The 48,957-nt window shown below is 31.8% G+C and carries 32 protein-coding genes; 26 read left to right on the forward strand and 6 right to left on the reverse strand.

Annotation, left to right across the window (positions count from 1 at the left end; translation table 11 throughout):
- Positions 1–284: 284 nt before the first annotated feature.
- Together KI686_RS15230 and KI686_RS15235 are read right to left on the reverse strand one after the other, a co-directional pair.
- The gene (locus tag KI686_RS15230; protein WP_237590196.1) at positions 285–1,265 is read right to left on the reverse strand and encodes a hypothetical protein; all 981 of its coding nucleotides are present in this window, start codon (positions 1,263–1,265) and stop codon (positions 285–287) included.
- A gap of 29 nt (positions 1,266–1,294) precedes the next feature.
- On the reverse strand, positions 1,295–2,245 hold the full coding sequence (locus KI686_RS15235) for a lipid A deacylase LpxR family protein (RefSeq protein WP_237590197.1): 951 nt from the start codon (positions 2,243–2,245) through the stop codon (positions 1,295–1,297).
- Positions 2,246–2,336: 91 nt separating this feature from the next.
- Here KI686_RS15235 and ppk2 (KI686_RS15240) point away from each other — a divergent pair, with 91 nt between their 5' ends.
- Positions 2,337–3,194 carry a polyphosphate kinase 2 gene (gene ppk2 / locus KI686_RS15240; protein ID WP_237590198.1) on the forward strand — a complete coding sequence of 286 codons (858 nt, stop codon included), beginning with the start codon at positions 2,337–2,339 and terminating at the stop codon, positions 3,192–3,194.
- 7 nt (positions 3,195–3,201) lie between these two features.
- Positions 3,202–3,987 (forward strand): polyphosphate kinase 2, encoded by a 786-nt coding sequence (ppk2, locus tag KI686_RS15245; protein WP_237590199.1) that lies wholly within the window; start codon positions 3,202–3,204, stop codon positions 3,985–3,987.
- Here ppk2 (KI686_RS15245) and KI686_RS15250 read toward each other — a convergent pair.
- Entirely contained in the window at positions 3,984–4,616 is a 633-nt protein-coding gene (locus KI686_RS15250; RefSeq protein WP_237590200.1) for a low molecular weight phosphatase family protein, read from the reverse strand. The genes ppk2 (KI686_RS15245) and KI686_RS15250 overlap by 4 nt on opposite strands.
- A gap of 54 nt (positions 4,617–4,670) precedes the next feature.
- On the opposite strand from KI686_RS15250, the gene KI686_RS15255 reads away from it, so the two are divergent.
- The 6 genes from KI686_RS15255 (at position 4,671) to KI686_RS15280 (ending at position 12,495) form a co-directional block, all read left to right on the forward strand.
- Positions 4,671–5,225, forward strand: a complete 555-nt coding sequence (locus KI686_RS15255) for a DUF8465 domain-containing protein (RefSeq protein ID WP_237590201.1) — start codon at positions 4,671–4,673, stop codon at positions 5,223–5,225.
- Between the two features lie 15 nt (positions 5,226–5,240).
- Entirely contained in the window at positions 5,241–6,374 is a 1,134-nt protein-coding gene (locus KI686_RS15260) for a cysteine desulfurase family protein (protein ID WP_237590202.1), read from the forward strand.
- 355 nt (positions 6,375–6,729) lie between these two features.
- Positions 6,730–7,383 carry a beta-phosphoglucomutase gene (pgmB, locus tag KI686_RS15265; protein WP_237590203.1) on the forward strand — a complete coding sequence of 218 codons (654 nt, stop codon included), beginning with the start codon at positions 6,730–6,732 and terminating at the stop codon, positions 7,381–7,383.
- A 1-nt stretch (position 7,384) separates the two neighbouring features.
- Positions 7,385–9,679: a glycoside hydrolase family 65 protein gene (locus tag KI686_RS15270; protein ID WP_237590204.1), complete on the forward strand. Its 2,295-nt coding sequence runs from the start codon at positions 7,385–7,387 to the stop codon at positions 9,677–9,679.
- Between the two features lie 13 nt (positions 9,680–9,692).
- The gene (locus KI686_RS15275) at positions 9,693–10,649 is read left to right on the forward strand and encodes an alpha/beta hydrolase (protein ID WP_237590205.1); all 957 of its coding nucleotides are present in this window, start codon (positions 9,693–9,695) and stop codon (positions 10,647–10,649) included.
- A 49-nt stretch (positions 10,650–10,698) separates the two neighbouring features.
- Positions 10,699–12,495: an alpha-amylase family glycosyl hydrolase gene (locus KI686_RS15280; protein ID WP_237590206.1), complete on the forward strand. Its 1,797-nt coding sequence runs from the start codon at positions 10,699–10,701 to the stop codon at positions 12,493–12,495.
- Between the two features lie 3 nt (positions 12,496–12,498).
- Here the strand turns inward: KI686_RS15280 and KI686_RS15285 are convergent, their stop codons facing one another.
- Positions 12,499–13,527 carry a LacI family DNA-binding transcriptional regulator gene (locus KI686_RS15285; protein WP_237590227.1) on the reverse strand — a complete coding sequence of 343 codons (1,029 nt, stop codon included), beginning with the start codon at positions 13,525–13,527 and terminating at the stop codon, positions 12,499–12,501.
- 158 nt (positions 13,528–13,685) lie between these two features.
- Between KI686_RS15285 and KI686_RS15290 the strand changes: the two genes are divergently transcribed.
- From KI686_RS15290 to KI686_RS15300, 3 genes are all read left to right on the forward strand, one after another.
- Positions 13,686–14,732, forward strand: a complete 1,047-nt coding sequence (locus KI686_RS15290) for a sugar kinase (protein ID WP_237590207.1) — start codon at positions 13,686–13,688, stop codon at positions 14,730–14,732.
- A gap of 11 nt (positions 14,733–14,743) precedes the next feature.
- The gene (locus tag KI686_RS15295) at positions 14,744–15,412 is read left to right on the forward strand and encodes a bifunctional 4-hydroxy-2-oxoglutarate aldolase/2-dehydro-3-deoxy-phosphogluconate aldolase (protein WP_237590208.1); all 669 of its coding nucleotides are present in this window, start codon (positions 14,744–14,746) and stop codon (positions 15,410–15,412) included.
- A 67-nt stretch (positions 15,413–15,479) separates the two neighbouring features.
- Positions 15,480–16,328, forward strand: coding sequence for a DMT family transporter (locus KI686_RS15300; RefSeq protein ID WP_237590209.1), 849 nt, complete (start codon positions 15,480–15,482; stop codon positions 16,326–16,328).
- On the opposite strand, the gene KI686_RS15305 is transcribed toward KI686_RS15300, so the two are convergent.
- Positions 16,325–16,684, reverse strand: coding sequence for a hypothetical protein (locus KI686_RS15305; RefSeq protein WP_237590210.1), 360 nt, complete (start codon positions 16,682–16,684; stop codon positions 16,325–16,327). The two genes, KI686_RS15300 and KI686_RS15305, sit on opposite strands and share 4 nt — an antisense overlap.
- 266 nt (positions 16,685–16,950) lie before the next feature.
- Complete coding sequence (locus KI686_RS15310; protein WP_237590211.1) at positions 16,951–17,346, reverse strand: hypothetical protein; 396 nt, start codon at positions 17,344–17,346, stop codon at positions 16,951–16,953.
- Positions 17,347–17,641: 295 nt separating this feature from the next.
- On the opposite strand from KI686_RS15310, the gene KI686_RS15315 reads away from it, so the two are divergent.
- The 15 genes from KI686_RS15315 to KI686_RS15385 all read left to right on the forward strand — a co-directional run.
- Positions 17,642–20,437, forward strand: coding sequence for a helix-turn-helix and ligand-binding sensor domain-containing protein (locus KI686_RS15315; RefSeq protein WP_237590212.1), 2,796 nt, complete (start codon positions 17,642–17,644; stop codon positions 20,435–20,437).
- A gap of 222 nt (positions 20,438–20,659) precedes the next feature.
- Entirely contained in the window at positions 20,660–23,659 is a 3,000-nt protein-coding gene (locus tag KI686_RS15320; RefSeq protein WP_237590213.1) for a SusC/RagA family TonB-linked outer membrane protein, read from the forward strand.
- A 10-nt stretch (positions 23,660–23,669) separates the two neighbouring features.
- Complete coding sequence (locus KI686_RS15325) at positions 23,670–25,157, forward strand: RagB/SusD family nutrient uptake outer membrane protein (RefSeq protein WP_237590214.1); 1,488 nt, start codon at positions 23,670–23,672, stop codon at positions 25,155–25,157.
- A gap of 11 nt (positions 25,158–25,168) precedes the next feature.
- A complete protein-coding gene (locus tag KI686_RS15330; RefSeq protein WP_237590215.1) occupies positions 25,169–27,208 on the forward strand; it encodes a PKD domain protein in 2,040 nt (679 codons plus the stop codon).
- Between the two features lie 19 nt (positions 27,209–27,227).
- Complete coding sequence (locus KI686_RS15335) at positions 27,228–28,913, forward strand: glycoside hydrolase family 16 protein (RefSeq protein WP_237590216.1); 1,686 nt, start codon at positions 27,228–27,230, stop codon at positions 28,911–28,913.
- Between the two features lie 81 nt (positions 28,914–28,994).
- Positions 28,995–30,293, forward strand: coding sequence for a glycoside hydrolase family 2 TIM barrel-domain containing protein (locus tag KI686_RS15340; RefSeq protein ID WP_237590217.1), 1,299 nt, complete (start codon positions 28,995–28,997; stop codon positions 30,291–30,293).
- 81 nt (positions 30,294–30,374) lie between these two features.
- Positions 30,375–33,833 carry a 1,3-beta-D-glucan phosphorylase, GH149 family gene (locus tag KI686_RS15345; protein ID WP_237590218.1) on the forward strand — a complete coding sequence of 1,153 codons (3,459 nt, stop codon included), beginning with the start codon at positions 30,375–30,377 and terminating at the stop codon, positions 33,831–33,833.
- A gap of 13 nt (positions 33,834–33,846) precedes the next feature.
- Positions 33,847–35,142: a glycosyl hydrolase family 17 protein gene (locus KI686_RS15350; RefSeq protein WP_237590219.1), complete on the forward strand. Its 1,296-nt coding sequence runs from the start codon at positions 33,847–33,849 to the stop codon at positions 35,140–35,142.
- A gap of 10 nt (positions 35,143–35,152) precedes the next feature.
- On the forward strand, positions 35,153–36,646 hold the full coding sequence (locus KI686_RS15355) for a glycoside hydrolase family 30 protein (RefSeq protein WP_237590220.1): 1,494 nt from the start codon (positions 35,153–35,155) through the stop codon (positions 36,644–36,646).
- 5 nt (positions 36,647–36,651) lie between these two features.
- Entirely contained in the window at positions 36,652–38,064 is a 1,413-nt protein-coding gene (locus KI686_RS15360) for an MFS transporter (protein WP_237590221.1), read from the forward strand.
- Positions 38,065–39,591: 1,527 nt separating this feature from the next.
- Positions 39,592–40,527 carry a phosphatase PAP2 family protein gene (locus KI686_RS15365; protein ID WP_237590222.1) on the forward strand — a complete coding sequence of 312 codons (936 nt, stop codon included), beginning with the start codon at positions 39,592–39,594 and terminating at the stop codon, positions 40,525–40,527.
- Between the two features lie 7 nt (positions 40,528–40,534).
- The gene (gene arfB / locus KI686_RS15370) at positions 40,535–40,939 is read left to right on the forward strand and encodes an alternative ribosome rescue aminoacyl-tRNA hydrolase ArfB (RefSeq protein ID WP_237590223.1); all 405 of its coding nucleotides are present in this window, start codon (positions 40,535–40,537) and stop codon (positions 40,937–40,939) included.
- 2,832 nt (positions 40,940–43,771) lie between these two features.
- Entirely contained in the window at positions 43,772–44,155 is a 384-nt protein-coding gene (locus tag KI686_RS15375; RefSeq protein WP_237590224.1) for an HU family DNA-binding protein, read from the forward strand.
- Between the two features lie 2,937 nt (positions 44,156–47,092).
- Positions 47,093–48,415, forward strand: coding sequence for a UDP-glucose dehydrogenase family protein (locus tag KI686_RS15380; protein ID WP_237590225.1), 1,323 nt, complete (start codon positions 47,093–47,095; stop codon positions 48,413–48,415).
- Between the two features lie 4 nt (positions 48,416–48,419).
- On the forward strand, positions 48,420–48,957 hold a 538-nt coding region (locus tag KI686_RS15385), incomplete at its 3' end, for an NAD-dependent epimerase/dehydratase family protein (protein WP_237590226.1).

Consider the following 48,957-nt stretch of genomic DNA (forward strand, 5'->3'; position numbering starts at 1 on the left):
GTCTTTTTTTCTTTTAAAAGGGTCTGAATAATGACTCTTTCTTTAAGGGTTAATCGTCTATGTTTTTTTACTTCCATTTTACAAATCTATAATTTTAGATTTGTTGCGTTAAGTTATTGAATAGACCAGGTTTTAAAGATGAGTTTTTTTAACGTGTTTGTGTATGGCTTAGTTACGTGGTTTAGAGATTAAGTTAGCAAAAAACCACGAACCTGAGAAAATTCCAGCGGAATTTTCGTACGTAATCTCAAAAAGCAATTAACTATACACCGTGTTGTGCGTAGTTATTTTTCCGTCTGCTTTTGAATCCAATCCATAAGTTCATCTTTATTTATTGAATCCCAAGTTGATTGAGTATTCTTTTTTGTTGATAGATTATCCTCGGGTTGCAATACGATTAATTCGGTGTTTTCATTTCCTGCTAATTTCAATTCAGCTAAAAAGCCAACAATATCTGTCGAATTATTTTCATATAAGGTTCTTAGTTGTTTTGTTAGCTTATATTTTATAGCTGGTTCTATATATGCTCGAACTCCATAGTCTTTGTAAATCTTAATATTTTCATTCTTTTCGTCAGAGTAACTATACGATGAGAAGTTGTGATATTTTTCGGGATTAGTTTTTGGTGTTCCACCCAAATTGGTTTCCAATAGATAGTTTATAAATTTTGGTTCCCAAAGGTCAATTTGGTTAATTCTTATATCACGTTGATGTTGATACCATTTTCTTGTAAAATCCATTGTGAAATTACAAACGACAATGCCTTTAATTTTAAGTTGAAATCCTAAGTCACTCTCTTTTATGAATTTAATATAACGCATAGCTCTATGTCCAACTAAACTTGCTCCTAAAAAGAAAATGTTGTCATTCGGTAAATTATATTTATCAAATACTTCTTGAATTAATTTATGCGTAGAAATCATAGATGATTCAGAAAAGTAAAAATCAAGAGGGATTTCGGTTGAAACTGACAATACAGCAAAGTCTTTTTCCGATGCTTGAGTATACATTTGTTTTGAACTCCTGTTCTTTTTGTCGAACTTTGAATCTTCGAGGAAAATTAATACACCTTTTATTTCCTTATTTTCAGGAAGCATTAGAGTATAACCTTTTTGAATAAAAGGGAAAAAGTCATTTTCTCCTATTCCAATTCTTAGGCTATCATTTTTTACTGGTTCGTAATATTCGACCATTTTCTGTGAAAAAGATTTAGTACTAAAAACAGTCAGGAAGAATAAAAATAATACCTTAAAAGTTGTTTTCATTATCGGTTGTTTTTAATTACGCACAACGGTTAATATAGCAAGTAATTAATTGATATTTTACCGTAAATTTGACCGTTTGTGTATACTAAGTCTTCAGATTTTGCTGTGTTATAGAAGTATGCATAGCCAAAATTAAAACGATTGGCAGTAAACCTTAAACCAGCTTCTAAATTAAAAACTAAAGGTTTTATAGTGTTGGTTACATCGCTGTTTTTGTTTAAAAAACTACCTTCTAAAGTAGCATCGTACATTGCGAATCTAATACTTGGTTTTACATAAATAAAAGATTCAATTTCTCTAAAATTCTTTGTAGAGTTATTGTTTAAGTTGGTATTAAAAGCTATAGAATTTATAATTCTTTGTAAAGGTTTAAGTCCTATTCTAGCTTTAAATCCGGTAGAAATATTTGTGTAAATAGTACCAATTTTAAGTTGATTGGTCCAAGTAAGATCTAATGTGTTTTTTTGTGTTTTAAATAAGGTTTTTAAGTACTTTGCATTTAAATTAATTCCCAAAGCATTTTTTATTTGATATTTCCAACCAGCAGCTTTTTCAAAACCATAAATATTGTGTATAAAATCTTGCGTTTCCCTTGCAAAAGCATTTTCTCCTATGGTACCTAGTTGAATAGAAGTATTAAAAATTTTATCATTCTTATATACTCTATTAATACCAAAACTACCATACAAATAACCAGCAAAAGGTCTGTCATGCAATGCAACAATACCTACGCCAGCTTTATAAGGTGTGTACATTTCTTGACCTAGTTGCCACTCTATTATTTTCTTTTCTAAAGTGGTTTTAGTATTCTTAGAAAGGTATCTATAAGTTAAAAAAATACCGCTAGTATAGTATCTGTCTTTTTTTACTGATACGTACAAGTCATTATCTGTAACAAAGCTAATTTCTTTAGAATATTTTTCTTGAGAAAAGATAAAAGAGGAGATAAAAAAGAAGAAAATTAAACTGAATTTTTTCATACCAAGCAAATATAAAATAAGTTGGTTAAAAAAAGATTTTTTTTGGGGCTTTAATAAAAAAATAGTTATTTTAGAGCACTAATTATATTAAATGGAGACTAAAGATGGATTAAGTGCGGAAGACTTTTTAAATGCGAAAAATAAGGAAGATTTATTAGCTCTAATAAAAGAGAAAAATTCTGTATTTAAAAAAGTTAAAGAAACACTTTTATATAACGAAGAATTAAGATTATTACAAGTAGAACTAGTAAAGCTGCAAAGGTGGGTTTCTGCTAATAATAAACGTGTAGCCATTATTTTTGAAGGAAGAGATGCTGCTGGTAAAGGAGGTAATATTCGTCGATTTATGGAACATTTAAATCCTCGTTCAAGTAGATTAGTTGCTTTAAATAAACCTACCGAAGTAGAAAAAGGGCAGTGGTATTTTCAACGATATATTAAAGAGTTGCCAAACCCAGGAGAAATTGTTTTTTTTGATAGAAGCTGGTATAATAGAGCTGTTGTAGAGCCGGTTATGGGCTTTTGTACAGAAGTACAATACAAAGAGTTTTTAGTGCAAGTGCCAGAGTTTGAGCATATGATGTATGAAGATGGTTTAATTATTATAAAGTTTTGGCTTTCTATTACTAAAGACGAACAATTAAAACGTTTTGAAGGTAGAAAAGAAGATCCTTTAAAAAGGTGGAAGTTTAGTCCAGTAGATAAACAAGGTCAAATTCTTTGGGATCGTTATACACACTACAAAGAAGAAATGTTTTCTAAAACACACACATCTTATTGTCCTTGGATAATGATTAAAACTAATGATAAAAAAGTAGCAAGGTTAGAGGCTATGAGACATGTTTTATCTCAGTTTGATTATGATGGTAAAGAAGATGCTAAAACAGTGTTAAACCCAGACCCTAATGTTGTAATGCGTTATTATAGGTCTAATTCTAATGTAGATTAATATTTTTATGGAAAAACAATTATCAAATAAAAATTTAAAAAAACTAAACTCAAAAAAAGGGTTGTTATCACTGTTAACAAAAGAACCTATTAGTTTAGATAGAGCCATTAGATATGTAGACTATCAAAAGAAATTAGAAAAGTTACAGATAGAATTAATACGTTTACAAACTTGGGCAATAGAAAATAATGAAAGAATAATTATTGTTTTTCAAGGAAGAGATGCTGCGGGTAAAGGTGGTGCAATTAGACGTTTAACAGAAAGAATTAATCCGCGTCATATGCGTATTGTGGCTTTACCAAAGCCAACAGAAGACGAGCAAACACAATGGTATTTTCAAAGATATGTAGAGCAATTTCCAAAAGCGGGAGAAATTGTTTTTTTTGATAGAAGTTGGTATAATAGAGCTGTTGTAGAGCCTGTTAACGGTTTCTGTACACAAGAAGAGTATAAGATTTTTATGAATCAAGTAAACGATTTTGAAAGAATGATTTTAGAATCGGGTATTCACTTGGTAAAAATTTATATGTCTATTTCTAAAAAAGAACAAGCAAAACGTTTTGCAGACATTAAGAGTGATCCATTAAAACAATGGAAAATGACCAAGTTAGATGAAAAAGCCCAAGATCTTTGGGATCAATATACAGAGTATAAAAAGGCAATGTTTGAAAAAACAAACACTAAAGAATCTCCTTGGAAAATAATTAGAGCTAACAGAAAAACAGAAGCTAGGGTTAACGTAATTAACCATATTTTAAATAGAATTCCGTATGATAAGAATTTAGAAATTTAATGTCTTTTTTTATTGATTTCTAAAAAAATAAAATAAATCTCTGCGGCTATTTTTTCGTTTATTTCTAAATATTTTTTGTCTCTCAATTCTGTGTTTTCAGAAGATTGTGGATCCTCAAAAGGAAGATGAAACCTACGTGATGCTTCTGGTATAAAAAGACATTTAGCATTTGCATTATCACAGGTTGTTATCGCAATAAAAGGCGTTTTATTTTCTTTATAATCATATCTTTTAGAAAAAACCAATAGAGTTTTAGATATTCCTTTAAAAGAAATTAGGTATTTAGGGTTTTGATGAGAAAAATCATCTAACTGAAATTTTATACTTGCTTTTTGCAGTGTTTTTATTGTGTTTCTGTTAAATGAAGTTATTTCTGTACCACCAGAAAAACTATTTATATTTAAATTAAAATATTGGGCAGCAAAAAAAGCCCAAACTTGTGCCATTTGGCTTCTTCTAGAATTGTGAGTGCAAATAAAATTTATATTAACAAGCTTATTGTTATTATATTCTTCTATTATTTTATTAGCTATATTTAATAAGATATCTCTCCTTTCACTATTTAGAAATGTTTTTTCGAATGCATTTAAAAAGAATTTCTCTGTAGAAATAGTGGAAGTCATACTCATCGTTATTATTTTTGCTACAAAATACTAACTTCGTAGTTTAGTTAAATTAATTCAATGTTAAGAAAGCGTATAGAAATTGGTGATAAAGTAGCGGTTTTAGACGATGTTTTAAAAGGACGTGTAGTAGAAATTGATGGAGGGAATATTACTGTAGAAACTTTAGATGGTATGATTTACAGGTTTGATAAATCAGAACTAATAGTAATTGAAGTTGATCAACACGAGCTAACTAAGTATTCAGATATAAATAATTCGTTGTTAAAAGAAAAGATACATCAAAATCAAAATAAAAAAAGTCTGTTTAAAAAACAGAAAAACGAAATTATTTTAGAAGTAGATTTACACATTAATAAGCTAACTAAATCTACAAGAAATATGGATAATTATGACATGTTAAATCTTCAGTTAGATGTTGCTAAAAAGAAAATAGATTATGCAGTTTCTAAAAGAATTTCTAAAATTGTTTTTATTCATGGTGTAGGAGAAGGCGTTTTAAAGTCAGAACTTGTAAGATTGCTTAAAAAATACAATGTAAAATTCTACGACGCTTCTTATAAAAAATATGGTCTTGGCGCTACCGAAGTTTATGTTTATCAAAATCATGTTTAATTATAATTTGATGTTATGAATACTGTTTATTTAGATAATGCTGCAACAACACCAATAGATCCTGAGGTTATAGAGGTTATGAGTGCTTCTATGAGCAAAAATTATGGCAATCCTTCGTCTACACATCAAGTAGGAAGAAAGGCAAAATCTGCAGTAGAAACTGCCAGAAAAAATATAGCCAAGCACTTTAATGTAACTGCAAGCGAAATTGTATTTACAGCAGGTGGTACAGAAGCCGATAATTTAATTTTACACAACGCGGTTTTAAATTTAGGAGTTAAAAGAATTATTACCTCAAAAATAGAGCATCATGCGGTTTTACATACTTGCAAGTATTTGGCGGCAACTTATAATGTTGTTTTAGAATATGTTAATGTTAATGATTTTGGAGCGGTAGATTTAGAGCATTTAGAATCTTTATTATCATCATCAGAAGCTAAAACTTTGGTTAGTTTAATGTTTGTTAATAACGAAATTGGTACTGTTTTAAATGTTTCTGAAGTTTGTAAACTATGTAAGCAATACGCTGCTTTTTTTCATTCAGATACTGTACAAGCAATTACACATTATCCAATAGACTTACAGAAAACACCCATAGATTTTATGGTTGCAAGCGCGCATAAATTTCATGGCCCTAAAGGAGTAGGTTTTGCATATTTTAAAAAAGGTTTTGGTATTTTACCAATGTTGCATGGTGGAGATCAAGAAAGAGGAGCAAGATCTAGTACAGAAAATGTACACGCAATATTAGGTATGGAAAAAGCCATAGAAATTGCAATTAATAACTTAGAGGGAGATAAAAAAAAATTAGAGAGTTTAAAAGAATATTTTATTTCTGAATTAAAAAAAGTTTCTAAAGAGATTCAATTTAATGGGTATTTATTAGATTCAGATAAAAGTAGTTATGCCATTTTAAATGTACGTTTTCCTGTAAAAAACAATATGCTTTTATTTAGTTTAGATATGGCTGGTATTGCGGTTTCTGGAGGTTCTGCTTGCCAAAGTGGTAGTAATAAAGGCTCTCATGTTTTAGACGAAATTTTAAAAGGAGAAGAAGCAGATAAAACTTCTGTTCGTTTTTCATTTTCTAAATTTAATACCCTAAAAGAAATAGATATTACAATAAATAAAATAAAAGAGCTGCTATAAGTTAGTCTTTATTTATAGTTCTTATCCGTTGTTTTTTCTGCTTAATTTGTAAATTAGACATTTAACTGGCTTATAAATAGAACAGGTTAAAAACGAACGGAATTCTACATTGAGTTTATAATCAGTTTTCTATCGTAATTTTTAATGTTTAAATAACATTGATATGCCTTTACACTAAAAATTAAAAACACTAAATTAGCTGAAACAATTATAAGAAATATTAGTACTATTTATAGATTAATCAGCTTTATTTTACTTGTTCAAGTCAGTTCTTTTTACGCATTAATAAAGTAGAATATTCATTTCTAAAATGATTGGTTTTGGTTACGTATTTGTATAAATTAAAACAAATTAAATGAAAAGAGGATTTATTTTCGATTTGGATGGTGTTATTGTAGATACTGCCAAATATCACTATTTAGCTTGGAAAAAATTAGCCAACGAATTAGGTTTCGAGTTTACCAAAGAACAAAACGAATTGTTTAAAGGCGTTAGTAGAAAACGTTGTTTAGAAATTTTATTAGAAATAGGAAATAGAAAAGCTACACAAGAAGAATTTGATACTTGGATGATAGAAAAAAATGTAGACTATTTAGAATACATTAAAAAAATGGATCAATCAGAAATTCTGCCAGATGTTCCTAAAATATTACAATATTTAAAAGAAAATAACATTCCGATCGCGTTGGGTTCTGCAAGTAAAAACGCACAACCTATTTTAGAAAAAGTAGGATTATTACATTATTTTGATGCAATTGTAGACGGTAATAATGTAACCAAAGCAAAGCCAGATCCAGAAGTTTTTCTATTAGCAGCAAAACATTTAAATGTAGCGCCAACAGACTGTGTTGTTTTTGAAGACGCTGTAGCAGGTATAGAAGCAGCAAATAGAGCAAAAATGATAAGCATTGGTATTGGCGATAAAAATGTACTTACAGAAGCGCAGTTTAATTTTGTAGATTTTACAGAAATCAGTTTAGATTTTATTAAAGAAATAATAGATAATTAATATGAATCAAGATTATATTATACCAAATGAGTGGTCAATTTTAGAAGAAGGGTTTGATGCTAAAATGGTTAAATCTTCAGAAAGTTTATTTAGTATTGGTAATGGTGTTATGGGGCAACGTGCTAATTTTGAAGAACGATATACCGGAGAAACTTTTCAAGGCAGTTATATTGGTGGTGTTTATTATCCAGATAAAACGCGTGTAGGATGGTGGAAAAATGGTTATCCAGAATATTTTGCAAAAGTTTTAAATGCACCAAATTGGATTGGGATTCATGTTTTAATAAATAATGAAGAATTAGATTTACATACTTGCAAAGAAGTTTTAAATTTTAAGAGAGAACTTAATATGCAAGAAGGTTGGCTGTCTAGAAGTTTTGAGGCGGTGTTGCAAAACGGAATTAAAATTAAGGTAACAACAAAGCGTTTTTTAAGTTTAGAAATAGATGAGGTTGGTGCAATTAATTATAGTGTTACTCCTTTAAATTCGGATGCAAAAATTACTTTTATTCCTTATTTAGATGCAGGTATAAAAAATGAAGATACCAATTGGGATGATCAATTTTGGGATATTTTAAATATTTCTCAAAAAGACGCGCAATCTTTTATAGAAGCAAGAACCATGAAAACACATTTTTATACGTGTACTTTTATGGGATCTAAATTGTTTTTAGATAAAAAAGAAGTTACAGAGGCTTCTAATAATCATCAAACTTCTAGCCTTATTTCTTGTGAATATTCACAAGAAGTAAAAAAAGATCAAACATACAGTATTCATAAATTTGGTGGTTATGTGACAGATAGAAATCATAATAAAAACGAATTGGTTACTGTTGCAAAACAAGTTTTAGATAACGCATTGTCTTTAGGTTTTAATGCTTTGTTGGCAATGCAAAAAGAGTCTTGGGCTAAGATTTGGAGCATGTCTGACATTACTATAGAAGGAGATGTAAAAGCACAACAAGGTATTCGATTTAATATTTTTCAATTAAACCAAACATATTTAGGTACAGATGCCTCTTTAAATATAGGACCAAAAGGTTTTACTGGCGAAAAATATGGAGGAAGTACTTATTGGGATACAGAAGCGTATTGTATTCCTTTTTATATGGCCACCAAAGATCAATCTGTAACAAGAACTTTGTTAGAATACAGATACAATCATCTAGAAAAAGCCATAGAAAACGCAGAGAAACTTGGTTTTAAAAACGGGGCAGCCTTGTATCCTATGGTTACCATGAACGGAGAAGAATGCCATAATGAATGGGAAATTACTTTTGAAGAAATCCATAGAAACGGAGCAATTGCATTTGCAATATATAACTATTACAGATTTACAGACGATTATTCTTACATACCAGAAAAAGGATTAGAAGTTTTAATTGGTATTGCACGTTTTTGGCATCAAAGAGCTACGTTTTCATCTAATAAGAATAAGTTTATGATTTTAGGAGTAACCGGCCCAAATGAATATGAAAACAACATCAATAATAATTTTTATACAAATTATATTGCAACCTGGTGTATTAATTATGCTTTAGAGAATATTAAAATTGTTAAAAAAGATTATGCAACCGATTATATTAGAATAAAAGAAAAAGTAAATTTTTCTGATGAAGAATTATCGCAATGGAAAAAAGTGGCAGATAACATGTATTATCCTTATTCAAAAAAGCATAATATTTATTTGCAGCAAGATGGTTTTTTAGACAAAGAATTAATAACAGTAAAAGATTTAGATAAAAGCCAAAGGCCAATCAACCAAAAATGGAGTTGGGATAGAATATTGCGTTCACCATTTATTAAACAGGCAGATACGTTACAAACTTTTTATATGTTCGAAGATCATTTTTCTGAAAAAGAACTAGAACGTCATTTCGATTTTTACGAGCCATTTACAGTGCATGAAAGTTCTCTATCACCTTGTGTGCACAGTATACAAGCAGCAAAATTAGGAAGAATGGAGCAAGCATATCAGTTTTATTTGCGTACTTCTCGTTTAGATTTAGATGATTATAATCACGAAGTAGAAGAAGGTTTGCATATAACCTCTATGGCAGGTACTTGGATGAGTATTGTAGAAGGTTTTGGTGGTATGAGGGTAGAGTATAATTTGTTGTCTTTTTCTCCAAAAATTCCAAAAGAATGGGTTTCTTATTCATTTAAGGTCAATTTTAGAAATCAAATAATTACTGTAAATGTATCGCAAAACGAAACTTATTTTGAGGTAGATGGAAAAGAAGAAATTAATATTCTTGTCAACGGAGAAAAAGTTACAATTCCACCCAATAACTAATGATTAAATAGATATGAAAAAACTTTTTTTCTTAGCATTCGCTTTTATATTTCTGGGTTATAAATTTCAAGCGCAGCAAAATAAACCTTTATCAAAAATTAAATCTCAGGTTTTAAATCAAGCAGTTTTAGCAGGCGGAAGTTTAATAAGAATAGATAGCTTTCCTTCTAAAAATATTGTGCCTAGAGCAGTAGATGTTTGGTTGCCAAACAATTATTCTCAAGAAAAAAAATATGCAGTTTTGTATATGCATGACGGTCAAAATTTGTTTGATGCAACTACAACTTGGGACAAGCAAGAATGGATGGTAGATGAAGTAGCTACTAAATTAATGGAAGAAGGAGTTGTTAAAGACTTTATAGTTGTTGGTATACATAATATTCCGGCAATTAGATGGCAAGATTTATATCCAGAAAAATCGATAAATTTTTTATCAGCAGAAGACAAGAAAGCATTATTTGCAGAAGCAGAAAAAAACAATTTACGTATAAATTTAACTGGAGATGAGTATCTAAAATTTATTGTAGAAGAGTTAAAACCTTATATAGATAAAACCTTTTCTGTTTATAAGGATAAAGAAAATACTTTTATAGCAGGTTCTTCTATGGGTGGTTTAATGTCTATGTATGCAGTGGCAGAATATCCAGCAATTTTTAAAGGAGCAGCTTGTCTTTCAACCCACTGGGTTGGTGCAATGCCAAAAGAAGATAATAAATTACCAGAAGCAATTTTTGCTTATTTAGAAAGTAAAATATCTGCAATAAATTCTCATAAAATGTATTTTGATTACGGTAATAAAACCTTAGATCAATTTTATCCACAATATGCACCAAGAGTTGATGCTATTTTTCTAGACAATGGATACACTACAGAAAATTTTAAAAATTTATTTTTTGAAGGAACAGACCATTCAGGATTATCTTGGCAAAAAAGAATAGACATTCCTTTGATGTTTTTATTAAAAAAGTAAATTGCTTTAAGAATAGTCAACCGTTTTTTAATAGAAAAACCTCTTAAAAATGATAAAGAATAAAAAAAATAATAAAAAAGCAGTAGTTTATCAGGTTTTTACCCGCTTATTTGGTAACACAAATACAACAAACAAACCTTGGGGTACTATAGAAGAAAATGGCGTAGGAAAATTTAACGATTTTACAGACAAAGCTTTAATTGAGATTAAAAAATTAGGAGTAACTCACATTTGGTATACAGGAGTTCCACATCATAATGTAATTAGAGATTATACAAAATATGGTATTTCTAATGATAATCCAGAGGTAGTAAAAGGGAGAGCTGGTTCTCCTTATGCAGTTAAAGATTATTATAATGTAAATCCAGATTTGGCGGTAAATGTAGAAAATCGTTTACAAGAATTCGAAGATTTAATAGAGCGTTCTCATAAAAATGGCTTAAAAGTTATTATAGATATTGTGCCCAATCATGTTGCTAGAAATTACAAAAGCATTTCTAATCCAAAGGGAGTTAAAAATTTTGGAGAAGATGATGATACTTCTGTTGTTTATAGTGTAGATAATAATTTTTATTATGTGCCTAATACTCCTTTTGAAATGCCCGATTTTTTAAATGGATATCAACCTTTGGGAGGTGAAAAAAGTACTTTTTTTGATGAAAAATTTATAGAAAATCCTGCAAAATGGACCGGGAATGGAGCGCGTGTATCTAAACCACATTTTAATGATTGGTATGAAACGGTAAAAGTAAATTACGGTATTTCTCCAGATGGAAGAAAAGATTTTGATGAATTGCCTAATGGTTTTGAAAATGAAGATTATAAAGCACATTATGAGTTTTGGAAAACAAAAAAAGTACCAAATTCTTGGATTAAATTTAAAGATATTGCTCTTTATTGGCTAGATAAAGGTGTTGATGGTTTTAGGTATGACATGGCAGAAATGGTGCCAGTAGAATTTTGGAGTTTTATGAACTCGTCTATCAAAATAAAAAATCCAGAAGCTTTTTTATTGGCAGAAGTTTACAATCCAGATTTGTATAGAGCTTATATTAGAAAAGGAAAAATGGATTATTTGTATGATAAGGTTCAGTTATACGATACCATAAAACATATTATGCAAGGCCATGGGGTAACAGATTATATTCCGCCAATACAAGAATATCTTAAAGATATAGAACATAATATGCTTCATTTTTTAGAAAACCATGATGAGCAAAGAATTGCGAGTCCTAATTTTGCAGGAAATCCTTTTAAAGCAAAACCTGCAATGGTAGTTTCTGCAACAATTTCTACATCGCCAACCATGCTTTATTTCGGACAAGAAGTAGGAGAGCCAGCTTATGAAAACGCCGGTTTTGGGAGTGCTTCTAGAACCTCAATATTCGATTATGTGGGTGTGCCAACTTTGCAAAGATGGGTAAATAATAAAGAGTTTGATGGTGGGAAATCTACAAAAGAAGAATTAGAATTAAGAGACTTTTATCAAAGGTTATTAAATTTTACAATTAAAAGTGATGCTTTAATGGGAGCTTATTTAGACATCCATCAGCATAATAAATACAATACAGAATGGTATAATAGTAATGTTTTATCTTTTGTTCGTTGGCAAGAAGATGAGCAGTTGGTGGTTGTTTCTAATTTTAATGCTTTTGATACTTATGGATTTGATCTTGGTTTGCCTCCAGAAATTATTCGTAAATGGAATTTAGCAGAAGGAACTTTTATTTTAGAAGATCAATTGTACAACCAATATTCTACAGTTTTAAAAGTGGCAAATAGCCAAGCAACATGTAGGGTAGATGTAAAACCTTTAGAGTCTTTTATTTTAAAAGTAAAGAGGTAAACTTTATTTGTTATTTCTATTAGAAGAATTTCTTTTAATGAGTTCTACATCAAGAATTTTTTTGGTTAGCGTTTGCTTTACATTGTCCTCATCAACATATTTTAAAAAAGCAAGAGCAGCTTGTTTGCCAATTTCTTTGCTGTGTTGCTCTATACTGGTTATAGATGGTGTTACCATTGCGCTAAAAGGTTCGTTACCAAAACCTACCAAAGCAATTTCGTTAGGTACATTAATATTTTCTTCCTTTAAAACTTGTAAAGCCCCTAAAGCAGCATAATCACCCACTACATAAACAGCATCTGGTCTGTTTTTTAAATCGAGTAATTGCTTCATTTTTATTCTTCCATCTTTAATGGTTAAATCACTTTCTATTAGTAATTCATCATTAATAGGTAAAGAATGTCTTTCTAGAGCATCAATATAACCTCTAATTCTATTGTTAAAAATTCGAGTACGTTTAAAACCACCAATATGAGCAATCCTTTTGCAGCCTTGTTCTACAAGATGGTCTACAATTAATTGGCTACTATTATAATCATCAATACCAATATAATCTACATTTAAATCATTTTCTCCACGATCAAATGTTATCAACGGAATTCCTTTCGATTTAATTTTTTCGTAGTGCGATAAATCTACCGTTTGGTTTGCCATAGATGCTATAATACCATCTACTTGTGTATATAATAAAGCATCAATACTATCGCATTCTTTTTTGTAAGATTCGTTAGATTGAGTAATAATAATATTATATCCTTCTTTATTTAACACCTCTTCTATAGTTTGTATTACAGAAGAAAAAAAGTTGCTATTTGTTCTTGGTACAATAACACCCACTAGTTTGCTTTTACCGCTTCTAAGTGCACTTGCTAAATAATTTGGTTGGTAATTTAGGTTTTTAGCAACCTGTCTTACAGCTTCTTTGGTTTTTTCGCTAATACGAGAATCATCATGTAATGCTTTAGAGACAGCAGCAGGAGAAATGTTTAAAACATTTGCAATATCTTTTATAGTGGTTTTCTTTTTGATAATAAAAAAAATTATATCTTTGCTTAATCGTTAAAGCAAAGGTAATACGATTTTTTAAAAACACTTTAAAAGATAAGAAAAATAAGTGTTTTTTTATTTTTATTTACAAATTGCTTAAACGTTTAATCAATTAACTTAAAAAAAGTTTAAATAAAATTAAAATGGGTAAAGTAGTAACATTTGGAGAGATCATGTTAAGATTAGCTCCTCAAGGATTTTTAAGATTTTCTCAAGCGAACAATTTTGACGCTGTTTATGGTGGAGGAGAATCAAATGTAGCAGTTTCATTAGCAAATTACGGAGTAGATGTAGATTTCGTAACTCGTTTACCAAAGAATGACATTGGTGAGTGTGCAATGATGGAAATGAGAAAACGTGGAGTTGGAGTAGATAAAATTGTTTGGGGTGGAGATCGTTTAGGAATTTATTTCTTAGAAACAGGAGCTGTATCTAGAGGTTCTAAAGTGGTTTATGATAGAGCACACTCTGCAATTGCAGAAATAGAATCTGGTATGATAGATTGGGATGCTGTATTTGAAGGATGTGAGTGGTTTCACTGGACAGGTATTATCCCTGCAATTTCTCAAGGTGCTGCAGATGTTACTTTAGAAGCTTTAAAAGCGGCAAGTGCTAAAGGAATTACAATTTCTACAGACTTAAACTATAGAGCTAAATTATGGAAATTCTGTGACGATGCTCATAGAGAAAAAATAATGACAGAATTAACTTCTTACTGTGATATCGTTTTAGGTAACGAAGAAGATGCAGAAATGCATTTTGGTATTAAGCCAGAAGGAATTTCTGTACAAACAGAAGGACACAATGTAAAAGCGGAAGCGTTTTTATCAGTTTGTGAGCAAATGATGAAAAAATTCCCAAGAGCTAAAAAAGTAATTACTACTTTAAGAGGTTCTATTTCTGCATCTCATAACACTTGGGCTGGAGTTTTATTTGATGGTTCTACTTTATACCAAACACGTCAATATCAAATTACAGATATCGTAGATAGAGTTGGTGGTGGAGATTCATTTATGGGAGGTTTAATCTACGGATTATTAAAATACCCAGAAGATGATCAAAACGCATTAGACTTTGCTGTTGCAGCTTCTTGTTTAAAACACACTATTAAAGGTGATGCAAACTTAGTAACTGTATCAGAAGTAGAAAAATTAATGGGTGGTGATGCATCTGGACGTGTAGCAAGATAAAAAAGAATCAAATGGCACAATTTTCAAGATTAGAAGTAGCGCAAGCAATGAAAGATACAGGAATGATTCCTTTATTCTTTCATAATGATATAGAATTAAGTAAAAAGGTATTAAAAGCCTGTTACGATGGTGGAGCTCGTTTAATGGAGTTTACTGCACGTGGAGATTTTGCTCACGAAGTTTTTGGTGAATTAACAAAATATGCCATTGCAGAGTTACCAGGTATGATTATGGGTGTTGGTTCTGTTACAGATGCAGGTCAGGCTTCATTATACATGGCTTTAGGTGCAAACTTTATTGTAACTCCAGTTTTAAGAGAAGATATTGCAATAGCTTGTAATAGAAGAAAAGTACTTTGGTCTCCTGGTTGTGGTACGTTAACAGAAATTACAAGAGCAGAAGAGTTAGGATGCGAAATCGTAAAACTTTTCCCTGGTGATATTTACGGACCTCAATTTGTAAAAGGAATTAAAGGACCACAACAGTGGACGTCTATTATGCCTACAGGTGGTGTTTCTCCAACAGAAGAAAACTTAAAAGGTTGGTTTGATGCTGGTGTAACATGTGTTGGTATGGGATCTAAATTAATTTCTAAAGATATTATTGCTAACCAAGATTATGCAAAGTTAGAGCAAGATGTAAAAGCTGCTTTAGCAATTGTAGAAAAAGTTAGAAAATAATAATATTTTTAACACTAAATAATAAAACCCTTCAGTACTTTTACTGGAGGGTTTCTTCTTTTTTATTATGAAAAATAACAAGGCAATTTTTTACATGATTTTTAGCGTAATGGCATTTGCTATTATGAATGCTTTTGTAAAGTACTTAACATCTTTTAATGTGTATCAGATCGTTTTTTTTAGGTCTATTGGTACTTTGGCATTTACGGTTCCTTTAATTTTAAAAAATAAAATTCCGATTTTAGGAACACATAAAAAATTATTGTTCTTAAGAGGTGTTGCCGGGGTTATTTCTTTAACCTGTTTTTTTCAATCTTTAAATTACTTGGCGGTTGGTACAGCTGTTTCTTTAAGGTACACATCTCCTATATTTGCCGCTATTTTTGCAATGTTTTTCTTAAAAGAAAAAATTAAACCTATGCAATGGCTGCTTTTTGTAGTCGCTTTTATTGGGGTTATAATTATAAAAGGTTTTGGTGGTGAAGTTAAAACAGCAGGTTTGTTGTTTGTTTTGTTTTCAGCTATTTCTTTAGGAGTTATATTTATTGTTATCCGTAAGATAGGAGACAAAGAACATCCGTTAGTAATTATCAATTATTTTATGGTGCTAGCTTTTGTGTTTGGTGGTTTAATGTCTATAAAATATTGGGAAACACCTACATTAATAGATTGGATTTTATTTTTAAGTTTAGGTGTGTTTGGTTATGTTGGGCAGTTATATATGACAAAAGCAATACAGCTTGGTGAAACCAATGTTGTGGCTCCTTTAAAATATTTAGAAGTAGTTTTTATGATTATTGTAGGAGCTGTTTGGTTTAAAGAAGAATATACACTTTGGACCTTATTAGGGATTGCCTTAATTTTATTAGGTTTGGTGTATAATATTTATTTAAAAAACAAAACAAATAAAAACTAGTTTAAAAGGTTTTTAGAATCTGTAACTCTAAAACAATTTTCTGTACCAAGAAATTTAGGATCTCCAAACTCTTCAGACCAAAAGCCTTCTAAGATATCTTTACTTAAACATTTGTAAACGACAGTGCCTTTGTAAATGGTGTTTTCTAAGCCTAAATAATTAAAGTTAATAACAAGAATATTGTTTTTAAAAAAACCGTTTCCAAATTGTTCTTGGCTATCATTTATTGTCCACTTAGCAACAATTCTATAGTTGTTGTCTAAAGATAAATAAAGAAAACCTTTGTAAGAGTTTTCTTCATCGTCTTGGTTACTACCTATTACAGAGAACGTGCCTACTAGATCTTTAATTGTCATTTAGATTTTTTAAAAATAAAATCAAAAGTACTATAATTCTAATAGAAGTTCATTGCAATTTTGTTGATTGATGATTCAAGAAATAAAATACTGAATGTCATATAGAGGTATTAGAGATGACTTGTTTCGTAATTCAAAAATTTTAAGGTGTGATAACCGGTCTTCGCTCTATTATCGTAGTTAAGAAGTGGTAAAATAAACCTTCTAGGTATCATGGTAGAGGTACTTAAAATTTTACATCTACTTAAATCAATTCATTCTATCTTTTAAAAACGTTTTCCAATACCAATACCTAAAGACCAAGTATTAAAATGATTGATACGGTGGTCGTAAAAAACAGTAGGAGAAACATCCCAATGATTGCCAAACTCTATTTCATACTCAATTCCTGTTCTAATCACAAAAAGAGTTTCCTTGTTTTCTAATTCTATCCCACTACCTAATACTAAAACCCATTCTTTGTGAAATTTCCAAAGTCCATCAAAAGTAAAAACAACAGGATATTCTTTTTCTATATAAAGTTGATGCTCTTTTTCTACTTCAAAAGTTTCTAATTCTAAATCGTTATGAAAACCGAATCCCCATTCTTCATTAACCCAATATTCTAAATCTAATCCTATAGAAGGTACAATAACAGTTTTGTTTCCTTCATTAGTGGCCATGGGTATGTACGTTTGACTTAGTACGGGGCTTACTCTAAAATGTTTGAAATGTTCTTGAGAAAAAGACAAGAAACTACTCAATAAAAAGACGATTAAAAGGCTATTTTTTTTCAAAATGTATAATTTTTAATGGGATAAAATTAGAGTGTTTTTAATTTTTAAAACATGATAAATGTTACTGTTATTTTAATAAAAAATCTGTTTTATTGTGCCAGGTGTTAGGAGTATGGATGGTTTTTGCAGCCTTGTTCTGTATTTTTGTTTAATTTAGTAACCAAACATTAGAGAATTAGAGATGTATAAAGGTTTATTTATTTTATTTTTTACGATGCTTTCATATAGCTGTTTTGGGCAAGAATTGCCACCTATTAACACTTATACAGCTAAAGAATATAAAGCGGAAAATCAAAATTGGGCCATTTCTCAAGCAAAAAATAAATTTATCTATGTTGCTAATAACAAAGGTTTATTAGAATTTAATGGAGCAAATTGGCAATTATATCCGACTCCTAATGAAACTATAATGAGAAGTGTAAAAGTGGTAAATGATAAAATTTACACAGGCTTTTATATGGATTTTGGGTTTTGGAAGAAAAATAATTATGGCGAATTAGAGTTTACTTCTATTGTAAAAAGTGAAGGCATTAAAATGCTAGAAGATGAGCAGGTTTGGAATATTTTAGAGGTAGATAATTGGATTATTTTTAAAACTTTAGAAAGAATTTATCTCTATAATGTAGCAACTAAAGAGGTGAAGATTATAAACTCTGACTATAGATTGCATAAACTATCAAAAGTAAAAGGAGTTATTTATTTTCAAGAAGAAAACAAAGGCGTTTTTAAAATTGAACATGGAGTTGCTAAATTGGTTTCTGATCATCAAATTTTAAAAGATGGAGTTGTTGTAGAGTTTTTTAGTCAAGGAGATGAAATATTAGTTTTAACTCAGAAATCTGGTTTTTTCTATTTAAAAAATAATCAACTTGTTAAATGGGAAACACCATCAGAATCTATACTTAATAAAGTAACTATTTACAGTGCTAAATTACTAAAGAACAATGATTATGCTTTAGGTACTATTTCTGATGGTTTTATTTATTTAAAGAGTAATGGTGTTATAGATTATCAAATAACCCAAAGTTCTGGATTAAATAATAATACACTGCTTTCTGTTTTTGAAGATGTAGATAATAACATTTGGTTGGGTTTAGATAATGGTATTAATTGTGTTAATAACAGTTCGCCTATTAAGATTCATACAAATAAAGTGAATTTTATAGGTACTATTTATGCCTCTGTACTTTATAAAGAAAAACTGTATTTAGGAACCAACCAGGGTTTATTTTATAGAAATCAAAATTCTGATGATGCATTCAAGTTGGTAAAAAATACGCAAGGTCAGGTGTGGAGTTTGTCCGTTATAGATAATCAATTGTTTTGTGGTCATACATCTGGTACTTTTTTGGTAGATAATGACACTTCTACATTAATATTTAATAAACAAGGTACTTGGCGATTTAGTAAAATAGATGACAATACAATTTTACAAGGTACTTATGACGGTTTGTATATTTTAAAAAAAGCAAATAACAAATGGTCTTTAAGAAATAAAATAGAAGGCTTTAATAATTCTAGTAAGTATTTTGTAAAGTATGATGCGCATCAATTTTTTGTAAACCACGAGTACAAAGGTGTTTTTAAAATTACTTTAGATAAAGAGTATACAAAAGTTGTAAGTTTAAGTAAAGAGGAATCTTTAACTAAAGGTTTGCATTCTAGTCTTGTATCTTATTTAGATAAAATATTGTACACCAGTAAAAAAGGAGTCTTTTTGTACGATAGAGAAAAAGATGTTTTTAAAAGAGATACAGTTTATAGTCAATTAATTTCAGAAGAGGATTTTATTTCAGGAGAATTAATTTTTAGCAAACAAAAGAATACACTTTGGTCTTTTTCTAAGAATAATATTAAATATTTAAGACCGGGTAAATTAAGCAATAAACCAATTGTTAAAAGCATTCCATTTTCTAGTGCAATGCCAAAGGCAGCTTATGGGTACGAAAATATTATTCATTTAGGTAAAGATAAATACCTTATTGGTACATCTAGTGGTTATATAATTATCAACTTAAATCGTTTAGAAGTAAATAGGGAGTTTGATCTTAAAATTAATAAGATAAATAATTTTGTTTTAGATCAACCAAAAGTAAAAGTAGATCTAACTTCTAAACAAGACTTTTTATATAAAGAGAATAATTTTGAATTCTTTTATAGCGTGCCCAATTATAGTAAGTTTATAGATATAAAATATCAATATCTTTTATCAGGAAAAAGTGAACAATGGAGTGATCTTTCAGATGCGGAATCTGTATTGTTCGAAAACGTGTCTTATGGTAATTACATTTTTAAGGTAAGAGCTGTAGTAGATGGTAAAATACTCGGCAAAGAAGCTTCTTATCATTTTACAGTAGGCAAACCTTGGTATTTGTCTACTACTTTTGTGGTACTATATATTGTATTGTTTTTATTTGCTTTTTATTTGGTGCATGCTGCATCTAAAAGATATTACAGAAAACAACGAGTAGAACTGCTAGAAAAAACAAACAAAGAGTCAGAGTTAAGAGAATTAGAAAATTCTCAGAAGCTTATTAAGCTGAATAATGAAAAGTTAAAAAGTGATATAGAAAGTAAAAATAGAGAATTGGCTACTTCTACTATGAATATCATTAAAAAGAATGACTTTTTAAATATGATTAAAAATGAGTTGATAAAAGGTGATGCTAATAGCGTAAGTAAAGTTGTGAAAATTATTGACCGAAACTTAAATAATAAAGATGATTGGAACATGTTTCAAGAAGCATTTAATAATGCAGATAAAAACTTTCTAAAAATAGTAAAAGAAAAGCATCCAACTTTAACACCTAACGATTTACGACTTTGTGCTTATTTAAGATTAAATCTTACTTCTAAAGAAATTGCACCTTTATTAAATATTTCTACACGAAGTGTAGAGGTTAAAAGGTATCGATTGAGAAAAAAAATGGAATTACCTCATGATTCTAATTTAACAAACTACATTTTAGAGCTGTAACTTCCCCTACATTTTAAGTTTTTACCTATACAATACCACAACAAAGGTAATTTAGCATTAAAATATGTTAATTAAATACATATTTAAAATCGCCTTGTTTATTGGCTATTTAATGATTTTACTAGGTTTAATTTGCGATGTATGTTTTTTGTAGGGGTTATTTTTACGATTTAACTAATTATTAACGGTATTTTTATGATGAAATAATAAATACCCTTATTCATGAGAAAAAAAATAACATTATTACTCCTTTTATTGATAGGTTTTTTTGCGAGTGCACAAACTTTAAATGTAAAAGGTGTTGTTAAAGATGCAAAAACAGGCGATCCCTTACCTGGAGTAAGTATATTAATAAAAGGAACAACAGTAGGTACGCAAACCGATTTTGATGGACTATACAGTTTTACGAAAGTAAAAAAAGGAGAAACTCTTGTATTTAATTATTTAGGATATACTATAGTAGAAGTTTTAGTTACTAAAGAAACCATTGATGTCTCTTTAGAAGAATCTGCAGAAACTTTAGATGAAATTGTTGTAGTAGGTTATGGTAAGCAAAAAAGAAAAGATGTTACAGGTTCTGTTTCTATTGTAGGAGAAGAAACATTAAATGTATTAAAACCCATAGATGCTACTTCTGCATTACAAGGTACAACATCTGGTGTTGCTGTAAACTTGTCTTCAGGAGCGCCAGGAGCTAAGGTAAATATTTTAATTAGAGGGGTTAGTTCTAATACTAACAACCAACCTTTAACAATTGTAGATGGTTACGAAGGAGATTTAAATAGTATCAACCCTAATGATATAGAATCTATTACAGTGCTAAAAGATGCACAAGCTGCAATTTACGGTATTAAAGGGGCAAATGGTGTTGTTTTGGTTACTACAAAAATTGGTAAAAAGAATAAAAAAGCAATTGTAAAGTATGATACTTATGCCGCTTTGCAACAAACTACCAAAAAGTTAGACTATTTAAACGCCACAGAATATGCAGTGGTTTTAAATGAAGCGTATGCTGCAAGCGGGCAATCAATTCCTTATACAAATTTAAGTGATTTGGGTAAAGGTACAGATTGGCAAGATGAATTGTTTAATAATGCAATGCTTATTAATCATAATATTAGTTTAGCTGGAGGAGGAGATAATTTTAGGTATTTTGTAAGTGCTTCTCGTACAGAACAAGACGGTATTATAGCTAAAGATAAATCTAATTTCGAAAGAAATAATATAAAAATAAACATAGGGATAGATATTACAGAAAAATTAAACTTCTCTTTAATTTCTAACTACTTTACAAGTACTTCTAGAGGTTTTGATGGTTCTTTATTGTTTAATGGTTTAAATTATGCACCTACTTTTGGGGTGGATGAAGATGATACAAATAATTTTTTAGGGATAGAAGTTGTAAACCCTTTATCATTGTTAAGTAATACTTATGGAGAAACAAATGGAAACGGAATTGAAGGTAATTTTAAATTAGAGTACAAACCAATTGAAGGTTTAAATGTGGTTTCTCGTGTTGGTTATAAAATTTATAACGAAAAGCTTCGTTCTTTTACGCCAATTCAAGATTATGGATCTAGTAAAGTGTATAACAAAACACAAAGTTCTGTATATCAATATAAAACAACGTCTTCAAGAGTCTTGTGGGAATCTTTTGCTACTTATCAAAAAACCTTTGCTAAAAATCACAATACTAGTTTTACAGTAGGTACTAGTGTACAGAATGATTTATTTGATGGTATTTATGTAACAGGTTTTGATGTGCCTAACAACTCTTATGAATTTGCAGACATTAGTTTAACAAACACACAAAGCGAGCAAAGAAGTTTAAATACAGGAAATAGTGATATTAGATTAACGTCTTATTTTGGTAGAGTTCAATATGATTATAAAGGAAAATATTTATTTTCTGGATTAATAAGAAGAGACGGAGCTTCTGTTTTTGCGGAAGATAAAAGAGTAGACAATTTCTGGTCGGCTACTTCTGGGTGGAAAATTTCTGATGAAGAATTTTTAAAAGATAGCAAAACAATTTCGTTTTTAAAATTAAGAGCAAGTTATGGTACTTTAGGAAACTTGGTAGGTAATAACTTATACAGATCTTTATTAAATGGAGAAGGTACTTATGTTTTTGATGGTAGTTTGGTAGATGGTGTAGCACAAGGAGGTTTGCCAAATCCTTTAGCTACTTGGGAAACTGCGGTAAAATTAGATATAGGTTTAGATTTAAATTTATTTGACGATAAACTAACATTTGTTGCCGACTATTTTGAGGAAACAAGAAAAGATTTATTGATAGAGAGTTTTCCTGTGTCTGGTTTGTTAGGTGCTGGTGCTGCAGGAGGTTCTAATCCAACAGTAAATGCAGGTACTTCTAAAAATACAGGTGCAGAATTAGCAATTAATTACAATGCTATTGCTAAAAATAATTTTAGTTTAAACTTTGGTTATAACATAACTTATGTTAAAAATAAGGTAACCGATGTTTTAGATGATGCTTTTGTAGAAGGAGGTAGTTTTGGTGTAGGTAATCTAGCGCCTTCTAGAATGGAGGTTGGGCAACCGATAGGTTATTTTTACGGATTAGTATCCGACGGTATTTTTCAAAATCAAGCAGAAATAGATGCGCACCCTAGTCAATCCGGTTTAGGGGCGTCTACATCACCAGGAGATATAAGGTATAAAGATACCAACAATGACGGTGTTATAAATTTTGATGATAGGGTTAATATTGGTAAACCTCAAGCAGATTTTTACATGGGCTTTAATGTTGCTGCTAAATATAAAAATTGGGATTTTACCTCTTATTTATACGCAGAGTTAGGCAAAGATATTGTTAGAAATTACGAACGTTTTTTACCAAATGTTAATAAACCAGCTTATTATTTAGATAGATGGACAGGAGCGGGAACTAGTAATTCTGTACCAAGATTAACAAATGACGCAACAAATAATAAGTTGTTTTCAGATTTCTTTGTAGAAGATGCATCATTCTTGCGTATGCAAAACATTCAAATAGGATATAGTTTTTCTCAAAACTTATTAGAAAAAATAGGTTTGTCTAAGTTAAGATTATACAGTTCAATCAATAATTTATTTACACTAACAGATTATTCAGGTTTCGATCCTTCTATAAATGATGGTGCAATAGGCGCAGGTATAGATTCTGGTAACTATCCATCGGCAAGACAGTTTTTATTAGGATTAAATGTTGAATTTTAAAAAAGAAAAGATGAGAAATTACAATCAAAAAATAAAATTAGGAATCATCTTTATAGCTAGCTTATTTGTTTTAAGTGCGTGCTCAGATGATTATTTAGATGAAGCTAAAACATATGCAGAAGATTCAGAATCTTACTTTAATTCAGAAACAGATTATTACAATGCTTTAGTAGGTGCGTACGATCCTTTACAGTCTACATTTATCAATGTTTTAATGGGAGAAATCGCCTCTAATAATACTTTATGTGGTGGAGAAAGTGCAACAGATGTACCTGGTTATCAACAAATAGATGATATGACACATACTCCTGTAAACGATCAGCTTCAAAACCTTTGGAACTGGATGTTTGGTGGTGTTAACAGAGCAGCATACATTATAGAATTTAAAGACAAAACAGAATTTACAGGCAAAGAAGTAATTATCGGAGAGGCTTATTTTTTAAGAGCCTATTATAATTTCGAATTGGTAAAGTGGTTTGGAGACATTCCAATCAAAGCAGAAGGACGTTTTGAGTTGGGTGATGAAAAAACAATACCAAGATCGCCTAAAGAAGATGTTTATGCATTAATAGAATCAGATTTAGAATATGCTGTTGCTAATTTATCGTATACAGCTCCAGAAGTAGGTAGAGCTACAAAAGGAGCAGCAGAAGCTTTATTGGGAAAAGTTTATTTATATCAAGAAAAATTTGATGAAGCTGCCGCTGTTTTAGAAAGTGTCATTAATAACGGAGGTTATGTTTTAGAATCTGATTATAATAAAATTTTTGAATTTGATGGAGAAAACGGTACAGGATCTGTTTTCGAAATTCAATATACAGATACAGAAGGTGCTGGTTTTGAGTGTTTGCAATGTAGCGAAGGAAACGTAGCGGTAGGTTTTCAAGGAGTTAGAGGTTACGAAGGAGATTTGTTTACTTCTGGATTCAGTTTTAATGTGCCAACACAAGAAGTTGTAGATGCTTTTGAAGAAGGAGATCTTAGAAAAGAAGTCGCCATTTTAGATATAGCTGCTTGGGCTGCAGAAACAGGAGCAACTTATACTACAGGTTATGAGCATACGGGATATTTTAACAGAAAATATTTACCAAGAAAAAGAAGCGAAGATGCTGCAGGAGATTTAAACCTTACCAATCCTAATAATTACAGAGCTATTCGTTTTGCAGATGTTTTATTAATGGCTGCAGAAGCAAATAATAGAAAATCAAGTGCCGATGATACAAAAGCTAAATTGTATTTAAATAGAGTAAGAGAAAGAGCTTTTGGTAATTCTAATAACAATATAACTACAACGGGTTCTAATTTAACATCTGCAATTTACAATGAACGTAGAGTAGAGTTGGTAGGCGAGGGTCATCAGTTTTTCGATTTAGTAAGAACAGGCAGAGGAGCACAAATACCAGGTTTTACAACAGGGAAAAATGAAGTTTTTCCTATTCCGATAGAAGAAATACAGTTTTCTCAAGGTAACTGGACGCAAAATAATAACTATAATTAATATTTAGAAGTATGAAAAAACTAACAATAATATTTAAGGCGTTACTAATACTTCTTGTAGTTAATGCTTGTACAGATGAAAGAGATTTAGATTTTTTAGAGGCGGTAAAAGCACCAACAAATGTTGCGGCAGCCTATAATATAGTACAAGATAACTCTGGTTTGGTAACCATTACACCAACGGCAGAAGGAGCCAATTCTTTTGATGTTTATTTTGGTGATGATACAACAGAACCTGTAAATATAGAAGCTGGTAATAATGTACAACATACTTATTTAGAGGGGAGTTATACAGTAAAAATAGTTGCCTATAATGCTAAAGGAGATACAACAGAAGCAAATCAAGAATTGGTTGTTTCTTTTAAAGCACCAGAAAATGTAGTGGTTACTTTAGAAAACAATATTGCTATTTCTAAACAAGTAAATATTATGGCTACTGCAGATTATGCAACTACTTATGAGTTTTATTCAGGAGAAACAGATGTAACACAACCTGTTGCAACAGCAAATATTGGCGATGCTATTAGCTATCAGTATGCAAATGCAGGTACTTATACAATTAATGTTATTGTAAAAGGTGGGGCTATAGAAACAACAGAATATACAGTAGATTTTGAAGTTACAGAGATTTTAGCACCCATTTCTTCTGCGGGTACACCGCCAACAAGAAGTGCAGAAAATGTAATTTCTATTTTTAGTGATGCTTATACAAACGTGGCAAATACAGATTTCAATCCAAATTGGGGGCAGCAAACAACCTATACTGCTTTTGATTTAAATGGAGATGCCATGCTACAATATAGCAATTTAAATTACCAAGGTATTCAAATAGGGGCAACGCAAGATGTTTCTTCAATGGAGTTTCTTCATTTAGATGTTTGGACAGCAGATGCTACGGAATTAGAAACTTATTTAATAAGTATTGCAAGTGGAGAAAAATTTATAAAATCTACTTTAACAAAAGATGCTTGGACAAGTATTAATATTCCAATTTCAGAATTTACAGATCAAGGTTTGTCTGTACAAGACATTCATCAATTTAAGTTTGTAGGGGCTGGATCTGTATTTATAGACAACCTTTATTTTTACAAAGCACCATCTGGAACCGTATCTACAACTATCGAAGATTTTGAAGGTACAGCACCAGTGTTTACAGATTTTGGCAATATAGCACCTATAGAAGTGGTAGATAATCCTAGTGCAACAGGTATCAATACTACAAATAAAGTAGCAAAGTTTGTTAAAACTTCAAATGCAGAAACTTGGGCAGGTGCATTTTTTGATGTTGCTGCTCCGTTAGACGTGGTTAATAATAACAAAATAACTATTAAAACATGGTCTCCAAAATCTGGAGCTACAGTAAGATTTAAAATAGAAAATGCTTCAGATAACACGCAATTTGTAGAGGTAGATGCAATAACCACTACCACAAATGCTTGGGAAGAATTAACTTTTGATATTTCTTCAGCCGTTGCAGGAGTCACTTATAACAGAGTTGTTATTTTCTTCGATTTTGGTAATGTAGGTGATGATGCTGTATATTATTACGATGAAATAAATTTAGTAAATGAATCAGCAGGCTCTAGTGCTCCAGTTTTATTTCAAGATTTTGAAGGTACAACACCAGTGTTTACAGATTTTGGAAATATAGCACCTATAGAAGTGGTAGATAACCCTAACGCAACAGGTGTTAATACCACAAGTAAGGCAGCAAAGTTTGTTAAAACTGCAAATGCAGAAACTTGGGCAGGTGCATTTTTTGATATTTCTAGCCCTATAGATGTTGTTAATTACAGCAAAGTTGTAGTAAAAACCTATTCTCCAAAATCTGGAGTTACCGTAAGGTTTAAAATGGAAAATGCAGCAGACGGCGCTCAGTTTGTAGAAGTAGATGCTACAACCTCTAAGGTTAACGAATGGGAAGAGTTAACTTTTGATATATCGGAAGCAGTAGCCGGAACAACTTACGACAGAATTGTAATTTTCTTTGATTTTGGTAATACAGGTGATGATGCTGTTTATTATTATGATGAATTAGGGGTAACTAATTAATAAATAAAGATTTAATATTATGAAAAAAAATAAAAATATTTATATCGTATTGTTTTCTTTACTGGCAGTTTTTTATGGTTGTCAAGAAAATGAATATGAAGTGGGTGATTTAGTAGCGCCTTCTAACATTCTTATTTCGGCAGAAGTAGTTGGGGTAGATGATGATAATCTTTATGGTGATGGTACAGGTGTGGTTAATTTTACAGTAACGGCAGACAATGCATCATCTTATGTGTATTACTTTGATGGAGTAGCAGAAGTTTCACCTTCTGGGGTATTAACCAAAAGGTTTTCTAAAGTAGGTGTAAACGTTTATACTGTGGTGATAAAAGCCAATGGTACAGGTGGCGTATCTTCAACAGAAACCATAGATGTAGAGGTGTTTAGTTCTTTTTCTGATGTAGATGCAGAAAATTTATTAAGCGGTACAAATATAGGAGATAGCAAAAAATGGTACTGGCAAGCAGATAAAAGTTTACACGTTGGTTTAGGTCCGGTTACAGATGATTATGGAAATGGAGAGTTTGCTTATGAGGCTTGGTGGAGTGGTATACAAGCTTGGGATGATGAAAAAAGCTGTATGTATGATAACGAGTTTGTTTTTACAAGAACAGCTTCTGGTATTACTTTTGAGCAAACAGTAGGGCCTGCTTTTGTGCCAGGTACGTATGCTGGTGTTTTAGGTGTTGGTGGAGACCAATGTCATGATGAAACAGTGGTAACTTCAATGTTTGGTGTTAAAAGTGTGTCTTTTTCACCTTCAACTTCTAAAGCAGCATTAGAAGGAACTTATAACAACGAGTCTTATAGAGGTACTACTTTTCAAATTTCAGAAGGTGGTTTTATGGGATGGTATGTAGGTGCAAGTACTTATGATATTATTTCTGTTACTAATGATGAATTAATTGTAAGAATCATAGAAGATCCTGCTTCTGGTAGTGGTGCTGCTTGGTATCATAAATTTACTTCTACAAAACCTGTAGAGGGAGAAGGCGATCTAGATTCTGCATACAATACATTAGTTTGGGAAGATGATTTTAATACTGATGGTGCGCCAGATGCTGCAAATTGGACTTATGATTTAGGTACAGGTAGCAATGGTTGGGGCAACGGAGAAGCACAAACTTATACAGATGCTTCAGAAAATGTAAGAGTAGAAAATGGTTCTTTAATTATCACTGCAAAAGCAGATGGTAACGGAGGGTATACTTCTGCGAGATTAAAATCGCAAGGATTGTTCAAATTTACTTATGGTAGAGTAGAAGTAAGCGCAAAATTACCTGCTTCTGCAGGTACTTGGCCAGCCATTTGGATGTTAGGATCTAACAATCCGGTTGTAGGTTGGCCTGCTTGTGGAGAAATAGACATTATGGAGCAAACGGGTAGTGCTAAAAATACAGTATTAGGTACTACACATTGGTTTGATGTAGCTTCTAATGCAGCTGCTAGTTACGGTACAACTACAGAGGTTACCAATGCTTCTTCCGAGTTTCATTTGTATTCATTAGAATGGTCAGAAACGTCTTTAAAAATTTATTTAGATGGAGTAATGTATTACGAAATAGCAAATAACGAAACATTGCCTTTTAATGAAGATTTCTTCTTGATATTAAATGTAGCTATGGGCGGAACCTTAGGAGGAGATATACCAGATACATTTACAGAAGATACTATGGAGATTGATTACGTAAGAGTTTATCAATAAAAATAAAATTGTTGATTGTTTAGATAGGGTCAGTTTTACATGGCTGATCTTATCTTTTAATAACAACCCAAAAGTTTAATTATGAAACCCATCTTAATACCTATTTTTCTCTTTCTGTTCGCATTACAATCTTGTGCGCAAAAAGAAGACAATGTTGTTGTTGTAAATAATGCAGAAGGCAGCAAACTGGTTGTAAATGGTAAAGATTTTATTGTAAACGGTATGAATTGGGATTATTTTCCGATAGGAACCAATTTTACATATAGTTTATGGAGCCAATCGGATGCTTTTATTAAAAAAGCATTAGACTCAGAAATGTCTTTATTAAAAGAAATGGGGGTAAATGCAATTCGTGTTTACAGTGGCATTCAGCCCAAATGGATTACATACATCTATAAAGAATATGGCATTTATACCATGTTAAATCATCCTTTTGGTAGGTATGGATATTCTTTTAAAGGAGATTGGGTAAAGGTTACTGATTATGCAGATGTTCATGCACAACAAGTTTTATTAGAAGAAATAACCTTATTGGCTACAAAATACAAAAACACGCCCGGTTTGTTATTGTACCTTTTAGGAAATGAGAACAATTATGGACTCTTTTGGGCGGGTTCCGAAACAGAAGATTTTCCAGAAGATGAAGCAGAAAAGAAAAAAATAGGAGAAACGAGAGGTAGAGCCTTGTATCAATTGTTTAACAAAGCAGCGGTTAAGATAAAAAGTATCGATAAAAACCATCCTGTAGCCATTTGTAACGGAGATCTAATGTACTTAGATCTGATTGCAGAAGAATGCAAAGACATCGATGTTTTTGGAACCAATATGTACAGAGGAGTTTCTTTTACGGATGCCTTTAAAAAAGTAAAAACAGTATTAAACAAACCGCTTCTTTTTACAGAATTTGGTTCGGATGCATTTAATGCCCTTACAGAAAAAGAAGATCAAAAAATGCAAGCTTTTTATTTACTTAAAAACTGGCAAGAGATTTATACAAATATTGCAGGTTTGGGTAAAGCATCTAATGCAATTGGTGGTTTTACGTTTCAGTTTAGTGATGGTTGGTGGAAATTTGGGCAGACCATTAATTTAGAAAAACACGATAAAAATGCGTCTTGGGCTACCGATGCTTATGCTTTTGATTATAAAACCGGTCGTAATAATATGAATGAGGAATGGTTTGGTATCTGTGCAAAAGGAGCTACAGATGCGCAAGGTTTTTACACCTTACAGCCCAGAGCAGCATATTATGTATTAAAGGAAGCGCATCAATTAAACCCTTACCAAAAAGAAATGAGTTCTCATTTAATCAATCAACATTTTGATAAAATTAAAATAGAAGAAGCCATTTCTAAAGTAACAAGCAACCAAAAAGAATAGAATATTTAAAAATATTCACAAGAAATAAAATACAAATAGAACCTCTTTTAAAACAAAGTAGAGGTTAAAAAAATAATTTTGATGACAAAAAAGACTATTTTTTTAGGAGAAAACAAAGCCAATTTTCAAACTCATAAAGTAAAAGGAGAAATGATAAACTTCGATAATGAGGTTTATTATAAAATTGCAAATAGTAACGAAATGAGACCTTTTTTTATGAGTATTGTTTCAGACTCTAATCATTGGATGTTTATTTCTAGCAACGGAGGTTTAACAGCAGGTAGAAAAAATAGCGAACATTCTCTGTTCCCTTATTATACAGATGATAAAATTACAGAATCTGCAGACACAACAGGGAGCAAATCTATTTTTCAGGTTCATAAAAACGGAAAAATTTATTTATGGGAGCCTTTTTCTAAAAGACAGATTGGGTTGTATCAAACAAAACAAAACTTGTATAAAAACAGTTTTGGTAATAAGGTGATTTTTGAAGAAATTAATGAAGATTTAGAAATCACTTTTAGATATCAATGGAGTTCTTCAGATCAATTTGGGTTTGTAAAAAAATCGACTTTAGTAAACAATTCATCAGAAAAAATAGAGGTTACACTTTTAGATGGTTTGCAAAATATCATTCCTTCAGATGTAACTACAGATCTGCAAAACTCTTATAGTAATTTGGTGGATGCTTATAAAAAGAGCGAATTACAAAAAGAGGTTGGTTTGGGTATTTACGCATTAAGTGCCATTATTGTTGATAAAGCAGAACCAAGTGAGGCGCTAAAAGCCAATATTGTGTGGTCTTTAGGGATTGAAAATCCTACTTATTTATTGTCTTCTTTGCAGTTAGATGCTTTTAGAAGAGGCCAAGAGATTGTACAAGAAGAAGATATAAAAGCAGAAAAAGGAGCTTATTTTATAAGTACAACGCTAACTTTAGATGCAGGCAAAACCAAAGAATGGTATTTTATCGCCAATGTCAATCAAACCATAAATACAATTCAATCTCTTTCTAGTGCCATTAAAAAGGAAGAGAATCTCCTAGAAAATATTCAAAAAGACATTCAGTTGGGTACTAAAAACTTAATTGCTTTAACAGGTGCGGCAGATGGTGTGCAGTTGTCTAATGATGCTTTGGTAAATACAAGACATTTTGCCAATACGCTTTTTAATATTATGCGTGGTGGTACTTTTGATGATGATTATAATATTGAAAAAGAAGATTTTACAAAGTATATAGCAGCGGCAAATAAAGAGGTATACAAACATAAAGTAAGTGTTTTAGAAAGTTTGCCAACGGTTTTTACATTAAAAACTATTTTAGAAATAGCAGAAAAAGATGAAGATAAAAACTTTAAAAGACTGTGTTTTGAGTATTTACCATTAAAGTTTAGTAGAAGACACGGAGATCCTAGTAGACCTTGGAACAAGTTTTCTATCAACACAAAAAATGAAAATGATGGTTCTAAAATTTTGGATTATGAAGGAAATTGGCGAGACATTTTTCAGAATTGGGAAACGCTAGCACATGCTTATCCTGCTTTTATAGAAAGCATGATTCATAAATTTTTAAACGCAACTACTTTTGATGGTTACAATCCGTATAGAGTAACCAAAGGAGGTTTTGATTGGGAAATTATCGAAGAAAACGATCCTTGGTCTTATATTGGTTATTGGGGAGATCATCAGATTATCTATTTGCTAAAGTTTTTAGAATTTATAGAAAAGCATTATCCAAATCAATTAGAAAAACGTTTTTCAGAAGCCGTTTTTGTCTATGCCAATGTGCCTTATAAAATTAAAGATTATAAGAGTATTTTAAAGAATCCGAAAGATACCATAGATTTTGATTTTGATGCACAAACAGAGATAGAGCAAAAAAGAAAGCTTTTAGGTGTAGATGGCGCTTTATTAAGTAATAAAGAAAACGTTATTTACAAAGTAAATTTAATAGAAAAGTTATTGGCAACGGTATTGGCCAAAGTAGCTAACTTTATTCCTGAAGGTGGTATTTGGATGAATACACAGCGACCAGAATGGAACGACGCCAACAATGCGTTGGTGGGGAATGGAGTTTCTATGGTGACCTTAAATTACCTAAACCGATTTATCAACTTTTTTGAGAATTTAATCGAAAAGTCAACTACAGATGAGGTGGTTATTTCTTCGGAATTGGCAATCTTTTTTAATGAGGTGGTTGCTACTTTTCATCAACATAAAAACATTCTTTCTGGTAAAGTATCAGATCTAGATAGAAAAAAAGTGTTAGACGGGTTGGGAGAAGCTGCGAGTAAGTTTAGAATCGTAATTTATGAAAACGGATTTTCTGGTGATAAAAGCACGCTTAAAAAAGAAGATCTTTTAAACTTTTTTAGTCTTACAAAACAGTATTTAGAACATACGATTAAAGCAAACAAACGTACCGATAATTTGTACCATGCTTATAATTTAATGACGATAAAAAACGATCAGGAAATCGCTATTTCTTACCTGTCAGAAATGTTAGAGGGGCAAGTTGCGGTTTTAAGCGCTGGTTATTTATCTCCAAAAGAAACTTTAAAAGTTTTGGATGGTATGAAAGATAGTGCCTTGTTTAGAGAAGATCAATACAGTTATATTTTATATCCAAATAAAAATTTACCTCGTTTCGATCAAAAGAATGTCATTCCGAAAGCTTCAGTAGAAAGTTCGGAGTTGTTATTAAAATTGTTGGGCGATAAGAATAACCAAATTATTACAAAAGATGTTTTAGGTAAGTTTCATTTTAATGCCAACTTTAACAATGCAAACAAGTTGGCAGAAGCATTAACGGGCTTACCAAAAAGATATACCGAATTGGTTGAAAAAGAAACCGATTTGTTGTTAACTATTTTCGAAGAAGTTTTTAATCATAAAGCATTTACAGGACGTTCGGGTACTTTCTTTGGTTACGAAGGTTTAGGGTCTATTTACTGGCACATGGTTTCTAAATTACTGTTAGCAGTACAAGAAAATTGTTTATTAGCCATTGCCAATCAAGAAGACGGGGCTTTAATAGGTCAATTATTAGATCATTATTATGAAATACAAGCCGGTATTGGCGTGCACAAATCTCCAGAATTGTATGGTGCTTTTCCAACCGATCCGTATTCGCACACACCAGGAGGTAAAGGAGCGCAACAACCCGGTATGACAGGGCAGGTAAAAGAAGATGTGTTAAGTAGAATTGGCGAGTTGGGTGTTTTTGTAAAAGAAGGCAAAATTTATTTCAATCCAAGATTATTACAAGCAAGTGAGTTTGTAAGTGAGCCTAAAGTATTTGCCTATACCAATATCCAAAAAGAAGCTAAAACAATTCATTTAGCCAAAGGTTCGCTTTGTTTTACCTACTGTCAAGTACCGATAGTTTATAAAAATACGGATAAAAATAGCGTAAGCATCTTTTTTGTCAATGGAGAAGTCGTTGCATCAGAAAATTTAATTCTAGATAAAAGTGTTTCAAATATGATGTTTGAAAGAACAGGAGAAATAGATCGAATAGAAGTTTCTGTAACGATATAAATACATAAAAAAAATGACCATTCGTTTTCTTAAATACTTGTTTTTTAGTTTGCTGTTGCTTCTTGTTTTTGCTTGTGATAAAAATACATCATCAAAGCAAGTGCATCTAAAAGAAGCACTTAAAAAAGAGGTAACTGCAGCAGATATTTTAGGAAACCCAAAGTATTTGGCCATTTCTTATGGTGGTTATAGAGAAAAATCTAGAGAAGATCATCAACCTACAATTCCGCAATTAAAAGAAGATTTAAAGTTGATGCATGCCATGGGCATTCGGGTGTTAAGAACGTACAATGTACAACCCAAATTACCACATGCGGCTAATGTTTTAGAAGCCATCAGTCAGTTGAAAAAAGAGGATGCCAATTTTGAAATGTATGTTATGCTAGGGGGTTGGATTGATTGTTTAAACGCTTGGTCAGACAAAGAACCGAATCACAATATAGAGAGTCCCCAAAATGCAGAGGAAGTTGCCCGAGCAATTATTTTAGCAAATAAATACCCTCAAATAGTTAAAGTAATTGCCGTGGGTAATGAGGCTATGGTAAAATGGGCAACGAGTTATTATGTACAACCTGCTGTTATTTTAAAATGGGTAAATCACCTTCAAAATTTAAAAGAATCAGGTAAGTTGTCTAAAGATGTTTGGATTACAAGTTCAGATGATTACAGTTCTTGGGGAGGCGGAGACGCTGTGTATCACACCCAAGATTTAGAAAAACTGATAAAAGCAGTAGATTATGTTTCTATGCATACGTATCCTTATCACAATACGCATTACAATCCAACATTTTGGAAAGTACCCGTAGAAGAACAAGAGCTCTCTAATCTAGAAAAAATAGACCGTGCCATGTTGCGTGCGCTTCAATTTGCTAAAAAACAATACAAAGACGTGGTTAAATATGTAAAAAGCATCGATAGTACCAAGGCGGTACATATTGGAGAAACCGGTTGGGCTACTGTTTCTAATGGACATTATGGGGCAAATGGCTCTAGAGCAACCGATGAGTACAAGCAAGCTTTGTATTATTCGCATTTAAGAGCATGGACAAACAAAGAAAGAATTTCATGTTTTTATTTTGAGGCTTTTGATGAACAATGGAAAGATGCTGAAAACGAACAAGGTTCAGAAAATCATTTTGGCTTGTTTACACTAAAAGGCGAAGCAAAATATGCGCTTTGGCCTTTGGTAGATGCCGGAGTTTTTAAAGGACTTACAAGAAACGGAATGCCTATTAAAAAAACATATCAAGGAGATAAAAAAACATTATTAAAAGAGGTTTTAGTACCCAATACAACTTATAACAGATAAATAAATACCTATGAAAACAAGCTATTATTTTTTAATTTTTTCTTTGCTCATCATCAGTTGTAAACCTACAGATACTTCTTTAGAGGTAACTGTTTATGAAACGTCAGAAAAAGGGAATAAATTAACAGAAATTACCACATTTACCAATACGGAAAATGCAGCTACTATTGTATTGAATCCGGCAGAAAAAAAACAAACCATTACGGGTTTTGGAGGTGCTTTTACAGAATCGTCTGCTTATTTGTTAAATCAATTAAGTAAAAAAAATAGAGACACTATTTTACAAGCTTATTTTGCTCCAGAAGGAGCCAATTACTCGTTAACAAGAACCCATATGAATTCTTGTGATTTTTCTTTGAATCAGTATTCGTATTCACCAGTAGCAGATGATGTAACACTAGCACATTTTACCATTGAAGAAGATCTGGATGATTTGATTCCGATGATTCAAGAGGCGATGGAACTTTCTGAGGATGGGTTTAAAATATTTGCATCACCTTGGACGGCGGCTCCCTGGATGAAAGACAATAACCAATGGGTTGGCGGAAAATTATTGCCAAAATATTATGATACTTGGGCTTTGTTTTTCTCTAAATACATCGCTGCTTATGCTAAAGAGGGTATTGATATTTGGGGATTTACAGTAGAGAATGAGCCACACGGAAATGGTAATAATTGGGAAAGTATGCATTTTACGCCCAAAGAAATGACAGATTTTGTTGAGTTCCATTTAGGACCAAAATTAGAAAAAGACGGTTATGGTGATAAAATTATTTTAGGTTACGATCAAAACAGAGCCGGATTAAAAGAATGGGTAGATGAAATGTACCGAAATGATGCTTCTTCAAAATATTTTGATGGAACTGCAATTCATTGGTACGAAAGTACGTATAAAATATATGCAGAAGCCTTGCAATATGCACATCAAAAAGCACCAAATAAATACTTAATAGAAACAGAAGGTTGTATTGATTCTCAAGTACCAGCATGGAAAAATGATGCTTGGTATTGGCAAAAAGAAGCAACCGATTGGGGATATGATTGGGCTTCTGAAGAAGACATGCATTTGCATCCTAAATATGCGCCAGTAAATAGATATGCTAGAGATATTATAGGCTGTCTTAACAATTGGGTAGATGGTTGGGTAGATTGGAACATGGTTTTAGATACCCAAGGAGGACCCAACTGGTTTCAAAATTGGTGTGCAGCTCCTGTAATTGTAGATCCAGAAAAAGATGAAGTGTATTTTACACCACTTTATTATACCATGGCACATTTTAGCAAATACATAAGACCAGAAGCTAAAATAATTGGTTTAGATAATTCTGATAAAGACTTACAAGTAACTGCGGCAGAAAATCCAGATGGCTCTATTGCGGTAGTGGTTTTTAATGAAGGTAAAACCCAAAAGAGTTTTACGTTGCATTTAAACGAAAAGGAAACATTGGTAAATATAGATGCGCAGGCATTACAAACCATCATCATTTTATCAACAAAACAATAAAAAATATGTCTAAGGTACAAGCCGTTTCTAAAGTTTCATTTGGTCAAAAAGTAGCGTTTGGTATAGGGATGCTTTCTAATCAAATGTTTCCAGCCGCATTAAGTATTTTTATGGTGGTGCTGGTACAGAATTATGGCTTTCCAACTTGGATGTGGGCAATCCTGTTTTTTTTACCGCGTATTTTCGATTCCATAACAGATCCTATTATGGGGTTTATTTCAGACAATACAAAGTCCGTTTGGGGCAGACGAAGACAATATGTGTTTATAGGTGCTATTGTTATGGGTGTTTCTTTTGCGTTCTTATGGCAATTATATATCGATAACGGACTCTATTATAACTTTGTGTATTTTTTAATTTGGTCTTTGGCTTTTTATTTGGGATTGACCATTTTTTCTGTGCCTTACGTAGCGATGGGGTATGAAATGAGTGATGATTTTCATGAACGTACCAGTATTATGGCGGTATCACAATGGATCGGACAATGGGCTTGGGTAATTGCGCCTTGGTTTTGGGTGGTTATGTATGATGATGGTTGGTTTGGTACTACCACAGAAACAACCAGAAATTTAGGTATTTGGGTAGGGGTAGTTTTTGCGGTCTTAGCCATGATTCCTGCTTTGTTTATAAAAAGTAAATCCACAAAACACGATGCTAGTTTGGCGCCCTTAACCCTAAAAACAATTAGTGGTAGCCTTAAAGAAATTGTGGTTAATTTTAAAGAAGCATTTAAAATTAATGAATTTAAAAAGTTGTGCTTTGCTACTTTTTTAATTTACAATGCCTTTAATGTAGTAGCTGGTTTTTCTTTTTTTATTGTTGTTTATTATTTGTTTCAAGGAGATGCTGCTGCTGCCGGACTTTGGCCTACGCTTTCTGGGAGTGTAAGTGCTTTGGCTACTACTTTTATAGTGATACCTATTGTGGCCAAATTGTCTAAAAAGATGGGTAAAAAGAAAGCATTTATGGTATCACAAAGTATTTCTATATTAGGGTATATAATGCTGTGGTTTTTATTTGTACCTGGTAAACCTTATTTATTTCTATTTGCATTGCCTTTTTTCTCTTTTGGTATCGGTAGCTTGTTTACTTTAATGATGTCTATGACTTCTGATGTTATGGATATAGATGAACTAAATACGGGCAAACGTAGAGAAGGTGTTTTTGGAGCCATATATTGGTGGATGGTAAAATTTGGTTTTGCCATAGCAGGGTTGTTAACCGGTGGTATTATGGCGTTGGTAGGTTTTGTACCAGACACCGTAAATACAGAAGCATCTATCACAGGGATTCGATTATTTTATTCAGGTTTACCAATTTTAGGAACCTTAGCAGCTATGTGGATTATGAAAACTTATGACCTTACAGAAGAAAAAGCCATGGCGGTAAGTGCGGAATTGGAGAAAAGAAAAAAATGACACAATACTGTATGTGGTATTCCTCCTTTGTCGGAATGACATGTTGGTTGTGTTTGGTTCTCGATACAATTTATCGTACCTCAAAATCACTCGAACTGACATTCTTAATAAAAACGATGCCTGTCACTCCGAAGTACTGAGGAGTCTCACATAAGTAGCTAAAAAAGAATTATATTAATAAACCAATGGTAACCTTAAATAAATAACATATAAAATAAAACTTCCTAGGACATACTATTATTTCAGTAGTAATTCAAAGGAAAAGGAACGGCTAAGCATCCAAAGAGTGCAACGGTCAGGACACGAACGTGGAGCATATCGTAGAATTCAAAAAAATGATAATAAGTCTAGATTTTTTTGTTTCTTTTTTTATCAATGAAAAAAAGAAAGATGGAAAGATAAATAGGTATTTATTTCAAGTTCTCGATACAATTTTTCGTACCTCAAAATCACTCGAACTGACATTCTTTAAGAAAACAATGCTTGTCACTCCGAAGGACTGAGGAGTCTCACATAAGTGGCTAAAAAAAGAATTAGATCAATAAACAAATAGTAATCTTAAATATAAATTCAATACATAGAATTCAATCTCCCAAACGACCTATTGGGATTTTAGTAGCAATTCAAGATCTGCGGAACAGAAGAGTGTCCAAAGAGTGCAACGGTCTGGACGCGAACGTGGAGCATATCGTAGAATTCAAAAAAATGATAATAAGTCTAGATTTTTTTGTTTCTTTTTTTATCAATGAAAAAAGAAAGATAGAAAAATAAATAGGTATTTATTTCAAGTTCTCGATACAATTTATCGTACCTCAAAATCACTCGAACTGACATTCTTTAAGAAAACAACGCTTGTCACTCCGAAGCACTGAGGAGTCTCACATAAGTAGCTAAAAAAGAATTACATTGGTTGATAAATGATAGTTTTTAACAAATTCAATACATAGAATTAAAACTCCCAAACGACCTATTAGGATTTTAGTAGCAATTCAAGATCTCGATTTACTTCGACTTACTTCGACTCCGCTCTGTAACCACCGCTCAGTAACCATCGCTCTCTCATCGTTGTTTTTTTTATCATGATGTATTGTTCTTGGTCTTCGAGCGGAGTCGAGAAGCATTGCTTAGTATCCATCCTAAGATCTTGACTTCGCTCAATCACCGAAGTTGTTTTGAATTTTTGGTCTTGTTTATTATAGTTGGTCTTCAAGGGGTGTCAGTAATAATTTCTGAGTTTAATTAAGAATCGGTCTTCGAGCGGAGTCGAGAAGCACTGTTAGTGTCCACTCTAGGATCTCGACTTACTTCGACTTCCCTCAGTAACCATCGCTCGATCACCGTTATTAATAAGAAATAAAATAAAACATCCGCATGTCATGTCGATATATTCGAGACATCTCATAAATAAAAATCATTAAAACGCCTCCTTTTTCCATAATCATAAAAAGAAAACTATTCTATTAATAAAGTTTAATTAAGGAATAATTGTATTTTTAGACCTTAAAAAAAGCTCCTAAAAACCAAATTATGAAACTGAAACAGCTATTACTGAGTATATTATTAATCTTTTCCCTTTCTCTATTGGCACAAGATCAAAAACAATCTTTAGACTCCATAACAAGCCGAAATCATTTTCAAACTGCCGGTCATGTATTTAAAACGAGTTTTAATACCATACCGAGTGATTTTGTATATTTAGGAAAAGAATTTTCGGACGATTGGAAAAAAACAGGTTATTATGCAGCGGGTATTTTAGGGTTGATTGCCACAGATAAAATAACCACAAAGTTTTATCAACAGCATGTTGAACCAAAGATAGATTATAGTTTGCCAAATATTACACCTGATTTTTTAAGAAATTCAAAAAATATGTGGATTAATGGAGAAAATACTTATTTAACCTATCCAATTATAGGTATGTATGTTGGGTCTTTGTTTGCTAATAAAGAAAAGGGACAGTTTGCAGCGGTAAATTCACTAAAAGCAATTGCTTATTCAACTCTTATTTCACAGATAACTTTAAAAACAATTTTTGGTAGAAACAGACCTAATAGGCCGTTAGGAGGAGAGGATACAGGGACTTTTACAAATAATAATTGGGATTTTTTTAATAGTAGAAATGGTACTTATATTTTAAGCGGACCTTACGGTACATCGTTGCCTTCTATGCATGCTACAGGGTATTTTGCTATTGCTAAAGTAATTCAAATGGAGTTTGATAATTATTGGATTCCTTATGGTATTATGGCAATTACTTTTTTATCGGATATTAAAAGTCATGAACATTGGATAAGCGATATGGTTGCAGGAGGGATTATAGGAACTTTAATTGGTCGTTCTATAGTAAGGAGTAGTTGGAAAGCAAGGGGTCTTTTAGGTAAAAAAGAATCGGAATTTTCAATAAATTATACACCAACATTTTCATCAGAATTCACAGGACTTCGTGTCGTGGCAACCTTTTAAAAACATTTTGAATACTACCGAAATTATCAACGACCTGCAATTTAAAGCGGTTAGAAGTGCAGGGGCTGGAGGACAACATGTTAATAAAACATCTTCTAAAGTGGTGCTTGTTTTTGACTTGGAAAAGACAAATGCTTTGTCGGAAGAAGAAAAAGAGCTGTTAAAGCTGAAGCTAGCATCCAAATTGACCAAAGATCAAATATTGATTTTAAGTTGTGATACTTCTCGCTCTCAGCATAGAAATAAAACATTGGTAATTCAGCGTTTTTTAGAGTTGTTAACTCAGAATTTAATTCGACCTAAAAAAAGAAAACGAACCCAACCAAGTAAAGCGACTCTTAAGCGAAATGTTGAAAACCAAAAGAAACACAAAGAAAAAAAGGCGCTGCGTAAAAATCCAAAACTCGATTGAATTCGTTTCATTCCGAAGCATTGTGGAGTTTCACATCAGTGGCTAAAAAAAGAATTACATCAATAAACAAATAGTAATCTTAAATAAATTCAATACATAGAATTAAACCTCCCAAACGACCTATTAGGATTTTAGTAGCAATTCAAGACCTGCGGAACAGAAGAGTGTCCAAAGAGTGCAACGGTCTGGACGCGAACGTGGAGCATATCGTAGAATTCAAAAAAATGATAATAAGTCTAGATTTTTTTGTTTCTTTTTTTATCAATGAAAAAAAGAAAGATAGAAAAATAAGTGTCTATTTATTTCAAGTTCTCGATACAATTTTTCGTACCTCAAAATCACTCGAACTGACATTCTTAATAAAACAACGCCTGTCACTCCGAAGTACTGAGGAGTCACACATAAGTAGCTAAAAAAAAGAATTACATCAATAAATAAATTCAATACACAAAATAAAGCTTCCCCAACGAACTATTAGGATTTTAGTAGCAATTCAAGATCTGCGGAACAGAAGAGTGTTCAAAGAGTGCAACGGTCTAGACACGAACGTGGAGCATATTGTAGAATTCAATAAAATGATAATAAGTCTAGATTTTTGGTTCTTTTCATCGATGGAAAAGAACGAATAATATAAAAAAAGATAAAATTTAAACATTACCGAGTTCTCGATACAATTTTTCGTACCTCAAAATTACTCGAACTGACATTCTTAAATAAAGTAACGCCTGTCACTCCGAAGTACTGAGGAGTCTCACATCAGTAGCTAAAAAAGAATTAACCCGTTAAACCAATAGTAATCATAAATAAATTCAATATATAGAATTCAACCTCTCCAACGACCTATTAGGATTTTAGTAGCAATTCAAGATCTGCGGAACAGAAGAGTGTCCAAAGAGTGCAACGGTCTGGATGCGAACGTGGAGCATATCGTAGAATTCAAAAAAAGAAAAATAAGTGTCTATTTATTTCAAGTTCTCGATACAATTTTTCGTACCTCAAAATTACTCGAACTGACAATTTTAAATAAAACAGCGCTTGTCACTTAGAAGTATAGAGGGGTTTCACATAAGTAGCTAAAAAAAAGAATTAAATCAATAAACAAATAGTATTCTTAAATAAATTCAATATATAGAATTCAACCTCCCAAACGACCTATTAGGATTTTTGTAGTAATTCAAGATCTGCGGAACAGAAGAGTGTCCAAAGAGTGCAACGGTCTGGACACGAACGTGGAGCATATCGTAGAATTCAAAAAAAGGATAATCAGTCTAGATTTTTGGTTCTTTTCATCGATGGAAAAGAACGACTAATATAAAAAAGATAAAATTTAAACATTACCGAGTTCTCGATACGATTTCTCGTGCCTCAAAATCACTCGAACTGACATTCTTTAAGAAAACAACGCTTGTCACTCCGAAGTACTGAGGAGTCTCACATAAGTGGCAAAAAAAGAATTACCTCATTAAACCAATAGTAATCTTAAATAAATTCAATACATAGAATTAAACCTCCCAAACGACCTATTAGGATTTTAGTAGCAATTCAAGATTTGCGGAACTGAAGAGTGTCCAAAGAGTGCAACGGTCTGGACGCTAACGTGGAGGGTATCGTAGAATTCAAAAAAATGATAATAAGTCTAGATTTTTTGTTTCTTTTTTTATCAATGAAAAAAGAAAGATAGAAAAATAAATAGGTATTTATTTCAATTTCTCGATACAATTTTTCGTGCCTCAAAATCACTCGAACTGACATTCTTAAATAAAGCAACGCCTGTGACTCCGAAGTACTAAGGATTTTCAAAGAAATAATACTGTATGTGAGATTCCTCCTTTGTCGGAATGACAAGTTGGTTGTGTTTTGTTCTCGATATAATTTTTCGTGTCTCAAAATCACTCGAATTGACATTCTTAATAAGAATAACGCTTGTTACTCCAAAGTACAGAGTAGTTTCAGGGTAAAGTATTAAGCTTATAAAAGGAAAAACTTACTATAAATTATGAGTTTTATTCAGTTTTAAGATTTTGCTTAGTGTAATTTTTGAAAAAAAACAAATTTTTTACTTTTTTTTATTCAAAAAAAAGATTTCCAAAAAAAATACTTTAAAAAAAGGGGAAAGAAAAATAATCTTTTTTTTAAAAGGTGAAAATATTTTAGTGTTTATGTATTTATTTGATTATGAGTGTTTTAAGTGTTGTTTTTTGAGTTAAGACAAGTGGCTGTATCTTTAAGAAAAGAAAAAATAGGTGCTTATTTGCTTAAAAAAAGCAGATAGAAACATAATAAAGAATAAAAATTGTGAACAACTTCAAGGGTTTTGTTAAAAAATGTTGTATTGTTTTTCTATAAAGTGCATTACCTTTACATCGTGTTAGAGCTATTATTATTTAATTCGTATATATAGGGTGTAAAAATGCGAATTAAATTGCTTAAAACTGCTTAAATGTATTTTTAGGATGATATTTTTAATACATAAACAATCAGTATTACAATTACGATTAAATTGACAAGATTAAGACTTTTTGTAAAACGGTAACACTTTTTAAAGATGTTGTGTTTTGTTATTCGCATTTCAAATTCACACTTCTTTTAAAAGTTTACCAAAAATTATTTATTAATTTTTAAAGCAGGGTTTGTCACTCTGCATTTGGTAAACGGTATGACTTAGCATAATAACAACCTCTTATTAAGTACGAATAGTACGGTAATTTACCTTGTTAACTCGAGGCAGGATAAGGCAAAGAATTGTTGAGGTTTTCTTAAGAACGGAGAGGTTGCGTAGCAATACCCTCTATAAAAAATATTGTTTTTTAATTAATTTTTAAACCCATAATTATGGCGATTAAATACAAAATAATAGAGAGGTTAAATCCTCAAGATGTTACTGCACCAAAAAAATATTATGCAGCAGTAACCGCAAACGGAAGTGTAGATTTTGAAACTTTAGCAGAAATGATTTCTGAGCAATCGGCATTGTCGGAGACAGACTGTTTGGCTGCGCTAAACATTTTAGAAACAAATATTGTAAGAGAACTTAAAAACGGAAGAATAGTACGTTTAGGAAAATTAGGTAATTTTCAAGTAAGTTTAAGTTCAGAAGGTTTTGATACACCAGAAGAAGTAGGGGCATCTGCCATTACCAAAACACGTGTATTATTTAGACCTGCAAAGAAGTTACGATCTTTGTTGAAAATAGTTTCATTTAGCACGCAGACTTAGCGTAAAATTATAAAAAACCAAGTCGGTTTTTTATAGCACAAGCCCCAATAATCGTCGATTATTGGGGCTTTTTTATGCGTTTTTGGCCCATTTGCGTCCGTACGCAACTTTTATCGCGTACTGATGCAGTTGAAGTTGCGTCCTGACGGAGTAAAAGTTGCGTCAGGACGCATCTGAGTAAAGGTCAATTTGCATAAAAATGCGTAAAATTTGGGCTAAAAAGCCTTTTTTTGATGTCTTTTTTTCTGAAAAAAACCTTGAAAATCACTCGAAAATCGGACTAAAATCACCCTTTTTTTGAGTAAAAATTGATGTGAAAAAGGCTTTCATTTTTGCTTTTTTTAATGGTGTTTTAGGTCTTAAAATAGGTGTTAAAAACTTACTTTTAGAAGTGTTGGAAAGTGGTCTTCGAGCGAAGTCGAGAAGCAGTATTTGGTATTAACTCTAAGATCTCGACTCTGCTTGATCACCGTTGTTTATTGTCTTTTGGTTCTTGTTTATTATAGTTGGTCTTCGAGAATAGTCAAGAGTAAGTTCTGGGTTTAATTTAGAAGCGGTCTTCGAGCGATGGTTACTGAGCGGAGTCGAAGTAAGTCGGAAGTGGTCTTCGAGCGGAGTCGAGAAGTGTTGTTTAGTATCAATTCTAAGATCTCGACTCCGCTCGATCACCGCAGTTTATTGCCTTTTGGTTCTTGTTTATTATAGTTGGTCTGCGAGAATAATCAAGAGTAAGTTCTGAGTTTAATTAAAAAGTGGTTTTCGAGCGTTGATTACAGAGCGGAGTCGAAGTAAGTCGGAAGTGGTCTTCGAGCGATGGTTACAGAGCGGAGTCGAAGTAAGTCGAGAAGTGTTGTTTAGTATTAATTCCAAGATCTCGACTCCGCTCGATCACCATAGTTTATTACTTTTCTGTTATTGTTCATTATAGTTGGTCTTCGAGAATAGTCAAGAGAAAGTTCTAAGTATAATTAAGAAGCGGTCTTCGAACGGTGGTTACAGAGCGGAATCGAAGTAAGTCGGGAAGTATTGTTTAGTATTAATTCTAAGATCTTGACTCCGCTCGACCACCGTAGTTTTTTGTTTATCTGTTATTGTTTATTATAGTTGGTCTTCGAGAATAGTCAAGAGTAAGTTCTGAGTATAATTAAGAAGCGGTCTTCGAGCGATGGTTGCAGAACGAAGTCAAAGTAAGTCAGGAGGTGGTCTTCGAGCGAAGTCGAGAAGTATTGTTTAATATTAACTCTAAGATCTTGACTCCGCTCGATCACCGTAGTTTTTTATTTTTCTGTTATTGTTTATTATAGTTGGTCTTCGAGAATAGTCAAGAGTAAGTTCTGAGTATAATTAAGAAGTGGTCTTCGAGATATGGTTGCTGAGCGAAGTCGAAGTAAGTCGAGAAGTATTGTTTAGTATTAATTCTAAGATCTCGACTTCGCTCGATCACCGTAGTTTATTGTCTTTTAGTTCTTGTTCATTATGATTAATCTTCCAGAATAGTTAAGAGTAAGTTCTGAGTTTAATTAAGAAGCGGTCTTCGAGCGATGGTTGCAGAGCGGAGTCGAAGTAAGTCGAGAAGCAGTATTTAGTATTAACTCTAAGATCTCGACTCCGCTCGATCACCGTAGTTTTTTGTTTATTTGTTCTTGTTCATTATAATTAATCTTCGAGTATAGTCAATAATAATTTTTGAGTATAATTAAGAAGTGGTCTTCGAGCGGTGGTTATAGAGCGGAGTCGAAGTAAGTCGGGAGGTGGTCTTCGAGCGGAGTCGAGAAGTATTGTTTAGTGTCAGCTCTAAGATCTCGACTTCGCTCGATCACCGTAGTTTTTTGTTTTTCTGTTATTGTATATTATAGTTGGTATTCGAGAATAGTCAAGAGTAAGTTCCGAGTTTAATTAAGAATCGGTCTTCGAGGGTGGTTGCTGAGCGGAGTCGAAGTAAGTCGAGAAGTGTTGTTTAGTATTCATTTCAAAATCTCGACTTCGCTCGATCACCATAGTTTTTTTGCCTTATTTGCTCTTGGGCATTATATTTAGGTCCCGCTAACTCATCATGGGTGTACTCTATTTCGATTCCTTATTAGGCTGTGGAGGTGTAGGCAATCGTTTTACTCATAAAAAATACAAAAATAGATTTCTGTATGAGCTTTAAAATAAGATCATTATTTATTGAAATAATTCTTATAAGTAATTTTAATTAATACAGAATCTTTAAAAGAAGGTTCTTTTTATTTTGTGATTCTAAATGTATCTGAATTATAATTAGAAAAAGCACAATTATAAAAAGGAATACTGCTTTTCATAGAATTTGATTTGGATGTTAATCTTAAAAGTGTAAATTTACACCACAATAAATAAATAATGAATCAATTTTAAAGTATTCAATGTTAATTTCTTGTAAAAAAATAAGTATTGCTATTTTTTAGATGTTAAGGTGTATTCCTTTGTAGTCTGATTATGTGATATAGTGGTAAGGTACCATGATAACATAGAAAAATTAAATGTAAAGTTATGTATATTCCCCTTTTTGAATACAGCACTTTTTTGGGTGGTTTTTTTAATATTTCTGAGTTTTTGTTAAGTAGAAAGACTATAATAAAAACATGTGGATAGAATAAAAACAGTATATCATTCGCTTAAAGGGTTCAACGTTTATACGTCCTTTCAATTTTTACACTTCGTAAAAGAAATATATTCTTTTGCCAATTCTGATGCTTTTTTTAAAATACTTCGCGTATCAGAAAAAAAAGTAAACCATAGTATTTATGGGTACTTTTTAATTAAATTCAATCAAAAAAAGTCACTTAAGTATAATCAAATTACAAGTTTTAATACTTTATTCAGCTATTTAATCAATCATAATTTATGTGTTTAAATAGTTTATAGAGTGTTAGTTGTATTGTAAAAAAAAAGAAAAATAAAAAATAAATAATAATTATGAATATAGCAGTAGTAGGTTCAGGATATGTAGGGTTAGTTTCAGGAACATGTTTTTCAGAAATGGGAAACAAAGTAACTTGTGTTGATATTGACGAGAAAAAGATTCAAAAATTAGAAGAAGGAATTCTTCCTATTTATGAGCCAGGTTTAGAGCAAATGGTATTAAAGAATGTAAAGAATCAAAATTTATTTTTTACAACTAATTTATCAGAGGCAATCTCAGACGCAGAAGTTGTATTTATTGCTGTAGGAACCCCAATGGGAGATGATGGGTCTGCCGATTTACAATATGTTTTGTCTGTGGCAAAATCTATTGGTCAAACCATGCAAAAAAAGTTAATAGTTGTAGATAAGTCTACAGTGCCAATTGGTACAGCAGACAAAGTAAAAGCAACCATACAAGCAGAGTTAGATGCAAGAGAAGTAGCACTAGAGTTTAGTGTGGTTTCTAACCCAGAGTTTTTAAAAGAAGGAGCTGCCATCGATGATTTTATGAAGCCAGACAGAGTGGTGATAGGAGCCGATGCTGAGTATGCTTTCGAAAAAATGAAGCAATTGTATTCGCCTTTCTTTAGAACGCACGATCGTTTTATTACTATGGACATCCGTTCTGCAGAAATGACAAAGTATGCAGCCAATACCATGTTAGCAACAAAAATTTCATTTATGAATGAGATTGCAAATATCTGTGAAAGAGTAGGGGCAGATGCCAATATGGTAAGAATCGGTATTGGTTCTGATAAAAGAATTGGATATAGTTTTATATACCCAGGTGCAGGTTACGGAGGATCTTGTTTTCCAAAAGACGTAAAAGCCTTAAAAAAGATTGCCGAAGAGCATGGTTATAAAGCAGGTTTAATAGAGTCTGTAGAAAATGTAAATGACGCGCAAAAGTTGGTGATTGCTCATAAAATCGTAAAAAGATTCGGAGAAGATTTATCAGGAAAAACTTTTGGTTTATGGGGATTGGCATTTAAGCCAGGTACCGATGATATGAGAGAAGCTCCGGCTATTTATATTGTAAAAGAATTAGAAAAAAGAGGTGCTAAAGTAAAGGCTTATGATCCAAAAGCCATAGAAGAAGCACAAGAGTTTTACTTAAAGGATGCAAAAAACATCACTTACTGTAGCTCTAAATACGAAGTATTGCAAGATGCAGATGCTTTGATCTTATTAACTGAGTGGAAAGAGTTTAGATCACCAGATTTTGTAGAGATTAAGCAGCAATTAAAGCAACCTATTATTTTTGATGGTAGAAACCAATACAATGCCTTTAATTTAGAAGAGCAAGGTTTTGAATACTTCCAAATAGGAAAATAAAAAGATGCAAAAAGATTTAAAAATATACATAGCTGGTCATCGAGGCATGGTAGGTTCTGCCGTTTGGAGAGCTTTAGAAAAGAAAGGGTACAGTAATTTAATAGGTAGAACAAGTAAAGAACTAGACTTAAAAGATCAAAAAGCAGTTTTAAGTTTTTTAGAAGAAGAACAACCAGCAGCTATTATTGATGCAGCCGCACGAGTAGGTGGTATTTTAGCAAATAATGATTATCCATATCAATTTTTAATGGAGAACATGCAAATTCAAAACAATCTAATTGATGGTGCATTAAAATTTGGTATAGAGAAGTTTATATTTTTAGGTAGTTCATGTATTTATCCAAAATTTGCACCTCAACCATTAAAAGAGTCGTATTTATTAACCGATTCTTTAGAACCAACCAATGAGTGGTACGCAGTTGCAAAAATTACAGGAGTAAAATTATGCCAAGCCATTAGAAAACAATTTGGTAAAGATTATGTAAGTTTAATGCCAACCAATTTGTATGGTTATTTCGATAATTTTGATTTAAAAACCTCTC

Source organism: Polaribacter sargassicola, from assembly GCF_021991835.1.
GTDB classification, from domain to species: Bacteria; Bacteroidota; Bacteroidia; order Flavobacteriales; family Flavobacteriaceae; genus Polaribacter; species Polaribacter sargassicola.

Coding starts and splice junctions, on each gene's coding strand:
- KI686_RS15260 (WP_237590202.1), top strand. CDS start 5,241: ATGAATACTGTTTATTTAGATAATGCTGCAACAACACCAATAGATCCT.
- KI686_RS15320 (WP_237590213.1), top strand. CDS start 20,660: ATGAGAAAAAAAATAACATTATTACTCCTTTTATTGATAGGTTTTTTT.
- KI686_RS15290 (WP_237590207.1), top strand. CDS start 13,686: ATGGGTAAAGTAGTAACATTTGGAGAGATCATGTTAAGATTAGCTCCT.
- pgmB (WP_237590203.1), top strand. CDS start 6,730: ATGAAAAGAGGATTTATTTTCGATTTGGATGGTGTTATTGTAGATACT.
- KI686_RS15230 (WP_237590196.1), bottom strand. CDS start 1,265: ATGAAAACAACTTTTAAGGTATTATTTTTATTCTTCCTGACTGTTTTT.
- KI686_RS15255 (WP_237590201.1), top strand. CDS start 4,671: ATGTTAAGAAAGCGTATAGAAATTGGTGATAAAGTAGCGGTTTTAGAC.
- KI686_RS15295 (WP_237590208.1), top strand. CDS start 14,744: ATGGCACAATTTTCAAGATTAGAAGTAGCGCAAGCAATGAAAGATACA.
- KI686_RS15315 (WP_237590212.1), top strand. CDS start 17,642: ATGTATAAAGGTTTATTTATTTTATTTTTTACGATGCTTTCATATAGC.
- KI686_RS15280 (WP_237590206.1), top strand. CDS start 10,699: ATGATAAAGAATAAAAAAAATAATAAAAAAGCAGTAGTTTATCAGGTT.
- ppk2 (WP_237590198.1), top strand. CDS start 2,337: ATGGAGACTAAAGATGGATTAAGTGCGGAAGACTTTTTAAATGCGAAA.
- KI686_RS15345 (WP_237590218.1), top strand. CDS start 30,375: ATGACAAAAAAGACTATTTTTTTAGGAGAAAACAAAGCCAATTTTCAA.
- KI686_RS15235 (WP_237590197.1), bottom strand. CDS start 2,245: ATGAAAAAATTCAGTTTAATTTTCTTCTTTTTTATCTCCTCTTTTATC.
- KI686_RS15350 (WP_237590219.1), top strand. CDS start 33,847: ATGACCATTCGTTTTCTTAAATACTTGTTTTTTAGTTTGCTGTTGCTT.
- KI686_RS15340 (WP_237590217.1), top strand. CDS start 28,995: ATGAAACCCATCTTAATACCTATTTTTCTCTTTCTGTTCGCATTACAA.
- KI686_RS15275 (WP_237590205.1), top strand. CDS start 9,693: ATGAAAAAACTTTTTTTCTTAGCATTCGCTTTTATATTTCTGGGTTAT.
- KI686_RS15360 (WP_237590221.1), top strand. CDS start 36,652: ATGTCTAAGGTACAAGCCGTTTCTAAAGTTTCATTTGGTCAAAAAGTA.
- KI686_RS15310 (WP_237590211.1), bottom strand. CDS start 17,346: ATGGCCACTAATGAAGGAAACAAAACTGTTATTGTACCTTCTATAGGA.
- KI686_RS15330 (WP_237590215.1), top strand. CDS start 25,169: ATGAAAAAACTAACAATAATATTTAAGGCGTTACTAATACTTCTTGTA.
- KI686_RS15380 (WP_237590225.1), top strand. CDS start 47,093: ATGAATATAGCAGTAGTAGGTTCAGGATATGTAGGGTTAGTTTCAGGA.
- KI686_RS15250 (WP_237590200.1), bottom strand. CDS start 4,616: ATGAGTATGACTTCCACTATTTCTACAGAGAAATTCTTTTTAAATGCA.
- KI686_RS15325 (WP_237590214.1), top strand. CDS start 23,670: ATGAGAAATTACAATCAAAAAATAAAATTAGGAATCATCTTTATAGCT.
- ppk2 (WP_237590199.1), top strand. CDS start 3,202: ATGGAAAAACAATTATCAAATAAAAATTTAAAAAAACTAAACTCAAAA.
- KI686_RS15375 (WP_237590224.1), top strand. CDS start 43,772: ATGGCGATTAAATACAAAATAATAGAGAGGTTAAATCCTCAAGATGTT.
- KI686_RS15355 (WP_237590220.1), top strand. CDS start 35,153: ATGAAAACAAGCTATTATTTTTTAATTTTTTCTTTGCTCATCATCAGT.
- KI686_RS15335 (WP_237590216.1), top strand. CDS start 27,228: ATGAAAAAAAATAAAAATATTTATATCGTATTGTTTTCTTTACTGGCA.
- KI686_RS15300 (WP_237590209.1), top strand. CDS start 15,480: ATGAAAAATAACAAGGCAATTTTTTACATGATTTTTAGCGTAATGGCA.
- KI686_RS15365 (WP_237590222.1), top strand. CDS start 39,592: ATGAAACTGAAACAGCTATTACTGAGTATATTATTAATCTTTTCCCTT.
- KI686_RS15270 (WP_237590204.1), top strand. CDS start 7,385: ATGAATCAAGATTATATTATACCAAATGAGTGGTCAATTTTAGAAGAA.
- KI686_RS15305 (WP_237590210.1), bottom strand. CDS start 16,684: ATGACAATTAAAGATCTAGTAGGCACGTTCTCTGTAATAGGTAGTAAC.